The organism is Vibrio sp. YQ_11 (assembly GCF_043103065.1).
In the GTDB taxonomy this organism is placed as follows: Bacteria; Pseudomonadota; Gammaproteobacteria; order Enterobacterales; family Vibrionaceae; genus Vibrio; species Vibrio parahaemolyticus.
In genome coordinates this window covers 1-57671 of the sequence record NZ_JBICJM010000049.1, presented here as the reverse complement: position 1 = coordinate 57671, position 57671 = coordinate 1, and the positions used below count along the sequence as shown (strand labels likewise).

Annotated in this window: 51 protein-coding genes, 2 tRNA genes and 1 pseudogene; 32 read left to right on the top strand and 22 right to left on the bottom strand. The window is 45.4% G+C overall.

Annotation, left to right across the window (positions count from 1 at the left end; genetic code table 11):
- Window positions 1-55: 55 nt before the first annotated feature.
- From sbcB to ACF8EG_RS20530, 3 genes are all read right to left on the bottom strand, one after another.
- Window positions 56-1477, bottom strand: coding sequence for an exodeoxyribonuclease I (sbcB, locus tag ACF8EG_RS20540; protein ID WP_069505094.1), 1422 nt, complete (start codon window positions 1475-1477; stop codon window positions 56-58).
- Window positions 1478-1632: 155 nt separating this feature from the next.
- On the bottom strand, window positions 1633-3006 hold the full coding sequence (locus ACF8EG_RS20535; protein ID WP_005486634.1) for an L-cystine transporter: 1374 nt from the start codon (window positions 3004-3006) through the stop codon (window positions 1633-1635).
- A 191-nt stretch (window positions 3007-3197) separates the two neighbouring features.
- A complete protein-coding gene (locus ACF8EG_RS20530; protein ID WP_017448627.1) occupies window positions 3198-3893 on the bottom strand; it encodes an NAD(P)H-binding protein in 696 nt (231 codons plus the stop codon).
- A gap of 683 nt (window positions 3894-4576) precedes the next feature.
- Here ACF8EG_RS20530 and cobT point away from each other — a divergent pair.
- The 8 genes from cobT (at window position 4577) to btuD (ending at window position 12809) form a co-directional block, all read left to right on the top strand.
- Entirely contained in the window at window positions 4577-5620 is a 1044-nt protein-coding gene (gene cobT / locus ACF8EG_RS20525) for a nicotinate-nucleotide--dimethylbenzimidazole phosphoribosyltransferase (protein WP_025553309.1), read from the top strand.
- Window positions 5621-5664: 44 nt separating this feature from the next.
- Entirely contained in the window at window positions 5665-6417 is a 753-nt protein-coding gene (locus ACF8EG_RS20520; protein ID WP_069490548.1) for an adenosylcobinamide-GDP ribazoletransferase, read from the top strand.
- Window positions 6414-6947 carry a bifunctional adenosylcobinamide kinase/adenosylcobinamide-phosphate guanylyltransferase gene (cobU, locus tag ACF8EG_RS20515; RefSeq protein ID WP_025501126.1) on the top strand — a complete coding sequence of 178 codons (534 nt, stop codon included), beginning with the start codon at window positions 6414-6416 and terminating at the stop codon, window positions 6945-6947. The genes ACF8EG_RS20520 and cobU overlap by 4 nt, the downstream gene beginning before the upstream one ends.
- A 12-nt stretch (window positions 6948-6959) precedes the next feature.
- Window positions 6960-7574 (top strand): alpha-ribazole phosphatase, encoded by a 615-nt coding sequence (gene cobC, locus ACF8EG_RS20510; RefSeq protein ID WP_069490530.1) that lies wholly within the window; start codon window positions 6960-6962, stop codon window positions 7572-7574.
- A gap of 144 nt (window positions 7575-7718) precedes the next feature.
- Window positions 7719-9518, top strand: coding sequence for a M3 family oligoendopeptidase (locus ACF8EG_RS20505; protein WP_029798021.1), 1800 nt, complete (start codon window positions 7719-7721; stop codon window positions 9516-9518).
- 430 nt (window positions 9519-9948) lie between these two features.
- The gene (locus tag ACF8EG_RS20500; RefSeq protein ID WP_005454962.1) at window positions 9949-10977 is read left to right on the top strand and encodes a succinylglutamate desuccinylase; all 1029 of its coding nucleotides are present in this window, start codon (window positions 9949-9951) and stop codon (window positions 10975-10977) included.
- Between the two features lie 82 nt (window positions 10978-11059).
- Window positions 11060-12055, top strand: coding sequence for a vitamin B12 ABC transporter permease BtuC (gene btuC, locus ACF8EG_RS20495; protein ID WP_025818219.1), 996 nt, complete (start codon window positions 11060-11062; stop codon window positions 12053-12055).
- The gene (btuD, locus tag ACF8EG_RS20490) at window positions 12042-12809 is read left to right on the top strand and encodes a vitamin B12 ABC transporter ATP-binding protein BtuD (RefSeq protein WP_029787539.1); all 768 of its coding nucleotides are present in this window, start codon (window positions 12042-12044) and stop codon (window positions 12807-12809) included. Before btuC ends, btuD begins: the two co-directional genes overlap by 14 nt.
- Before the next feature lie 78 nt (window positions 12810-12887).
- Here the strand turns inward: btuD and ACF8EG_RS20485 are convergent, their stop codons facing one another.
- The 3 genes from ACF8EG_RS20485 to ACF8EG_RS20475 all read right to left on the bottom strand — a co-directional run bounded on the left by ACF8EG_RS20485 (window position 12888) and on the right by ACF8EG_RS20475 (window position 15432).
- Window positions 12888-13463, bottom strand: coding sequence for a nucleoside triphosphate pyrophosphohydrolase family protein (locus ACF8EG_RS20485; protein WP_005454856.1), 576 nt, complete (start codon window positions 13461-13463; stop codon window positions 12888-12890).
- Window positions 13464-13576: 113 nt separating this feature from the next.
- Window positions 13577-14158 (bottom strand): DUF1415 domain-containing protein, encoded by a 582-nt coding sequence (locus tag ACF8EG_RS20480; protein WP_025818220.1) that lies wholly within the window; start codon window positions 14156-14158, stop codon window positions 13577-13579.
- 50 nt (window positions 14159-14208) lie between these two features.
- Complete coding sequence (locus ACF8EG_RS20475; protein ID WP_020903888.1) at window positions 14209-15432, bottom strand: MFS transporter; 1224 nt, start codon at window positions 15430-15432, stop codon at window positions 14209-14211.
- A gap of 106 nt (window positions 15433-15538) precedes the next feature.
- Between ACF8EG_RS20475 and ACF8EG_RS20470 the strand changes: the two genes are divergently transcribed.
- Window positions 15539-16408 (top strand): LysR family transcriptional regulator, encoded by an 870-nt coding sequence (locus tag ACF8EG_RS20470; protein ID WP_005486629.1) that lies wholly within the window; start codon window positions 15539-15541, stop codon window positions 16406-16408.
- A 54-nt stretch (window positions 16409-16462) separates the two neighbouring features.
- On the opposite strand, the gene ACF8EG_RS20465 is transcribed toward ACF8EG_RS20470, so the two are convergent.
- Window positions 16463-16693, bottom strand: coding sequence for a glutaredoxin family protein (locus tag ACF8EG_RS20465; protein WP_005454961.1), 231 nt, complete (start codon window positions 16691-16693; stop codon window positions 16463-16465).
- Between the two features lie 305 nt (window positions 16694-16998).
- Here ACF8EG_RS20465 and ACF8EG_RS20460 point away from each other — a divergent pair, with 305 nt between their 5' ends.
- The 7 genes from ACF8EG_RS20460 (at window position 16999) to rlmF (ending at window position 23993) form a co-directional block, all read left to right on the top strand.
- Entirely contained in the window at window positions 16999-18489 is a 1491-nt protein-coding gene (locus ACF8EG_RS20460; protein WP_025818221.1) for a flippase, read from the top strand.
- Between the two features lie 4 nt (window positions 18490-18493).
- On the top strand, window positions 18494-19633 hold the full coding sequence (locus ACF8EG_RS20455) for a polysaccharide pyruvyl transferase family protein (RefSeq protein ID WP_069505096.1): 1140 nt from the start codon (window positions 18494-18496) through the stop codon (window positions 19631-19633).
- A gap of 9 nt (window positions 19634-19642) precedes the next feature.
- The gene (locus ACF8EG_RS20450; RefSeq protein ID WP_005454982.1) at window positions 19643-20359 is read left to right on the top strand and encodes an IspD/TarI family cytidylyltransferase; all 717 of its coding nucleotides are present in this window, start codon (window positions 19643-19645) and stop codon (window positions 20357-20359) included.
- A gap of 4 nt (window positions 20360-20363) precedes the next feature.
- Entirely contained in the window at window positions 20364-21398 is a 1035-nt protein-coding gene (locus ACF8EG_RS20445; RefSeq protein ID WP_020840497.1) for an NAD(P)-dependent oxidoreductase, read from the top strand.
- A 6-nt stretch (window positions 21399-21404) separates the two neighbouring features.
- Window positions 21405-22214: a phosphorylcholine transferase LicD gene (locus ACF8EG_RS20440; RefSeq protein ID WP_069505098.1), complete on the top strand. Its 810-nt coding sequence runs from the start codon at window positions 21405-21407 to the stop codon at window positions 22212-22214.
- 149 nt (window positions 22215-22363) lie between these two features.
- A complete protein-coding gene (locus ACF8EG_RS20435; protein WP_005454903.1) occupies window positions 22364-22879 on the top strand; it encodes a M48 family metallopeptidase in 516 nt (171 codons plus the stop codon).
- Window positions 22866-23993 carry a 23S rRNA (adenine(1618)-N(6))-methyltransferase RlmF gene (rlmF, locus tag ACF8EG_RS20430; RefSeq protein ID WP_069505101.1) on the top strand — a complete coding sequence of 376 codons (1128 nt, stop codon included), beginning with the start codon at window positions 22866-22868 and terminating at the stop codon, window positions 23991-23993. The genes ACF8EG_RS20435 and rlmF overlap by 14 nt, the downstream gene beginning before the upstream one ends.
- A 67-nt stretch (window positions 23994-24060) precedes the next feature.
- On the opposite strand, the gene ACF8EG_RS20425 is transcribed toward rlmF, so the two are convergent.
- From ACF8EG_RS20425 to ACF8EG_RS20400, 6 genes are all read right to left on the bottom strand, one after another.
- Window positions 24061-24381: a hypothetical protein gene (locus tag ACF8EG_RS20425; protein ID WP_175422369.1), complete on the bottom strand. Its 321-nt coding sequence runs from the start codon at window positions 24379-24381 to the stop codon at window positions 24061-24063.
- A 73-nt stretch (window positions 24382-24454) separates the two neighbouring features.
- Entirely contained in the window at window positions 24455-26041 is a 1587-nt protein-coding gene (locus tag ACF8EG_RS20420; RefSeq protein ID WP_069505105.1) for a S41 family peptidase, read from the bottom strand.
- A 294-nt stretch (window positions 26042-26335) separates the two neighbouring features.
- Entirely contained in the window at window positions 26336-27100 is a 765-nt protein-coding gene (locus ACF8EG_RS20415) for a transcriptional regulator (RefSeq protein WP_069505107.1), read from the bottom strand.
- A 24-nt stretch (window positions 27101-27124) separates the two neighbouring features.
- Window positions 27125-27799, bottom strand: a complete 675-nt coding sequence (locus tag ACF8EG_RS20410; RefSeq protein WP_069505109.1) for a GntR family transcriptional regulator — start codon at window positions 27797-27799, stop codon at window positions 27125-27127.
- Between the two features lie 167 nt (window positions 27800-27966).
- A complete protein-coding gene (locus ACF8EG_RS20405) occupies window positions 27967-29493 on the bottom strand; it encodes an aldehyde dehydrogenase (NADP(+)) (protein ID WP_069505111.1) in 1527 nt (508 codons plus the stop codon).
- Between the two features lie 18 nt (window positions 29494-29511).
- A complete protein-coding gene (locus ACF8EG_RS20400) occupies window positions 29512-30513 on the bottom strand; it encodes a 4-hydroxyproline epimerase (protein ID WP_069505113.1) in 1002 nt (333 codons plus the stop codon).
- Between the two features lie 110 nt (window positions 30514-30623).
- Between ACF8EG_RS20400 and ACF8EG_RS20395 the strand changes: the two genes are divergently transcribed.
- The 7 genes from ACF8EG_RS20395 to ACF8EG_RS20365 all read left to right on the top strand — a co-directional run bounded on the left by ACF8EG_RS20395 (window position 30624) and on the right by ACF8EG_RS20365 (window position 38424).
- Window positions 30624-31880: an FAD-binding oxidoreductase gene (locus ACF8EG_RS20395; protein WP_069505115.1), complete on the top strand. Its 1257-nt coding sequence runs from the start codon at window positions 30624-30626 to the stop codon at window positions 31878-31880.
- 122 nt (window positions 31881-32002) lie between these two features.
- Window positions 32003-33076: a polyamine ABC transporter substrate-binding protein gene (locus ACF8EG_RS20390; protein ID WP_392419705.1), complete on the top strand. Its 1074-nt coding sequence runs from the start codon at window positions 32003-32005 to the stop codon at window positions 33074-33076.
- Between the two features lie 80 nt (window positions 33077-33156).
- Window positions 33157-34131 (top strand): ornithine cyclodeaminase family protein, encoded by a 975-nt coding sequence (locus ACF8EG_RS20385; RefSeq protein ID WP_069505117.1) that lies wholly within the window; start codon window positions 33157-33159, stop codon window positions 34129-34131.
- A gap of 56 nt (window positions 34132-34187) precedes the next feature.
- Complete coding sequence (locus tag ACF8EG_RS20380) at window positions 34188-35102, top strand: dihydrodipicolinate synthase family protein (protein WP_005454899.1); 915 nt, start codon at window positions 34188-34190, stop codon at window positions 35100-35102.
- A gap of 72 nt (window positions 35103-35174) precedes the next feature.
- Window positions 35175-36296, top strand: coding sequence for an ABC transporter ATP-binding protein (locus tag ACF8EG_RS20375; RefSeq protein WP_020840506.1), 1122 nt, complete (start codon window positions 35175-35177; stop codon window positions 36294-36296).
- A complete protein-coding gene (locus ACF8EG_RS20370) occupies window positions 36293-37573 on the top strand; it encodes an ABC transporter permease (RefSeq protein ID WP_069505119.1) in 1281 nt (426 codons plus the stop codon). The genes ACF8EG_RS20375 and ACF8EG_RS20370 overlap by 4 nt, the downstream gene beginning before the upstream one ends.
- 2 nt (window positions 37574-37575) lie before the next feature.
- Window positions 37576-38424: an ABC transporter permease gene (locus tag ACF8EG_RS20365; RefSeq protein WP_069505121.1), complete on the top strand. Its 849-nt coding sequence runs from the start codon at window positions 37576-37578 to the stop codon at window positions 38422-38424.
- Between the two features lie 109 nt (window positions 38425-38533).
- Here ACF8EG_RS20365 and ACF8EG_RS20360 read toward each other — a convergent pair whose 3' ends face one another.
- Window positions 38534-38974 carry a hypothetical protein gene (locus ACF8EG_RS20360; RefSeq protein WP_005480781.1) on the bottom strand — a complete coding sequence of 147 codons (441 nt, stop codon included), beginning with the start codon at window positions 38972-38974 and terminating at the stop codon, window positions 38534-38536.
- Between the two features lie 307 nt (window positions 38975-39281).
- On the opposite strand from ACF8EG_RS20360, the gene ACF8EG_RS20355 reads away from it, so the two are divergent.
- Window positions 39282-41726 carry a collagenase gene (locus tag ACF8EG_RS20355; protein WP_069505123.1) on the top strand — a complete coding sequence of 815 codons (2445 nt, stop codon included), beginning with the start codon at window positions 39282-39284 and terminating at the stop codon, window positions 41724-41726.
- 247 nt (window positions 41727-41973) lie between these two features.
- Here ACF8EG_RS20355 and ACF8EG_RS20350 read toward each other — a convergent pair whose 3' ends face one another.
- From ACF8EG_RS20350 to ACF8EG_RS20320, 7 genes are all read right to left on the bottom strand, one after another.
- Window positions 41974-43770 carry an aminopeptidase P family protein gene (locus ACF8EG_RS20350; RefSeq protein ID WP_069505125.1) on the bottom strand — a complete coding sequence of 599 codons (1797 nt, stop codon included), beginning with the start codon at window positions 43768-43770 and terminating at the stop codon, window positions 41974-41976.
- Between the two features lie 9 nt (window positions 43771-43779).
- Window positions 43780-44760: an ABC transporter ATP-binding protein gene (locus ACF8EG_RS20345; protein WP_069505127.1), complete on the bottom strand. Its 981-nt coding sequence runs from the start codon at window positions 44758-44760 to the stop codon at window positions 43780-43782.
- A gap of 9 nt (window positions 44761-44769) precedes the next feature.
- The gene (locus ACF8EG_RS20340; protein WP_069505129.1) at window positions 44770-45753 is read right to left on the bottom strand and encodes an ABC transporter ATP-binding protein; all 984 of its coding nucleotides are present in this window, start codon (window positions 45751-45753) and stop codon (window positions 44770-44772) included.
- A gap of 10 nt (window positions 45754-45763) precedes the next feature.
- The gene (locus ACF8EG_RS20335) at window positions 45764-46696 is read right to left on the bottom strand and encodes an ABC transporter permease subunit (protein ID WP_029837403.1); all 933 of its coding nucleotides are present in this window, start codon (window positions 46694-46696) and stop codon (window positions 45764-45766) included.
- A 9-nt stretch (window positions 46697-46705) separates the two neighbouring features.
- The gene (gene oppB, locus ACF8EG_RS20330; protein WP_029837402.1) at window positions 46706-47626 is read right to left on the bottom strand and encodes an oligopeptide ABC transporter permease OppB; all 921 of its coding nucleotides are present in this window, start codon (window positions 47624-47626) and stop codon (window positions 46706-46708) included.
- A gap of 166 nt (window positions 47627-47792) precedes the next feature.
- The gene (locus tag ACF8EG_RS20325) at window positions 47793-49403 is read right to left on the bottom strand and encodes a peptide ABC transporter substrate-binding protein (protein ID WP_029837401.1); all 1611 of its coding nucleotides are present in this window, start codon (window positions 49401-49403) and stop codon (window positions 47793-47795) included.
- Between the two features lie 267 nt (window positions 49404-49670).
- Window positions 49671-50777, bottom strand: a complete 1107-nt coding sequence (locus tag ACF8EG_RS20320) for a M20/M25/M40 family metallo-hydrolase (RefSeq protein ID WP_392419703.1) — start codon at window positions 50775-50777, stop codon at window positions 49671-49673.
- An 815-nt stretch (window positions 50778-51592) separates the two neighbouring features.
- Between ACF8EG_RS20320 and hppD the strand changes: the two genes are divergently transcribed.
- The 8 genes from hppD to ACF8EG_RS20280 all read left to right on the top strand — a co-directional run bounded on the left by hppD (window position 51593) and on the right by ACF8EG_RS20280 (window position 57194).
- The gene (gene hppD / locus ACF8EG_RS20315) at window positions 51593-52666 is read left to right on the top strand and encodes a 4-hydroxyphenylpyruvate dioxygenase (RefSeq protein ID WP_025542615.1); all 1074 of its coding nucleotides are present in this window, start codon (window positions 51593-51595) and stop codon (window positions 52664-52666) included.
- The gene (locus ACF8EG_RS20310) at window positions 52659-53789 is read left to right on the top strand and encodes a homogentisate 1,2-dioxygenase (protein WP_025789245.1); all 1131 of its coding nucleotides are present in this window, start codon (window positions 52659-52661) and stop codon (window positions 53787-53789) included. Before hppD ends, ACF8EG_RS20310 begins: the two co-directional genes overlap by 8 nt.
- Window positions 53790-53798: 9 nt before the next feature.
- The gene (locus ACF8EG_RS20305; RefSeq protein WP_025789246.1) at window positions 53799-54836 is read left to right on the top strand and encodes a fumarylacetoacetate hydrolase family protein; all 1038 of its coding nucleotides are present in this window, start codon (window positions 53799-53801) and stop codon (window positions 54834-54836) included.
- Between the two features lie 21 nt (window positions 54837-54857).
- On the top strand, window positions 54858-55526 hold the full coding sequence (maiA, locus tag ACF8EG_RS20300; protein ID WP_025789247.1) for a maleylacetoacetate isomerase: 669 nt from the start codon (window positions 54858-54860) through the stop codon (window positions 55524-55526).
- Between the two features lie 186 nt (window positions 55527-55712).
- Entirely contained in the window at window positions 55713-56372 is a 660-nt protein-coding gene (locus ACF8EG_RS20295) for a DUF2726 domain-containing protein (protein ID WP_005495434.1), read from the top strand.
- Between the two features lie 118 nt (window positions 56373-56490).
- Complete coding sequence (locus ACF8EG_RS20290; RefSeq protein ID WP_005495432.1) at window positions 56491-56829, top strand: hypothetical protein; 339 nt, start codon at window positions 56491-56493, stop codon at window positions 56827-56829.
- 179 nt (window positions 56830-57008) lie between these two features.
- Window positions 57009-57085: transfer RNA gene (locus ACF8EG_RS20285), tRNA-Val, on the top strand.
- 32 nt (window positions 57086-57117) lie between these two features.
- Window positions 57118-57194, top strand: a tRNA-Val gene (locus tag ACF8EG_RS20280).
- A gap of 187 nt (window positions 57195-57381) precedes the next feature.
- Here ACF8EG_RS20280 and ACF8EG_RS20275 read toward each other — a convergent pair.
- Window positions 57382-57671, bottom strand: a pseudogene (locus ACF8EG_RS20275) (integrase); the annotation flags it as partial.

The window sequence follows — 57671 nt, the reverse complement described above, 5'->3', positions numbered from 1 at the left end:
TTTGACAGCATATAAACGACAAGCACACCCTAAGGTGCGCTTGGATAAGTAGAAATTAGGAGGCTAGGCTCTCTACATAACGGTAAACGGATTTTAATATTGCAATCTTCTTTTCGTCACTTTCATGTTCGTGAACTAAGTTTTCTAAATTCAGCATATACTCTTCGATTTGGCTTTCAAATACCTCTCGGCAATGAAGTGCCCAGCGTCGTTGCTCTTGCTCATCGAGAGTGCCAGGGAAGTTACGAGCACGGTATCTGAATAGCAGCGGTTTGATGCGTTTATCGTCAAACTCGATATCCAAGGCAGCAAGATTGTTTGGATCGGTTTCGCGGATAATATCCATCGCTGCACGGTCAGCTGGAGAGAAGAAACCATCGTAAAGTTGAGTGTCCACATCATCGCTTTTTTCAAATTGACGTTCGATAGAGAACAAGCCGATTAGTTTTTCTCGAATCTCAGGGTGCTGGCGAAGTAGTGCCAAATTATCGAGACACTTCTGACGATCAATGCCGATGTTTTCTGCGTTTTCCGCCGTCAACGTTTTCGCTGGTGCTAAAATAGGGCACTTATTGAGGTGAACCAGTTTCACCGGTACGGGTAGTAGGTCGCCGAGGTCTTCACGCTTGGTGTAGAGACGTTCGTGCAACTCTTCGGTTGAAAGTGCAAGAATTGGCTGCGGATCTTTGGCTAAATCAATCGTAATAACCGCGTTGTTATTCGTTGGATGCCACGCGACAGGCACAATCCAGCTGGTGTATTGGCATTCGCGACCTAACATGCCTGAGACATGCATCAGCGGTGTCATGTTTACAATATCAACCAGTTCATTCAGCTTACGTTTATGGCGCATAGAAAAGAAGTAATCGAACAGCTTTGGCTGTGCGGCTTTGACTTTCTTTGCCATCTCAATCGTTGCGATAACGTCAGCCATCGCGTCGTGCGCATTACTGTGCTCAATGTCATTTTTAACCGATAAATGTTCTAACTTGAAACTGGTGAAGCCGTCTTCATTCTCGGGCCATTCTACGCCTTCAGGACGCAACGCATGGCATGCACGCAATACATCGAGCAAGTCCCAACGCGAGTTGCCGTTTTGCCAGCTCCACGCGTATGGGTCGATAAAGTTGCGGTAACAGGTGTAACGCGTCACTTCGTCATCAAAACGAATGCTGTTGTAGCCTAGGCTGGTGGTTTTTGGCTTCGATAACTCGGCGTGAATCTTAGCAATAAACTCAGGCTCGGATAGACCCTCTTGCATCGCCTTTTGCGGCGTAATGCCGGTAATTAATGCAGCTTCCGGAGAAGGTAGATAATCAGCAGGAAGCTGGCAGTACATCACCAGAGGTTCGCCGATGATATTGAAGTTTTCATCTGTGCGAACACCAGCAAATTGGCTTGGACGATCTTTCGCGGGATTTGTACCCCAAGTCTCGTAGTCAAAGAAGAAAAAAGTGGGCTGATTATCTTGGTGCATTCTGCTTACCGTTTACGGAACCGATAAGAGTATTAGACCATTCAACGCCTTGACTAGCAACGAAAGATGCAAGGTGAAGTTGTGAAAATGAAAAAGCCGATGGCGAACCATCGGCTTGAAGTTTTGCATTTGTCTGCTTAGGCAGCAAATAAGGATTAGGCTTTCGTTTCTTCAAGAGCCGTTTCAGCTTCTGAGGACTTCAACACTCGGCTTGCAATGGTGCCTGCCGTCATTGAGCCAGAAACGTTCAGCGCAGTACGAGCCATATCAATCAGAGGTTCAATTGAGATCAAAAGTGCAGCGATCGTTACAGGCAAGCCCATTGCTGGAAGAACAATCAATGCCGCAAATGTTGCACCGCCACCAACGCCCGCAATACCAAACGAGCTGATAGTAATGATCGCAATCAGAGAAAGAATGAAGTTTACGTCTAGTGGGTTAATACCCATTGTTGGGGCAACCATCACAGCTAGCATCGCAGGGTAGATACCCGCACAACCATTCTGACCAATTGTTGCACCGAAAGAAGCAGATAGGTTCGCGATCGCTGGTGGCACATTGAGCTTGGTCACTTGCGCTTCAATATTCAATGGGATGGTTGCCGCCGAACTGCGAGAAGTGAACGCAAACGTCAATACAGGCCAAATTTTCTTGAAGTATTCAACAGGGCTAACGCCAACGAATGAAACCAAAATGCCGTGCACAACAAACATCAAACCAATAGCGACGTATGACGCGACGATAAAACCAAGTAGGTTTAGGATGTCGGATGCATTTGAGGTTGCAACCACTTTCGCCATCAATGCAGCAATACCGTAAGGTGTAAGCGCCATGATCATTTTTACTAAGCGCATAACGATAGATTGAGCCGCTTCAACAAACGTGCGAATTGGTGATTCCAATTCCTCTTTTTCCATCATTACTTTGCGAGCTGCAATACCAGTTAGTACACCAAAAATGACAACAGCAATGATTGAGGTTGAGCGTGCTCCCGTTAAGTCTGCAAATGGGTTTGTCGGAATAAAGCTTACTAGCATTTGTGGAATGGTTAGATCGCTTACTGTACCCGCTCGGCTTTCAAGAACCGCAATTCGAGCCGTTTCACGAGCGCCTTCAGTTAGCCCTTCCGCTGACAGACCAAACGCAGAAGTAACAAGAATACCGATCAAAGCCGAAATTGCTGTGGTGACTAGCAACACAGAAATCGTCAGACCAGAGATTTTGCCAAGTGAGCCACCTTTCTCTAGTTTTACTACCGCAGAAATCATCGAAACCAACACAAGTGGCATGATCACCATTTTTAGCAAGCCGACATAGCCGCTACCAACAATACCAACCCATTCTAGTGTTTTCGAAATGACGTCGCTGCCTTCACCGTGAATAAGCTGAAGAGCCAAGCCAAAAAGAGAGCCAGTAACAAGACCAATTAAAACGAGACGAGAAAGGGTGTTCTGTTTTTGTTGCTGGGTAAAAAGAAAGAATAATATGCCTATAAACACGGCAAGAGAGGCTATCACTGCAAAATCCATAATCTGACCTTATCAATCTGGCGTGAAACGCCGACTGTTTTTTATACGGGGTTATATACTGATGCCGTAAGATAACGCTCAGGATATAACTTTAAAAATGACAAACAGGTATTAGATAGATCTAAAATGAATATAAAATGAGAGATAAATCTCGTGAACTTACTGTTTAGCGTGATTTTTAAGCAAAATGACTAGTCATAATGATGCAGTAGGTCGAGCATTTCTTTTCTTTGTAGATAAACAACCGAATTTTCCTGATAACTGTAAACTTGATAAATCATCGCTTTGGCCACTTCTTCGGCTTTAATCGGCAGAAAGTTAGACAATTTCCCTATCATAAGTGGGCGAATGACTTTGAATAAAGCTTGAACAAGCTTTTCATCACTTCGCGGGTGATCGCGTTCACCAACTAAAGGGCCTGGACGCACAAACACCACTTCATCAAATCCCATTTTTTCAATGTTCTGCTCCATTTGTCCTTTGCAAGCAAGATAGTGAGAAGGAGAGGAACGGTTGGCACCTAAACTAGACACCACCGCAAGGCGTTTTACGCCGACCATTTTCATTTGCTGTGCGACCGAAGTGACCAGTTCGACATCGACTTTACGTAGGTTTTCTTTACTGCCTGCTTGCTTGAGAGTCGTGCCCAAACAAATGAAACCTATATCGGGCGTTGTTTGATTTTCATTCCATTGATGAATAGTGAGCTCTGCATCAATGATTGGAATGATCTTGTTTGTTGGGTCATAAATGTCTTTAAGTGGGCGTCTGGAGAGGGAGTACAAATGAGAAATACCTGACTGAGCAATGAGGTTTTCGACCACTTTGCTGCCGACTAACCCAGTTGCGCCAGCGATGATTACGCAAGTGTTAACATCGTTTGTCATTGTATGCTTCCTCTTTAGAGAACAAGTGCTTAGGCATTAGTAGCTTATGCCAACACGCTGAAAGAGCAAGAATAAGCCGCAACTCACCATCAAATTTGTGCAGTGGCGAGCTCGATATCGCATGTTAAAAAAAGACCCGTTATTTACGGGTCTTAGGCTTAGGAGAGTGATAAGGGAATTGAGCGCCGGGTTTTGCGCTGCGGTTTGGGCTTGCTTCTCTTAGCAGGGCGACGACTTTGATTGGCAAACATAATTCTCTCTCCATTTTATTGGGACGAATTAATTCAAGCATTTGTTGTGCCAATCGTTGAGTTTATTAGGTGTTAGACATGTTATAAATGCTTGGTTTTAGTCACTTTGGTTTGTTTTTTGGTTATAGATTTCAATGATTTGCTTGGTTGTATAGGCTTGGTTTTTTGTGCTGGATACCCAGGTGATATGTATTCGTATCACTTTTCTATTTATGTAAAAACAGCCACCTAGAATCATATTATTGTCAATATGACAGTCAGAATGCTAAAAACATCAGCAAAAAGAGAAAATCAGATGAAATAGAATGAAAGAGGCGTACACTTATTCTCTCATTCGTCGTCAGCCTTTTATCTTGTCTCGTCGTAATGCATACGCAACTGTAGACAACGTTTCTATCGAACGAACACCAATTACTTGAAGGAATACCAAACATGGATTGCTCTTTTTCCGCAGATATTCAAACGCGCATTGATAACAAAACCAAACCCTTAGGTGCTCTAGGGTTGCTAGAAAAAGTCGCATTGCAGTTAGCGTTGATTCAAAGCCAAGATCAAGCACAAGCCGTAGAAGAGATTGTTATTCGCAAGCCAACGATGTTGGTGTTTTCTGGCGACCATGGTGTTGCGAAAGAAGGCATTAGCATCGCACCGAGTGAAGTTACCCAGCAAATGGTTGCAAACTTCCTTGCTGGAGGTGCGGCAATTAACTGCTTTTGCGATGTAAACCAAATCGAATTCAAAGTGATTGACTGCGGTATGCTTGCGCCAATCGAAGTCATGGTTCCTGAGTTTAAATCTCATCCGAATTTAATTGAGCAGCGCTTAGGAAATGGCACTGCCAATTTTTCAAAGCAAGCGGCGATGTCTTCTGAACAAGTGGCGCTTGGTTTGGAATATGGTGCAAGAGTGGCGCAAAGCACCATCTATTCAGGATCTAACTTACTGATGTTTGGTGAGATGGGGATTGGAAACACCAGCTCGGCTTCCGCATTATTGGCGGCACTCAGCCCGCTTGAGGTAAACCACTGTGTTGGTCTTGGTACGGGCATCAACTCAGAGCAGTTGAGCCGAAAGTTAAAGTTGGTTGCTCAAGGGGTAAGTCGTTGTCGAGGTCTAGACGCCAAAGCCGTATTATCGCAAGTTGGTGGATTTGAAATCGTACAGATGGTCGGGGCGTTCCTTGAGGCGAAGCGTTTAAAAACGCCAGTGCTTGTCGATGGTTTTATTGTCTCTGTCGCGGCGTATGTTGCCACGTTACTAGACGAAGAAACACGTGACTACATGCTGTTTGCACATCGTTCAGAAGAAAACGGACACAAGTTTGTGTTGGAGTCATTAAAAGCCGAACCTTTGCTGGATTTAGGGCTCCGCCTCGGTGAAGGAACAGGTGCTGCGTTGGCATTGCCGCTATTGAAGGCCGCTGCGCAGTTCTATAATAAAATGGCCAGTTTTGAGAGTGCAGGAGTAACGGTTTAGTGTCTGAGTCAAAAAGTTCAAGACAAGCAACGCTACGCTATCAAATGGAGCTATTCCTCTTGGCTGTGAGCTTTTTTAGCCGCTTGCCTGTACCGAGTGACTTACCTTACAGCGAAGAGCGTATGAACCAAGCCGGGCGATATTTTGCCTTGGTTGGTGTGATTCTTGGTGTGCTTTGCGCGCTTGTGTTCTACTTCACTCAACTTATTTTCCCTGATTCCGTTGCTCTTGTATTAACCATGGCGTTCAGCCTGTTGCTCACCGGTGCTTTTCACGAAGATGGTTTGACTGATATGGCGGATGGCATTGGCGGCGGTATGACGGTTGAACGTCGTCTTTCTATCATGAAGGACAGCCGCATCGGGACTTATGGCGCCGCAACATTAGTGATGGCGTTGTTGGCGAAGTTTGTCCTTTGGAGCGAGTTGGTGCATTTGCCTGATTTTTGGCTCGTTATTGTTGTGGCCTACACCACGAGTCGTGCCCTCGCTGCAACGCTAATTTACGACATGCCTTATGTGAGTGACAGTGACACCTCGAAAAGCAAGCCGCTTGCGAACAAGCAGTCCTCGTCTGAAGTTGCCATTTTGCTGTTTACTGCGGGCGTGGTTTCGCTCTTTCTCGGGGTAATGCAGACATCATTTATCGTCATCGTTTTGTTTGCATTTCGATTGGCATTCAAACGTTGGCTGACTAAGCGCATTGGCGGTTTTACTGGCGATTGCTTAGGTGCAGCGCAGCAGCTTTCTGAACTCTTGGTTTACCTTACTCTAATCGCGTTTTATCAAAATATATGAAGCAGTTAATTCTCGGTGGTGCTCGTTCAGGAAAATCGAAACTTGCTGAACAAACCGCAAGACAGTTGTCCGAAAAGGAGAACAAGTCATTACATTATGTCGCTACTGCGTTGCCATTTGATGATGAGATGCGAGAGCGGATTAAGCATCATCAAGCTCAACGTGGGGAAGGGTGGCATGAACACGAATGCCACCTTCGACTTCCTGATTTACTTGCTCATTTTGATGCTAATGACGTTGTGTTGGTTGATTGCTTAACGCTGTGGCTGAACAACTGGATTTTTGAGCTAGGTGAAGCCTGTCGTAACGAGTCATTAGAACAAGAGATAGAAAAGCTCACTCAAGCGGTTGAAAATTCTCGCGCGACACTGATTTTTGTCTCTAACGAGGTGGGAATGGGCATCGTGCCGCTGGGTGCTGTGAGCCGCTATTTTGTTGATAATGCAGGGCGCATGAATCAACAACTTGCTCAAGTATGCTCTCGAGTAACGTTTGTTGCGGCAGGGTTGCCATTGGTTCTTAAAGAATAGGATACGAAGGTAATGAAAACGCTCAATATCTATCTTATGCGTCATGGAAAAGTAGACGCAGCGCCTGGCTTACATGGTCAGACTGATCTCAAAGTGAAAGAGGCCGAGCAGCAGCAAATCGCCATGGCTTGGAAAACCAAAGGATACGACGTAGCGGGGATAATATCGTCGCCGCTTTCTCGTTGTCACGATTTGGCGCAAATATTAGCTGAGCAACAATTGTTGCCAATGACCACCGAAGACGATCTGCAAGAAATGGACTTTGGTGACTTCGATGGCATGCCATTTGATTTGCTTACTGAACATTGGAAAAAACTCGATGCCTTTTGGCAATCACCCGCTCACCATTCGTTGCCTAATGCCGAGAGCTTAAGCACATTTTCTCAGCGCGTTAGTCGCGCTTGGTCTCAAATCATTAACGATATCAATGACAACTTGTTAATTGTCACGCATGGTGGCGTAATTCGAATAATTCTCGCTCATGTTTTGGGCGTGGATTGGCGCAATCCTCAATGGTATTCGACATTGGCGATAGGAAATGCCTCAGTCACTCATATAACAATTACTATTGATGACCAAGTTTACGCCTCAGTTCGTTCAATAGGCGTGCCTCTTGTAGAAGATTAAAATCAGGCGCTGTTGGCCTTCAACGCGAAACAAATCAAGGAAGAAAAGCAGCCCTAGTCATGGAAGAAATCGGCTTTCTAAATCCTATTTTGTTAGGAGGAAGAGGAAAGACCGATTCGATTACATCAAAAGGAACTCTAAAAAATGACCACTCCTAGTTGGGACTTATCCATCGTTTACAACGACCTTGCCGACCCTCGAATTCAAGACGATATCGCACTTGTTGAGCAATGTATTGACCTGCTGAATAAGCAATCGCAAGATTGTGAAAATGTTGAAGTGATGCAAAATGCCATTCTGACTAACGAAGCAGCAAGTCGCTTGGCGGGCACGGTCTACAACTTCGCCAATTGCTACTCATCAGTGAACGCTACTAACGCCGAAGCGAAAGCGCTTTCTGGTCGTATGATGCGTATTTTCTCTGAATTGTCTCAAGCGTTTAGTGCTTTCGAACTTACCTTAACGCATGCAGATGATGAGTTCATTGCTCGCGTTCTCGATCACGAAAATCCAGACATCAGCGGTCAAGCTTTCTCTATTATGGAGTCGAGAAAACTGGCAGATACACGCTTGAGTATGGAAGAAGAGAAGCTTTTAGCTGCGATGAGTGTCGATGGCAAATCTGCGTGGGGCAATTTGTACGACAACTTGACGGGTTCGTTAAAGGTTACGTTAGACCATGCTGATGGCACTACTGAAGAGCTCGGTTTCTCCCAAGCTGCAAGTATCCTTTACGGTTCAGAGTTTGACCGCCAAGAAGCGGCATGGCGTGGCGTCCAAAAAGCAATGGAAACGCACCAAGAGTCTTTCGCCGCGATTTTAAATGCACTTGCAGGCTGGCGTTTAACTGAAAACAAAAAGCGCTCGACTAAGCGAGAGGTACACTTTTTAGAACCAAGTTTGTACGGTAGCCGCATTCAATCTGAAACCTTGGCTGCCATGATGAAAGTGGCGAAGGACAGTCGTGATATTGGCCAAAAAGCCGGTAAACTGATGGCGCAAGTGCACGGTTTGGATGAGATGAAGCCGTGGAACCACCTTGCCGCAATGCCTGCATTAAGCGGTGATGCTAAAGTCTACGATTTCAATGAAGCAATCGATGTGATTTGCGAAGCGTTTGAAACCGTCAACCCAGAGATGTCTGAGTTTGTGCGTTTAATGGTTCAAAACGGTTGGATTGATGCCGCGCCCAATGCCAATAAACGTTTGGGGGCGTACTGCACTAAGCTACCAGCCACGCGCACACCGTTGGTATTCATGACGTGGAGTGGTAGCCGTTCTGATTTGATGACATTGGCTCACGAACTTGGTCATGCCTTCCATAACTGGGTTATTCGAGATCTGCCGCTTTGCCAAACTTACTACCCAATGACACTGGCAGAAACCGCTTCTATTTTTGCAGAGAATATCGTACGCGATCATTTGATCTCGAAAGCAGAAAGTGTGGACGACAAACTCGAAATGCTGTGGGAAGAGTTGTCTTCTGCGCTGGCGTTAATGATCAATATTCCTGTTCGATACGAGTTTGAAAAAGCATTCTACGAACGTCGTCAGGAGGGAGAATTAACCGCTCAGGATTTCTGTAATCTGATGTCAGAAACGTGGGAAGATTGGTACGGAGACGTGATGAGTGAAGCTGACCCCTATTTTTGGGCAAGCAAGCTGCACTTCTCGATTGCCGATGTGAGTTTCTATAACTATCCGTATCTATTCGGCTTCTTGTTCAGTAAAGGCATTTATGCGCAACGTGAAGCTAAAGGTGAAAACTTCTACATTGATTACGTTAATTTACTGCGTGATACTGGCAACATGATGGCAGAAGAGGTGGTTGAAAAACATCTATCGATGGACTTAACCAAACCAGACTTCTGGCAACAAAGCGTGGAGCTCGTACGCGACAAAGTCGATGAGTTTGAACGCCTACTTGCGCAGCGTAGCCAATAAGAGGTTGAGTTCTGTTGACTCTAGTCGATAAATCTTGCTCGGATAGGGCTTCAGTTCGAACTATTTGGTGGTACTGGCGGTATCTTTGGTTCGCATAGCCGTTTGCTCATAGAAGCAGTGACAAAGCAAATGACCATGTGTTGTATAAAGAATCCGCACACCGCCGAAAAAATCGGCTCAAAAGGTTAACAGACACTCAAACTTGATCAAATCATAATGATCTTACAGAAGGCTGTGGTAAAGTTCACAGCCCTAACACTTTGTAATTGTTTAAAAAATAAACGCCTCAATGCTTGATTTGAGTGCATGGCGCAAATGGGTATCGGATTTTTGATAAATTTAGCGGTTTCTACTCATAAGTGAGATCGCAGCAACAAAAATCCTTTGTACAATTTATTAACATACCCGCCGTGCTATTAAGGAGTAACGCATGACGAAGTCTCTCTTTCGCCAATCGTTTTTAACTGACACGTTAGATGTTCATATTGATGTAGCGCCAGCGGAGCAGGTGCTATCAAACGGCGTACAACTCAAACTCTATCAGCGTGGTGTGCTAGAAGTCATTCCTGAAAACCCGACTCAGGAAACGAAGAACATCATCATCTCTTGTGGTATTCACGGGGATGAAACCGCACCGATGGAGCTGGTGGATTCGATCATCAAAGACATCGAATCTGGATTCCAGAAAGTCGATGCACGTTGCTTATTCATTATTGCTCACCCTGAGTCAACTCTGGCGCATACACGATTCCTAGAAGAAAACCTCAATCGTCTATTCGATGAAAAAGAGCACGAACCAACGAAAGAACTGGCGATTGCTGATACGCTGAAATTGTTGGTGCGAGATTTCTATCAAGATACAGAACCAAAAACGCGTTGGCACCTAGATTTGCATTGTGCTATTCGTGGTTCGAAACATTACACGTTTGCGGTAAGCCCAAAAACGCGCCACCCAGTTCGCAGCAAAGCGTTGGTAGATTTTCTCGATAGTGCGCATATTGAAGCTGTGTTGTTATCCAATTCACCATCAAGTACGTTCAGTTGGTACAGTGCAGAGAATTACGGTGCACAAGCGCTAACGATGGAGCTTGGCCGCGTCGCCAGAATTGGTGAAAACGCTCTGGACAGATTAACGGCATTTGACTTGGCTCTGCGTAATTTGATTGCAGAAGCTCAGCCAGAGCACTTATCGAAACCGTGTATTAAATATCGCGTAAGTCGCACTATCGTCCGCTTGCATGATGATTTCGATTTCATGTTTGACGACAACGTGGAGAATTTTACTTCGTTTGTTCATGGTGAAGTCTTTGGTCATGATGGCGACAAGCCTCTGATGGCTAAAAATGACAACGAAGCGATTGTCTTCCCAAATCGTCATGTTGCTATTGGTCAACGTGCCGCACTGATGGTTTGTGAAGTGAAAACGCGTTTTGAAGAGGGTGAGTTGGTTTACGATTAATCCAACATTACTCTCAGAAGTTAATTGCAATCTACCGAGGCTTAACTGTAAGGTTAAGCCTCGTTTGTTTTTATCGGCCACTATGGATTTTCAACAACTTATCTTGAACAAGGAGCGACGCTGGCAGCGTAATCTCGTGATTATGTCAGTCGTACTCGTTTTACTCTCTACTATTCATTTGATGGTCGGGGAGGTTTTCCTTTCTCCTTTTCAATCCCTCTCTATATTTGAGCAAAAGCTATTACTGGATTTGCGTCTGCCAAGATTGGTCGCAGCAGCAATGATAGGAGCTGCATTGGCCGTATCTGGTGCCACACTACAAGTTTTGTTGGGGAATGTGCTGGCAGAGCCGGGCGTGCTTGGCATTTCTGGGGGCGCAAGTTTGGCGATGGTTTTGGTGATGTTTGCATTGCCTGTGCTGCCAACGCCTATGATCTTTATGCTGGCGGCGATAGCTGGCTCGATGTTGTTCACGCTGATATTGGTTGGTATTGCTCGGGCGATGCATCTCACGACAGCGCGTTTACTGTTAGTCGGTGTCGCGTTGGGTATTTTATCCAGTGCCATCGTGACATGGGCTTTTTACTTCAGTGATGATTTAAGCCTACGCCAGCTAATGTACTGGCTTATGGGGAGCATTGGTGGCGCGAGTTGGTATCAGCACTCGGTAACATTAGTCATGTTCCCTGTTCTAGTTTGGCTATGTTGCCAAGGTAAACCGCTCGATAAGTTAATGCTTGGAGAGATTCATGCCACTCAACTCGGTGTCGATGTCCATCAGATGCGCTGGAAGTTGATTTTAGCTATCTCAGTGTTGGTTGGTTGCTCCGTCGCATTAGGTGGCATCATTAGCTTTGTTGGTTTGGTGGTTCCGCATTTGCTGCGATTAGCATTTGGCACAGAAAACCGTTACTTGTTGCCACTGTCGGCGATATTTGGCGCAGCTTTGCTTGTTTTTGCAGATATTGGTGCGCGACTATTGCTGGATTCCGCAGAACTGCCTTTAGGTGTGATGACGACTTCTATCGGTGCGCCTATTTTCATTTGGATGTTGGTGAAGAGTCATGATGCGCGTTAAGCATATAGCGGTTGGAAGTCGTTTACTGCCACTTTCATTTGAATGCAAAGCTGGCGAAGTCGTCCACGTTGTCGGACCAAACGGCTCTGGTAAGAGTACGTTACTCGCAGCGATTTCTGGCACATTAACTGGCAGGGACGGAGCGAGCGGTGAAGTTCATGTGGATGACAAAAACTTGCTCACGTTATCTTTGTCGGAACAAGCTTATGTTCGCGGTTACTTATGTCAGCAATCTAGACCTGCATTTAACGTCGATGTTTTTCAATATCTTGCGTTGTCCTTGCCAAGTGGCACTGCGATCACTGATGGTAAAGTTCGTGATGCCGTTAATATGGTGGTCGAGCTCGTCCAACTGCAAGATAAGCTGCACCGCAGCATTCAAACGCTATCAGGAGGCGAGTGGCAACGCGTACGCTTAGCGGGTGTATGCTTACAAGTGTGGAGAACGATAAATCCATACTCGCAGTTGTTGATTTTAGATGAGCCAGCCGCTCCGCTCGACATTGCTCAAGAAGGTTTGTTGTATCAGTTAATCAATGCTATCGCGGCGCAAGGTATTGGCGTGCTCGTGGCGAATCATGATTTGAATCGCACCCTTAAACATGCCGATAAAGTGTTATTGCTCAGTAATGGTGTGTTGCATTCGTCGGGCAGGGCGGATGACGTGCTCTCCGAGGCTGGTCTCGCTGAAGTGTTCAAAACTCAGGTCAGAAAAGTGATGATAGACGAGAGACCGTATTTGATCTTCGATTAGAGCCTAGGTTTGTGCTGATAAAATAAAAACGACCCGTATAAGGTCGTTTTTTTGTTTCTTGAATACTTAACCAAGTATTTATTGAGTTAGCGGTTTTAAGTCCGCTGGACGGTAGTAAACCGACTTGAGCACTTTGCCTTTACGTACGGTTTTTCCTTCAGACACGAAGTCTTGTGCACATTTTGCGATGATGTATTCGCCTTTTTGTACAGCCATCAACTTGATACCTTGCTCTGCGTAGAAGGCTTCGGTCTCAGTATACTCTTGCTCATTGCGGCATACTTTGCTCATGTTGCTTGAATGAACTTCGTCCCAACAAGGAATAAAGTCGATTCCGCGGTTTACTGCAACGTTCAGTAAAAGATCAATGAGGTAGCTGATCGCTAGGTTATCTTCTACTTTGCTGTGACCAAGGTGAACTAGACGACCCATTAGAACGTAAACGCTGTCTACAATCGCATCGGCTTGTTCAGTTTTACAATCTGCTTCTGCTAGCTCTGTTAGCTCTTCGATCGCCAAAGAGGTGTGTAGTGTGTCTGCTTGTGCATCTAGGCTTGCAGCGTCTGCGACTGGTAGGTCGAACGTACTACGGAACTCGGTGATGTCACGGTATAAGTGATCAAAAATCTCTTGGGTTAGCTTTGACAGTTGCATTCTAATGTCCATTGAATCGATTGAAGGGGCAATGATACCAAACCGCACTTTAATCCCCAAGAGATCAGAATCTAACTGATTAGAAATCGTCTCTTGAGGTTCTAAACTGTGGCTTAACGAAATAGATAAGGGAAGAGCTTTTTACGTTCTTCTTCTGAAAGAGCAGAAACTCGCGCGATGTTTGTGTCAGGAATCGATTCAGGGTCAGGGTAGTGCTTCAACACCTTTTCCATACTCTCTTCTCGAATAAGATGGAAGATTGGGTATGGTGATCGATTGGTTAAGTTCTCGTCATCTTCTGGTGCTGCACCACCGAAGCAATAGTCGGGATGGAAAGTCGCCACTTGGAATATTCCTTCCCAATCCTGTTGTTTTATAAGTCCTTCAACCCAATCGATGCAGAAGTTGTAGTCCCAGAAATCTTGCAGCATGTTAGGTACGACGACCAATGTTGTTTCCAACTTTTCTGGTTCGGTGGTGCTGAGTTCAATAAGTTGCAGCAGAATATCCTCAAGCAGCGCTTCTTCTTGTGTTGCTTCGCTGACAAAAATCTTAATTTGTTTGTTACGCTGCGGCTTTGCAGCGAAAGGACACAAATTCAGACCAATCACGACATCATTAAGCCATTGTTCGACTTGTTGCGTGATCGCCTTAATATCTGTATTCGGTGTTTCTTGTGTTGAGCTCGTTGGCATACGACTTTCTTGCTTTTATGAATTTGGCGCAAGCATAGCAGAGAAGTCGATTAACTTCTTCCCAAGCTTGCTACATCAGTGTTGCTGTCGGTATCTACGCTTTCACAAATGTGTTTTAAATAGGCAATGGCAGCAAACATCACGGCATACAAAACGCTTCCGCCAAGCAGTACGGTTGACCAACCGCCATGTTGCCAACAGTAGAGCAATAAAAAACCACCTAAACTTCCGCCAACATAGTAGTGCACCAAGTACAAAGCTGTTGCGGTTGCTTTTGCTTGTGTTGCGTTTTGGCCTACCCAGCCGTAAGCCAAAGTATGGGTAAAAAACGCGCCAAAACTAATCAGCAGAAGACCGATAAGCATAGCGGCGAGGCTCTCAAAAGCCGCAATCCACATGCCTGCCATGCTAACCACAGCGCCTATGAACATACCTAGAATAGAAGAGTAACGTTTGCTCCAATGCCCTGCGCATCGAGAAGAAAAAGTTCCTCCCAGATAACAGATGAATATCAACGATGCTAGACCGACCGGAACGTTGTGCGGCGCGCTAACCAAACGAAAGCCCATCACTGAGTAAAGATTGACGAACAACGCAAAGTTAAGCCCGCCGATGAGCATTGCAAACCAAACCCGCTGATTTCGGAAGTGGCCAATAATGGCACGATTTTGGTGTCTTAAGCTGCTGGATGACGGTGTGAAGTTGCGTTGTTTTGGCAGTAAGTAGTGAACGCAGATTACGCCAATCAATGTTACAACCATCATGACTTCGATGGCGACATCGACACTAAAGTTATCCGCCAACAAACCGCCGCTAATACGTCCTGCGATGCCACCTAATGAGTTTGCTGCAATGTAAGTACCAATGGCCATTGAAAATGCGTGCTTATCAAGTTCTTCTGCCATGTATGCGACGGCAACAGCGGCAAATGCGGCTAAAGCGATTCCGATTAATGCTCGGCATGCCACCAAAAATATAAATGAGTCTCCAAGTAGCATCAGCGCAGAAATGGCAGGAATAGAGAACAAGCCAACCATCATCACTGGCTTACGACCAATGGATTCGGACAAGACCGCCATTGGCACCAAACTGAATGAAAGCGCTAACGTTGAGGCAGCAAACAACCAGTTAACCTGCGTTTCTGAAATGGAAAACAGCGTTGCGAAGGTCGGCAGCATAGGTTGTAAAAGGTATAGGTTAGAAAAAACCAAAAAAGAGCCAAGCGCCAGAGATAGCGTAATGCGTTTGTATTCCGGAGTACCAAAGCTGACCATGTTTCCTGCCTGATAGGAGCAATAAGGGAGATTGTGATCAATCTATCAGTTGGATATGGATTAAAAAAATATATTAAAAATATGGATACGATATATTTTTGATCTTATGGAATCAAAACAACTGAAACATTTTCTGGCTGTTGCTGAGCATGGCAATGTCACTCACGCAGCTAAGGCACTTCATATCGCGCAACCAGCGTTAAGCATTTCGATAAAAAAATTCGAACAGTCACTCGGCGTGACGTTGTTTCGTCGTGAAGATAAGAAAATCAGCCTAACGAAAGAGGGGGAAACCTTACTCATTCACGCGCAGCGAGTGATTCAACAACTGCACGATGCGCAATTAGCGATTGATGAACTAAAAGGTTTAGCGAAAGGAGAAGTTCGCCTCGGCACGCCTTCTATGATGGGGAGTTACTTCTTCCCGCGCATCGTGATGGCGTTTAAGAGTCAGTTTCCCGATCTAAAACTGACGCTTGTTGAGGCTGGCACGCAATCTATTCGTCGAATGTTGCTCAATGGACAACTCGATATCGGCGTGATCAGCTGTGACGATGTACCTGAAGATCTAGAAACGGACCATTTGTTCAGCAGCCAAATGGTGGCCGTTGTTGCTCCCGAGCATGAGCTAGCGCAGCGTGAAGCCATAACGTTTGATGAATTTTTCGAGCATGAATTGGTGATGTTTCAGCACGGATATTTTCATCGAGAATTCTTAGACCATGTCAGTGAAGAGCACGGTTTCAGCATGAAGTCTTCCTTTGAAACCAACTTGCTGCCGCTGATATTGAGCATCGTCAGGCAGGAGTTTGCCATTACGGCCCTGCTTGAGCTTGTTACTCAAAACGAGAAGGGGGTTGTTGGCATTCCGTTTCATCCGCCAGTAACGCTCGATTTGGCACTAGCTTGGCGGAAAGAAGGGTATTTATCTATCGCAGATCGGACGTTTATTGATTTTGTGAAACGTTACGTCTGATACAAAAAGAGCTTCTTATTTCAGAAGCTCTTGTCACTATCCATTTATAGGCGATTAACTGCCACTGTACATCTTTTCGAAGTTCTTCGGATTCCAACCGATCATTACTCGGTCACCAATCTTCAATACAGGTACAGAGCGAGCACCAAGTGCATCAAGCTCTTTACGACCACGTTGCATTTTCGCGTTACAAAGGCGGTAATTAATGTTTTTCGAATCAAGATAACGTTGAGCATCTTTGCAGTGAGGGCATTTGTCTTTGACGTAAAGAACGACACGTTTCATTGAATTTCTCTCCATTATCATTGGGAGGCGAAGTCTACTATATGCTTCTTCAACTCTCCAGAACTTGATTTGTTGAGTAAAAGAATGAGGTTTGGAAAGTGAAAGTCATAAAAATGTAATGCCAATAAAGAACGTAAGGTTGGGAAAAAGTACCAAACGCTTTGATTGGTACCTGTAGCAATAGAACTTAAATATCCTTTTATCTACTATCTGAATGCTAATTGTTGCATTGATATGACGTTTTTATGAATTGTTGTAACTAATTCACTTAAACGTCGAGTTTTACTTTAAATTCGGAAGAGAAAATGTCAGGGAAGCGGGTCGCGAAAAATACTCTTTTTCAGATCGTCAAAATGCTAATTACGACCGTAGTTAACCTGTATATGGTACGTGTTTTACTCCATCAACTTGGTGTTGAAGGCTATGGTATTTTCAACCTTATTGCCGGCGTTTTGGCGTTAATGCTGTTTTTAAATGGAGCAATGACAACATCAAGTCAGCGTTATTTGTCTTTTTACAGTACCCAACAGTTAGAAAAAAGAACTAGCGTCTTTGCTACCACAAAATCGCTACATATTGTTGTTGCTATGATTATTTTTTTACTGTTATTTTCACTGCAAACTTTTATTTTTGAAGATTTAATTAACATACCAGTATCAGTTGTTTCTTCCGCTCAATCTTTATACCAGATTATGGCTGTCGGCGTATTAGCATCTGTAGTAACCGTGCCATTTAATGCGCAAATTAATGCCAATGAAGATTTAGGTATTGATGCTGTGTTTAGTGTTTTTGAATCACTGCTTAAGTTGATTTCGGCATTTTTGATTATCCTCTTTGAAAATCAACTAGTCGCTCTGGGAACGTTGTTTGTCTCAGTTTCTTGGACAATGCTTATTGTGAAGGTGGTTTACTGTCGGATTAAATATGAAGAATGTAACCTTCTAAACTTCAAATTAGATATTGCCTTATTTAAAGAAATGATTGGCTTCACTAGTTGGAACTCGTTTGGCGCCATTTGTGGCGTTGCTAGAGTTCAAGGCTTAGCTGTTGTGCTTAATCATTTCTTTGGCGTTTATATCAATGCTGTTTATGCCATTGCTGTTCAAGTAAATGGAAAGCTAAAGGAATTTAGCATTAACATCATGAAAGCATTCAATCCACGAATCGTAAAGGCAGAAAGCAAGGGTAATAGGGAGGAAATGCTCCACTTATCCATGTTAGCAAGCCGTTTTAGCTTGTTGCTTTACTCAGTCATCGCGCTGCCGATCTTTTTTGAAACAAATTTTATGTTGTCGATATGGTTGGGAGATTATCCTGATGGTGTACTGACTTTTATCAAGCTATTTTTAGTACTTGCGTTTGTAAACCTTACGACGGTTGGTCTTCAAACGGCTATACAAGCAACCGGAGACGTAAAGGTTTACCAGTCAACAATTGGGTCAGTGCTGCTGCTAACTGTGCCATTGGCCTATATTTTCCTATCGTTAGGTTATCCCCCTTACACCGTTATCGTTGTTTCCATTTTTATGGAGGTAGTTTCTTGTGGAATGAGGCTCGCTTTTCTCAAGCTCAAAGCCGGGTTATCCATTATGAAATATATATTGTTTGTAATCAACAAAGCGCTTCAAGTACTAATACCAACGATAGCCGTATTGTTTTCATTAACGATAAGTTTCGAGCAAAGTATTTTAAGGTTTATTTCTACCACTTTGGTTTCATTCGGGATGATTAGCTTTTTAACGTATTGGCTGGTGTTAGGTGTAGAAGAAAAGAAAATGATAAGACTAAAGGTATAAGAGCATGACAGCGAAAAAGTTGGTGATGGTTGGCTATACACATGACACAAACCTTGGTGATCAAGTGATAGCAGATAGTGCAGAATATCTTATAAAGAAGAATATTATAGATAATGAATTCTCTGTTGAAAGGTTTAACCTAAATTATTCAAACGAATTTAATAGTTTTAAAAAATCAAAAAGAAAAGTAATAAATAAAATTTTAAGCAGACTATCTTCTAGCTCATCGTTTGATTATAAAGTTGGCTGTTATAAACGAGATTACAAAAATAAATTTAATGATGCGTCTGCAATTGTATTTGCCGGCGGAGGAATGATTAAGTTTAAGTACCAAGATTGTTGGGCGCATATTTCTGCTTTAGTTGACACGGTTGCGAATAAGCCATGCCCGATTTTTTTCAACGCTGTGGGCGTCGAAGGTTATGACCAAAGCAACTACAAATGTCGATTGTTAAAAGAAAGTCTGAATCATAGTGTTATAAAAATGGTTACGACACGTGATGATTTGAGCTTGCTCAATGATGGCTACATAGAAAACGGGTACATCAAAACCGCTCAAGTAGCAGATTCAGCAGTTTTCAGCTCAGAAGTTTATGGGATACAGAAAAAATCGCGAGATGTTGTCGGGCTTGGATTGGTGCGTGCAAGGATCTTCAAAGATAACGGTATTGATCTGGATAGAACGCAAGTTATCGAGCTATATGCCTCGCTTATTTCAGAACTGGAAGCTCGCGAGCAATCTTATCAGCTATTTACTAATGGCTTGAAAAGCGACGTAGATATTCTCGAAGATCTGGAGACCTATCTAGGGAAGCAACTAAACGTTATTGAGCCACAAACGCCAAGAGAGCTGGTTGAGCTTATTTCAACATTTAAATGCACAATCGCCGCTCGACTTCATGCCTGCATTATTTCTTATTCTTTGACTGTTCCTGTTGTAGGGCTTGTTTGGAACAACAAAGTCAAAATGTTCGGTGAGTGTATAGGTTATCCAGAACGTTTCTTTTCCCATCAAGATTTTGATGCAAATGAGATCATTGATCGTTTAACCCTGTCTGTCGCAGAAGGTTACGAACCTAATCACTATGAGCGATATCGAGAGACGGTGAACACGAGCATTAACAAAATGATATCTATGATTTAGGAGTGAATTATGAATGTTGCCTTGATTTTTGCTGGTGGTGTCGGAACCCGCATGCAAAACAGCACTAAACCGAAGCAGTTTTTAGAGCTATATAACAAGCCAGTAATTATATACACACTTGAGAAGTTTGAAGAGAACAAAAACATTGATGCCATTGTTGTGGTTTGCGTTGAACCGTGGATCGATTATTTACGCAAACTGTTGTTCAAATTTGATATTCAGAAAGTGAAGTTTGTTATTCCCGGTGGTGAAACTGGCCAGGAGTCTATATTTAACGGCTTATGTAAGATAGAAGAAGAGTTTGATCATAACTCTGTTGTATTGATTCATGATGGCGTTCGACCTTTAATCAATGACGAAATTATCAACCGAAATATCGAAGCGGTCAAAAGTCACGGTAGTGCGATCACTACTTGTCCTCCAGTAGAGACCTTTGTCCTTGTCGACAATGAAGACGTCGTGAAAGACGTTCACGATCGTTCGCTATCTCGATTAGCGAAAGCGCCACAAAGCTTTTATTTGCGCGATATTCTTAAAGTACATCGTCAAGCGCGTGAGGACTGTTACACCGAAGCGATCGATTCATGTTCGTTGATGACAAAGTACGGATACGATGTTCGCCTAGTCTCTGGCATTTCTGAAAACATTAAAATCACGTCACCCATCGATTTCTTTATTTTTAAGGCAATAATCGATACGCAGGAAAATCTACAGGTTTTTGGTTAATTATATGAAAAATAATCGGATTAATATCATCAGTGATGATAACGAGCAATTGTACTTGAGCCAAAAGTCATGGGGTTCGTTGCGAAATAAAACTGTACTTGTTACGGGTGCGACAGGAATGCTTGCAGCTTGTATGGTTCGCTTTTTTGTTTATCTCAATAGAAAAGATCAACTGAACATCAGAGTTTTGCTGTTAGCCCGTAGTGAACAGAAAGTTCAAAACTTATTTGGTGAGCTAACCGGTGAATTTGAATGTTTTTACCAAGATGTTTGCCAGCCGATTGAGTTTGATGACGAAGTCGATTTCGTTATTCATGCGGCGAGTAATGCAAGCCCACATCACATCAAACATGATCCTGTTGGGATTATTCAGGCCAACGTTGTTGGAACCATGAATTTGCTTGAGCTCGTTAAAAACAAACGAGTAAAAAACTTTTTGTTCATGTCCACTCGTGAAGTGTATGGAAACTTAGAGAGTCAAGAGCTGATCCGCGAAAGGGACTTTGGCAGCTTTGACCCATTGGACTCAAGATCTTGCTACCCAGAGAGTAAAAGAATGGCTGAGACATTGTTACAAAGCTACGCCATTCAGCATGACGTTCCTTTCACTGCAGTGAGAATCGCTCATTCTTACGGGCCAGGTATGTTCCTAAATGATGGACGCGTGATGTCAGATTTAGTTGGTTGCGTGATAGATAATCAACCAATAGTGCTGAAAAGCGATGGAAGTGCGCTGCGCTCATTTTGCTATGTCACAGATGCTGTATCAGCAATGCTTTTGGTGTTGTTAAAAGGTGAGGTAAATACTGCGTACAACATTGCCAATGAAACGGAAGAAGTTTCGATATTGCAACTGGCAAACCTTCTTTCGGACCTAGGTGGTGGTATTTCTTCTGTTAAGCATGAAATATCTAACGACAATGCGTATTGTCAATATAAAAGAACCAAGTTGTGTACGGAGAAAATTGAAGCTCTGAGCTGGAAGCCAAGGGTTGATCTGAAATCTGGTCTAGAGAAAACCATCGAGTTTATTAGGTAAGTTAAATTGAAAAAACTAACATTTGAGCAGCTCAGAAGCGTACAGATGTCTATTTTAGATAGAGTGCATCTGTTTTGTGAGCGTCACGATTTGGAATACTCGCTGGCGGGTGGAACGCTGTTAGGGGCGATACGCCACAAAGGTTACATTCCTTGGGATGATGACATCGATATTATGATGCCAAGGGAAGATTACGAATACCTGTTGCAAAATTTTGCCAAAGAGTATCCTGATTTCACGTTTTTCAACTTGGACACCAAGCACAATCCTTATCCGTTTTTGTTCAGCAAGCTATCTCTGAATGATTCTGTTATTTCGAACGGGCGAATTAAAGGCGTCGGGATCAATATTGATATATTTCCTATTGATAGCCTTGGTAAAGAGAAGGGGGCAGCAAAGTTACGCTTTTCATTAATGAAAGCGATCAACTTTTTCGCTCGTATTCAACGTTCGAGACATGATAGGGCAAACCCAATAGTAAATATCGCATTCCGGTTGTTTCAAAAGTGTTTAAAGCTTTTGCCTAAAAAATGGTTTCTATCAGCAATCAAAGGGTTGTGTTCAACATGCTCAGTTAATGATGATGGCTATGCCGTGAGCATTGGCAGCAGTTACCTTGCTAAAGAGTTTACGGAGTCATCGCTTTATCATGATTATACTTCGTGCCCATTTGAAGATCGTCAATATAAATGCATCGCTAGATACGATGATTACCTATCCATGATTTATGGTGACTACATGCAGTTTCCAAAAGAACAGGATAGAGAAAACCACGATAACGTAGGTTTTATCAAAGAGCACTTGCTTCCTATGTAGTCTCGTTATGCCTAGCTTCTCTACAAGGTTAGGCAATAACACAACAATTTATCCTTGTTAAAGTTGCGTACAGTTGACTGTTATTGGTATTACCGATTGATAAAAGCTAGAATTAGCGCCTTTATTTTGTCATAGCAGACTTAACACTCATGCATCCGTCACTTCGATACATTCAAGGCTATCCTCAGAACATCGTTGAGCAGGTGAGCTCATTGGTCGACAATGGAAAACTGATCCCTTGGTTCGAAAAGCGCTATCCAGATAGACACCAAATCAAAAGCGAGAAGGCTCTCTACGAGTATGCAATAGCGATTAAAAACCGTTATATGAAGAAAGCCTCACCAATCAGTAAAGTAGTCTACGATAAGAAAATTCATGCGGTGAACAACGCGCTTGGGCTTCATAGTGTGATCAGCCGAAATCATGGCGGGAAGCTAAAGTCAAAAAACGAAATTCGCATTGCGAACGTTTTTAAAGATGCGCCAGAGGCACTGTTGCGAATGTTAGTGGTGCACGAGCTGGCTCATACTCGCGAGAAGAATCACGATAAAGCGTTTTACCAACTGTGTTGTTACATGGAACCTGAGTATCACCAACTCGAATTTGATGCTCGTCTGTTTATGATTTACCTCGATTTAAAAGCGAACTCGAATGAAGAACAATAGCCACAACGCGAAACAGGCTCCGTCTAAAGCAGCTAAGCCAAAGCATGATAACGACGTTAACAAGGCCAAGCCGAAGCGTGTAAAAAAGAAAGCAGCAGTGAAAGCGAAACTATCGGCAGAAAAGAGCGATGTGGATTTTATCAAGATTGCTAAAAGTGGCTTGCATGAAAGTAATGCGCATCGTGGTCGTTATGATTTCAAAAAGCTAATCGCCAGTGAGCCATCGCTGGCATCGTTTGTTATCAAGAATCCTAAAGGCGAGGATTCAATCAACTTCTCTGACCCGAATGCAGTGAAAATGCTTAACAAAGCACTTCTCACGGCGTATTACGACATTGATTTTTGGGATATTCCTGAGCACTATTTATGTCCACCAATTCCTGGTCGAGCGGACTACATTCACCGCGTTGCCGAACTGCTTGATGGTGAAGTCAAAGGAAAATACCGTCATCAGAACGTACGCGCGCTGGATGTGGGTGTTGGCGCAAACTGTATTTATCCGATCGTCGGTGTTACTCAATATGGCTGGCACTATACGGGCAGCGATGTTGATCCGAAATCCATAGACTCCGCAGCCAATATCGTTGAACGCAACGTCGCGTTAAACGGAAAAATTGAACTCGTACAACAAATGAGTGAGTCACACATCTATCGCGGTGTAATTCAGCCAAATGATCGCTTTGATGTGACGACCTGTAACCCGCCGTTTCATCGTTCAGCAGAAGATGCTGCGATGGGCAGTCAGCGTAAACTAGACAACCTAAAAGCAAACCAGCGCAAAAAAGGGGTCAAGCCGCAAAATAGCCCAGTGAAGCAGCGCAAGCCAACGTTGAACTTTGGTGGTCAAAACGCTGAGCTTTGGTGTGAAGGTGGAGAAGCGGCGTTTATTCGTCGAATGGCCGATGAAAGCCAAGCATTCAGCTCTCAAGTGCTGTGGTTTACGACGTTGATTTCGAAAAAAGACAACGTGCGTCCGATGCGCAAGCAGCTAGAAAAGCTGGGTGTTAAAGCGATTCGTGTGGTGGAAATGAGCCAAGGCCAAAAGATCAGCCGTTTTATGGCTTGGTCATTCATGGACAAGCAGCAAAGAAAGACTTGGATTGAGCTGAAATAATTTTATCAGTTATATTTGTTCAGCAGAATAGATAAGAAAAGCCCGCAGTTTTCTGCGGGCTTTTTGATCAACGTTTGGTGACTGGTTCACAATTCAGTGCTGTTAGTGGCACAAACTGGTCTGTTTTCGCGTAGAACAGTCCGCAGGTTGTACCGCGAATCTGCAATGTGTACTGGTCAGGAAAATCGGTATAGCTACCGTCTAGTAGCACGTTATCCTTGCCTTTTACTTTGCCTTTCTCAATCAACAAGTGCGGAGACGATTCAAATACGTTGCTTGCGATTCTTGGTGCTGGCGTACCTTGAATTTGTGCAATCGTAGCTTGTACTTCCTTTACGGCCTCCGGCGTGGTTTTAGTGCTTAAGGCTTCAACAGGTTCTCGTGACATTGCTTCACATCCCAAAATCGGTAGTGTTAGTCCAAGACAAGCACAAAGTCTTATAGCTGTTGCGCGCCTTGATCTAGTTGATCTCAACATGTATAGCCTCTGTTCTTAGTGGTGAACGGTGATCCTTAAGTGCTGGAGAGTCGCTGTTAAGTGGCATTGTGTTGAAACTCGCAGGCGACACTTGTGGACAAGTTCCTGTATCCATGTAGTTGAGTGCGGCAGATAGCATGCGCTCGGATGTATCGCCTAGCGGCTTCGTTAAGTCGTCGTCTACCCAACAACCTTCAACTCGACTATCTAAACCAAGGTTGCTGCTAATTTGGCTCTTAGGTGTTGGAACAAAACCGTCGGCAAAGTCGCCAAATTGTTTTTCGTTCGCAGATTTAAACTGAATGGTGTAGTACATGGTGCCACAGTTCTGCTCGGGTGCGAATCCATAAGGTTTACCCATTGTGGTTGAGCCAATTTGGATAACATTAACATCAATACCGCGCAGTGCATTCATCAGTAATTCACTTGAAGAGGCCGTACCGCCAGAGGTCAGCACATAAACTTGCTGCTTGCCTAGAGTAGGCAACATTTGGTCTGAGAACTTGCCTGCTGCCCAGTCGATGGCTACGTTAGTAAATGGGTATACATTGTCGCCATTAGGTATGGTTTTCATGATCTTATCGTTGTGAATAAGCTCACTAAAGACACGATTTTTATCCGCGCCGCTGAGCATGTATCCCACTTGAGAAGATTGCAGCACTAAACCGCCGCCGTTGTATCGTAAATCGATAACAATTTCATCAACCTGAGCTTCTGCCAATTTATTAAAGGTGTTAATGAGTGGTGTTTGTGCGCTTGGCTCGAACGAGTTGTATTGCAGGTAACCGACTTTTTTACCGTTGTGCTCGATGACTTTCGCATTACGAACCGGAGAAGTCGCAACATCTGCGGCTTTCAGTATTACAGACTTTCTGTATCCATCTACGGTTTCAAATGTAAACGAATACTCTTTATTTATTTCTGGACTAAATAGCGTGGTATTAATCGTGTTAATTTCTGCGTTGTTTGAAGTATTCACCACATCGATTGAGCCAATCTTTATTAACTTATCTCCACGAACAATACCGTTTAATGCGGCTGGAGAGTTGTCTTCCGTATAAGAAATACGAACGTCTCGAGGCTCTGTCGATTGAATGAACGACCAATTAAATCCAAACCCAGCAACCAATCCCGATTGTGAGGATTTCATTTCATCTTCATAAGGAATAGCGAAGTGAAAGCGATCTTTCGTTTTTCCAGTTGCAGTTGTTTCAGAAGTCACGAGTGAGTGGAAATAAGCAATGGCACTGCTGTAAAAGCTTGGGTTTCTATCCGGTACTTCATCGTACCAAAGGTAGGTTTCATTGGTAAAAGCACGTAAAAAGAGTTTTTCTTGCAACGCTGAACCTGCTTTGTCTGGGTATGGCTGGTAACCCGCGTACGGATCTAAGCCCGTTCTTGGCGTTTCACATAGGTTGGCAAATTCGTTAGAGGTTTTGCTGTAATCGCCTTGCGTCCATGCCGAATTGGTTGACGTATTGATGGATGGAGAAGCGCCGTCGCCACCACCGCCACAGCCTTGTAATAACGCTAGAGTAACTGCCGTTGCAATAGAATACTGAAATTTCATATTTGTATGTCCCTACAAGTGATGATTTTATAATTATTTAATCTGCTTATTTTTATTTCCTTAGCATTGATGAATGTATAAATTTCAACTGTTTATGCGCAAATTTATATTTAAATATTGTGATAGGTTTAACGGAAGGTAGGTTAGTGTTTTAGCAATATATTTATATGTGGATATTTAAATGACGTGTTTTAACAGAATTTAATGTCAATTAAATGGGTTGGTTTGAACAAGTATACTGACTTGTTCAATTTATTTTAAATCTGGAATTAATACTGGTATGTGCGATTTAATTTAAACACGTTGATTGAGCTGAGAAACATACTTTAATAAATCCCCATCAATATTAGGTAATCCGTCAGAGAAAAATATTTGTGTCCCTGGAGTGCAACGCATTAAAACGTTAGTTAACTCGCCATCTTGGTTGGAGGTATTGAGCGCATTGAATTTGATCAGCTTATTGTAAACATCATCTTCTAACTGCAATCGCTGCGCTTCGGTCAGACGAATACGACCAATACAAATACCGGGGCTGACTTCATGCGAAAGCGATTCTTTCTGAAAACGTTCACGAAATAGAGAGTCGAGATCTGAGCCTTCTTCCATCAAAAATCGGCGGCCGGAGCGATAAAACAAACCATCACCGAAATCTTCCACATAACCGAGAATCTCAGCAATGCGGAGATAAAAACGCAGGCTTGTCTCTGTTAGGTTGTACATTTCCGCAATCTTTTTCGGCTCAAGATTTCGAGATGTCACCATATAGATGAAGTCGAGGAGGTAAGGGTGTTCGAGAAAGAGTGCACTTTGTTCATCCGTCAGCATTTGTTCGTTTTCATGCTGGAATTGGTTGGCTAAATTGGCTAGCTCGATGAGGTCAGTATTTAGGTAGTTTAGGTAGAGGAGAATTTTATCCAATCCGAGAGAGGGATTGTGAAGGTGGCGTTTAATACTCGAGAGAGGAATGCCACTTTTCTCTGATAAAGAGCTGTAACACAGCCCTTCGTCTTTTATTTTTTGTCGCAGTGCCGCCAACAGAAATTTAGGTCCAACATTCATCCGTGATTCCCCTAAGTTATCTGTTTAGTTATTTGGGCTCTGTCTTTCTAACAGCAAGTTACGAATAGCTGTACCTGCTTCTAGAATGTGTTTTTTCAGCAGATATTTTGCGCCATCAATATCTCTGTTCTGGCACATTTCAAACAAGGTCAAATGTTCTTGTTCTGCTTTTTTAATGCCAGTGGTGAATAACAACTGCATACGAATGTAGCGATCGCATTTGGTATTTAAGTTGTAAATCACATCCATGGTCTCTGGCATATTGGCTGGTGCGTATAACGCTTTGTGGAATTCGTAGTTATAGTTACTCCATTCTTCCACTTCGTCGCCACTATTTACCACCGCTTCGAAACGTTCACGAACTTCACGGGCGCGTTCTAGATCTTCATCCGTCATGTTTTTAATCGCACGTTCCAGAATGTGGCATTCCACAACCGCACGCAGTTCAAATAGCTCATCGATTTTATCTGGAGACAGTTCAGTCACTGTCGCGCCTTTATGTGGCTCGAAACTGACTAAACCCTGCGCTTCCAATTGTACTAGTGCTTCACGCACAGGAATTCGGCTGACATTGAACTCTTTTGCTAACGCATCCTGACGTAAAGGCTGACCAGTTTTTAACTCGCCCTTCAGGATCTGAGTTCGAATTGCTTCTTCAACGAGCTGAGTACGCGTCTTAAAAACAGGTTTTTGTGACATTGAAGGCTCCCCTCAAAAATAAATATTGTATCCAATCCATTTAACTCTAGTAGTTTATTGTTTTTCCGGCTTAAGCCAACTACGAAATAAGGTTTTGAGAAGTAGAGTGAATTTAAAGGCACCAACTGGTGCCTTTTTGAACCATTTAGCTAAGTGTATGTTGCCTGCTATGATGTTTTACCGTCGATAGCGCGTTGGATGTTTAACGGGTTAGATGTTTTTAATGAATCGGGCAACAAGCTTTCTGGCAACGCTTGGTAAGCGACCGGGCGTAACCAACGGTGAATGGCCTCTGCTCCGACAGAGGTTGATGCCGCATGGGTCGACGCAGGATACGGCCCACCATGAACCATCGCATAACCAACCTCTACGCCAGTTGGCCAGCCATTGAACACCAGGCGTCCGGCAATTTCTTCCAGGCATGGAATCAACTGCTCAGCGAGTGATGAATCTGCTTCAGTCGCGTGGATGGTAGCGGTGAGCGTGCCGCTCAGTGTTTCACTTAGATCGAGTAAGTCCTCGAAGTCCTTACAGATAACAATCACTGATTGAGGGCCGAAAATCTCTTCTTCCCATTTTGGGTTTGTGCGCCAGTTTTGGCTGTCGGTGACAAACAGCGCAGAGGCGACATTTGGAGAGTCAGCCTGAGAGTAAGTCACGTTAATACCCTGATCAGCGGCTCGCTTTACGACTTCGTTCTCATAGGTTTCTCGGATACCTTGAGTGAGAAGCGTAGAAGGGGAATGTTGACGAATCAAAGCCTGAGCGGTTTCGATAAAGGCTTGTGTTTCTGGAGTATTCAACGTGAACACTACTCCCGGTTTTGTACAAAACTGGCCGCAACCCATGGTCATTGATGCGACAAACTGCTCTGCAAGTGAGGCGTTGTTTTTCATCGCTTCTGGGAGAATAAAGGTTGGGTTAATGGCGCCGAGTTCTCCATAAAAAGGGATCGGCTCCGGTCTCTGTTGAGCAAGGTTGAATAAGGCACGCCCTCCACTAACTGAGCCTGTGAACCCAACGGCTTTAATCTTTGGATGTGTCACTAACGCTTGGCCAAGTTCACGTTTGTTACCTTGAAGCAAAGTAAAAATAGCTGAAGGCAGGTCTTCTTTATTCAGTGCGTTTTCAATACATTCGGCGACGATTTGGCTCGTTCCCGGATGCGCGGTATGACCTTTAACAATAACCGGACAGCCAGCCGCTAGTGCAGATGCGGTATCGCCACCCGCGGCTGAGAATGCTAACGGAAAGTTCGAAGCACCAAAGACGGCGACAGGGCCAATGGCAATTTGTTGGCGACGAATGTCAGGCTTTGGTAGAGGTTGGCGTTCAGGATTTGGCGTATCGAAGATGGCTTGATGATAACTGCCAGATTTTACAACCTCTGCGAACAATCGTAGCTGGTTAGCCGTTCTGCCGACTTCTCCCTCTAAACGTGCCTGTGGAAGCGCTGTTTCTAAATGCGCACACGCGACAATATCTTCACGTCTTGCTTCTAACTCTGACGCAATAGAGCAGAGTAGGTTGGCGCGCTTTTCGTTGCTGAGTCGGCGAAAACTGCGTGCAACTTTGTCTGCTGCTTCTGCAGCTTGGTTAACTTCCATCTCTCCATGGACGGGAAACAGCGTCGTTAATCGTTCACCGGTAAAGGCGTTGGTGGCGTAAAACACCTGTGAGTTTTGCGAATTCATTGTTCTTCCTTACTGTCCTTATTTCACTTCAAATCCGTACGCGTACGGGTCTTCATCATCGACCCAAATGGTGTTGTGGCCATACACTTGTGCCCAACCTTCAATGCTCGGCAAAATCGCCGTTTGTCCGTTTACTTCGGTGATACCCTCAATACGGCCGTTAAATAGGCTGCCGATGATGCTTTCATGCACGAAATCTTCGCCTGATTTGAGTTTTCCTTTCGCGTACCATTGCGCCATGCGTGCGCTCGTGCCGGTTCCACATGGCGATCGGTCGAGTGCTTTATCGCCATAAAAAACGGCATTGCGAGCCGTTGCGCCGTCTTGCGTTGGTTTCCCTGTCCAAAGTACATGGGAAACGCCGCAAACCGTGGGATCATTTGGATGGATGCATTCCACTGCATTAGAAACGGCGGTGCGCACTTTGGGGGAGAGCATTAAAATCTCATCAGGGGAGTGTTGTTCGAGTCCCGCATAATTTTCTTGTGGATCAACAATGACGTAGTAGTTGCCGCCATAAGCGACATCTACCGTGATTTCTCCCAAACCTTCGATTTCAACCGTGACATCTTGATGCGCAAGATAAGCTGGAACATTAAAAATCTTTACTGACGTGACCTTGTCACCTTTGGTTTGGTAGTGGACTTCTATTTGGCCGGCTGGCACGTCGAGGATCAAACGGCCTTCTTCTTTCGGCGTAATCAAACGATTTTCGATGGCGGTGGTCACGGTGCCAATGGTGCCGTGTCCACACATAGGCAGGCAGCCGCTGGTTTCAATAAAAAGGATGGAAGCATCTGCATTGTCGCTGCAAGGCGGTAAAACAACGGAGCCCGACATCATTGAATGGCCACGCGGTTCAAACATCAGTGCTTGTCGAATCCAATCATAATGCTCTAAGAAATACTGACGCTTTTCACTCATCGTGTTGCCCTCAAGTGGTGGAACACCACCAGCCACCAATCTCACTGGGTTTCCACAGGTATGGGCATCGATACAGAAAAAGGTTCCTTGTCTCATTTTTCTCTCCTTGCTGAAGAAATGGGTTGAATCGAATGAGCTTGATGTTATCGTAATGTAAAATATATTGTATACAATCTACTTTTTCAAATGTGACTTGGAGCATATTCATGTTGGGTAAGGAAGAACTCAGAAATCAAAGCATCGCGGTTATAGGGGCGGGAATCATCGGTTTGTCGATTGGCTTAAAACTGCAACAGCAGGGGTATCGCGTCACCATTTTTGATCCGAATGGAGTGGGCAACGGTTGCTCGAAAGGAAATGCCGGCCACATCGCAACCGAGCAAGTTTTTCCTCTTGCCACGCCGGCCTTGATCCCTCAATTACCTAAGATGTTATTGAGTTCGACAAGTCCAGTTTCTATTCGTTGGCAAGACTTGCCCAATACCGTCGGTTGGATGATACGTTTTTTATTGAAAGCGAAACCTTCAGCGGCAGAAGCTTCCACGCAGGCGATAACAAGCCTTAACACGCGAGCCGTTCAGAGTTGGAATCTGCTATTAGATTCGATCGGAAAAAGTGGGCTGATTAAGATGGATGGTTCACTGTTGACGTTTGAAAGTGAAAGCTTGTTTGAAGGTTATCAAAGTACGCTTGATGCGTTAGCGGAACAAGGTGTTCGGTACGATCTTTGGACGCAAAACGAAATCCGACGTCGGCTTCCTGAACTCAGCAAAAAGGTTCGGTTTGGCGTCTTTTTTCCAGAAACAGGACATACAATAAACCCTTATGCACTCTGCGTTGAGCTAAGTAATGCATTTGAAAAATTCGGGGGGGAACTTGTCCATGAAGAAGTAGACGCAGTAAGTAAAAACGGCGATGTCTTGGTCAATACTCAGCGAATGTCTTTTGACAAAATTGTGGTCGCAGCGGGTGTTCATTCTAAAGCTTTGGTTCGCCAGTTAACCGGTGTGAATGTCCCGATACAAGCTGAGCGAGGCTACCATCTCATGATGAATGACAAGCGTGAGTCATTGCCGTTTCCTATCAGTTCTTCCGACAGAAAGTTCATTATGACGCCCATGTCTGAAGGCTTACGTTTGGCGGGAACGGTCGAGTATGCCGATGTGAAATCGCCACCAAACATGAAGCGCGCAGAGATGTTGTATCAGCAGGGGAACGCTATGTTTGAGTCCGGTTTAAATCCGTTAAAACAGCAGGAAAAGTGGATGGGAAATCGACCTTCAACAATCGACTCGTTGCCAGTAATCGACCAGTGTTTTAATGGCAAGATATTTCTGGCATTTGGTCATCAGCACTTGGGATTGACTCAAGCGGCGATCACTGCAGACCTAATCTCTGAGCTCGTTGCAGACAAGCCAACATCGGTGAACATTGCGCCGTTCACACTACAGCGATTTGCCTAAAAAATTTTAAAATTAAATATTGTATAAAATATATTTAATGCTAATGTTAACGAAAATTTAACAAATGTGGTATCCAACAGCCGTAACGGATACCTCCAGAAAAACAACCAAAGGAGTAAACCATGTCACGAATGACGAAAACACCACTGGTGATGTTGATTTCAGGAATGCTGTTGGGTACCTCGGCATACGCTGAAGATAAACTAACGGTCGTCTCATGGGGTGGCGCGTTCACCAAAAGCCAAGTAGAGGCTTACCACAAACCATTCATCCAAAAGACTGGTGTTGAGATCGTGTCGGAGGATTTCAGTGGCGGTTTGGCGGAGATTAAAGCGCAAGTAGAAGCAAACAACGTGCGTTGGGATTTGGTCTCGCTGGATAAACCAGACATTGTTCGAGGCTGCGCGGAAGGGCTTTTGGAACCCGTCAACCCCAGTATTCTGCTTCCCGGCGCTGACGGGACACCAGCAAAAGAAGATTTTATCGATGGGGCGATCCACGAGTGTGCGATTAACACCATCGTCGTATCGACCGTCTTAGCGGTGAACGAGGATGCTTTCAAAGGCAAAACGGCTCCAACCAAGTTGACAGACCTTTTTGATTTAACAAACTTTCCCGGTCGACGAGCACTACAAAAGCAACCTCAAGGTAACCTTGAATGGGCATTATTGGCCGATGGAGTTAAACCTGACGAAGTTTACCGCCTACTAGAAACTGAAGAGGGGCGAGCACGCGCCTTTGCCAAACTCGACACCATCAAACCGCAAGTGCTTTGGTGGACGACAGGTGCGCAGCCACCACAAATGTTGGCAGATAAAGAAGTGGTAATCGCATCTGCTTTCAATGGCCGGATACACAACGCGCGTAAAGATGAAGGCCAACCATTTCGCATCATTTGGGATCACCAAATGGGTTACATGAACGGCTGGGCCATTCCTAAAGGAAGCGCGAATACCAAACTTGCCCTCGATTTCATTGCTTTTTCTTCGGGTACTAAGCCTTTGGCAGATCAAGCTAAATACGTCGCGTATGGCCCAACTCGTAAGTCTTCTTCCGCAGAAGTAAGCCCAGAGATTCTGGCGAACCTGCCGACTGCGCCTCAGAACTTTAAAACGGCGTTTTTGATTAACGACGAATGGTGGTCTGATTATGCCGATGAGTTGAATGAAGAGTTCAATACTTGGCTGCTTAATTAGGCGTTAACTGTAGGGGTTTATTTATCGATTGATGAGTTAAACCCCAAATTGGAACTCAACGTACCTATTTTGGAGAAGTGATGAAAGTCATCGATGCACAACAAGTCGCGCAAAGTTTGAGTATGCACTCTTTGATTGAAACCATGCGAGACATCTATGCACAGCCTGCCACGATTCCGCAGCGCAGAATGATGTCATTAGAAGAGGGAAAGTATGAAGCTTTTGCTTTACTGCCTGCATGGAACCAAGAACTGATTGCCGTTAAGGCATTTACTTACTTTCCTGAGAATCCCCTGCAAGGTAAAGATACTTTGGCATCTAAGTTGTTGGTCTTCAAACGCGGAGATGGTGAACCTATCGCGCTGGTGGACGGTAAAGTCTTAACTTTTTGGCGTACAGCTGCCGCATCTGCTTTAGCCGCCGATTACTTAGCGCGCAAAAACGCCTCCCGCTTGTTGATTTGTGGTACTGGCAACTTAGCCCCTTATTTTGCGTGGGCTTACGCAGCGATTCGGCCACTCAAACAGGTTTATGTTTGGGGACGAAACCCAGAAAAGGCTGCCGCAACGGTGGATCAGATTCTGTCTTCCTCTGAATATCAATCACCGCCAGAAGCGCGCCAGTTCTCTGTGTCTGTGGTCGAAAACGTTGAGCAAGTGATTGATCAAGTCGACATCATCAGTTGCATTACTGCGTCTGCTCAGCCTTTATTTAATGGCTTTGATGTGCAGCCGGGAACACACATTGATCTGGTCGGTAATCACGACTTAGATAAGCGTGAATGTGATTCAGTCTCAGTACAACGAGCTAATGTGTATGTTGACAGTCGCATCAATGTGTTGGCGGAAGCGGGAGATCTGCTGATCCCAATTCAAGAGGGGGTATTCACACCTGAAGACATTTATGGGGAGTTGCCTGAGCTTTGCGCTCAGCAAGTGCAAGGGCGTCAAAGTGACGAGGTGATTACCTTATATAAATCGGTTGGCAGTGCCTTGGCTGATTTAGCCGCAGTAAAAGCGGTGTTGTTAAAACATGGCGTTGAAAGCCAAATTTGAGCATTTTCGCTCGTCTTTATAAATTGCATACAATATACATAAAGGAAGGGAAGTTCATGAAAGTAGATTGGAAAGGTGTTTATCCGGCGGTCAGTACGCAGTTTCGTCAAGATCAGTCCATTGACCTAGACGCAACACAAACCGTTATCGATAACCAAATTAAAGATGGTGTGAACGGCATTATTTGCCTTGGTACGGTAGGTGAGAACTGCGCGCTATATCCGGAAGAAAAGCGTCAGGTGCTACAAGCTGCCAAAGAAGTGGTTAATGGTCGTGTTCCTCTTATTGCTGGTACGGCAGAGTCAATTACCACAGCGGCTATCGATTACATGCAAGACGCGCACAAAATTGGTATCGACGGGTGTATGGTGATGCCTGCGATGGTCTACCGCACGTCTGAAAGCGAAACATATGATTACTACCGCACGCTGGCAGAAGCGACACCAGAGATGCCTATCATGATTTACAACAACCCTGTTGCGTACGGCGTCGATGTAAATCTCGATATCATGGCGAAGCTGGCTGAGTTTGACAGCATTGTTGCAATCAAAGAGTCGACTACCGACACGCGTCGTATCACTGAGCTTTACAACAAGTTCGATGATCGTTTTACCGTGTTCAGCGGTGTTGATGATATTGCGCTTGAGTCGCTGATGTTAGGAGCGACAGGCTGGATTTCTGGCTTAACCAATGCGTTCCCAGAAGAATCAGTTGCAATTTACAAGCTGGCGAGCCAAGGCCGTTATGCAGAAGCGTTAGAAATTTACCGTTGGTTCTTACCGCTGCTGCGTCTCGACACCATTCCTACGCTGGTTCAGTGCATTAAGCTTGCTGAACAAGTGTGTGGCCGTGGTTCAGAGCAAGTTCGTGCACCGCGCCAACTGCTTAAAGGTGAGGAGCGTCAACAAGTGATCCAGATGGTGGAGCACGCGCTTGCTACCCGCTTAGACCTATCAAAATACAATCTGTAATTGAGCTAGTGAGTAGGGCGCTTTGTGGCGCTCTACTTATTTTCGCTATACAAAAATGAACGGAGGGATGCCATGAGCACAGCAAACAAGGATTATGTGAGCTTTCAACATGTTAAGAAAACCTACGACGGTGCAAACTTGGTGGTTAAAGACTTCAACTTAGACATCGCACCCGGAGAGTTTGTCACCATGTTGGGGCCTTCTGGATCAGGCAAAACAACGTGTCTGATGATGCTGGCGGGTTTTGAAACGGCAACAGGCGGAGAGATTTACATTGATGGCGTTCCGGTAAACAATCTCGCGCCACATAAACGCGACATCGGAATGGTATTTCAAAACTACGCGCTGTTTCCTCACATGACGATTGCGGAGAACCTCGCTTTTCCTCTAAAAGTGCGCAAGCTCGATAATCAAACCATTCAAAATAAAGTACAGAGCGCACTGGACATGGTCGAGTTGGGACACGTTGCCAGTCGTTACCCAAAGCAGTTATCTGGCGGGCAGCAACAACGTGTCGCGTTGGCAAGGGCACTTGTGTTTGAACCTAAACTCGTTCTGATGGATGAGCCTTTGGGCGCGTTGGACAAACAACTTCGTGAGCAAATGCAGATGGAGATTAAACACCTGCATGAAAAGCTCGGCATTACGATTTTGTATGTCACGCATGACCAAGATGAAGCGCTCACTATGTCTGACCGAATCGCAGTTTTTAATCAAGGCGAAGTGCAGCAACTTGCCCCGCCAACGGAACTGTATGAATCTCCGAGTAACGCGTTCGTCGCTCAGTTTATTGGTGAAAATAATCAGCTTTCGGGTGTGGTAAAAGAGTGGCAATCAGAGCGATGCCAAGTCCAGGTCGGCCCCGCTCACTTCGTTGCCAAACCGGTTCGAGTGACCCAAAACGGCGAGCGCACCACCTTGTCTATTCGACCAGAGAAAATTTCCATCCAACCTGATGACGAATCGTGTGATAACCAAATTGAAGGCGTGCTGCGTGAGCTAATTTATCACGGAGATCATTATCGTCTAGTGGTCGACGTTGAACTGGTTGGTCAGTTTGTTGTGAAAGTGCCCAACGACAACCGAACGCATCTGAACCTTATTCCGGGAACGGTTTGTCGAATTGGGTGGCAAAGTACAGATTGCCATGCGCTAGATGCGATTCAACCAGAAAGCGAAGAGGTGGCGGCATGAGTCGAGAGCTAACTTCGTTAGATTCGGTACTGGAAATCGAACGACATGTGAATCACCAAAAGAGCGATCTCAGAGCCCAACTGCAAAAAGCGGAGCGCAATAAAAACCTACGCTCAATCATGCTGACGTTGCCGTTGGTATGCTTTATTTTGCTCACATTTGCGTTTCCTATTTTAGAAATGCTTTATCGCAGTATCGACAACCGAGATATTCCGCAGGCCTTGCCGAAAACAATCCAAGCGTTAGCGCATTGGGATTATCAAGGATTGCCAGATTCCGAAGTGGTAGAGGCATTTTCGGTTGAGCTGCTGGCACTGTATGAGACCAAAGCCCTGCCTAAAATCGCCAATCGCATGAACATAGAAGTCTCTGGCATGCGCAGTTTGATGATGAAAACGGGACGAAAATTGTCTCGTTTAGAAGTGCTTCCTACGTCAATAAAAGAACTGAGTAGGCTCGATAAACGCTGGGCGGATGCAAAACATTGGGTTGCTTTTAAGAACCTGAGCGGTGCGATAACCGTCAACCATTACCTTGCGGCATTGGATATGCAGGTGAACGAAATGGGCGAGATTGAAGCGCAACCAGAAAAACGGCAGATCTACGTTGACCTTTTCTTTAAAACCTTTTGGATGTCGATCTTAATTACCGTGATTTGTTTGTTGATGGCTTATCCCGTGGCGTATCTGTTAGCAAACTTGCCAGACAAACGCGCCAACTTGCTGTTGATTGTGGTGCTACTGCCTTTTTGGACGTCACTATTGGTCCGTACGACCTCTTGGATTGTGTTGTTGCAAAATCAGGGGGTGATTAATGATTTGCTGATTTGGTCTGGTTTAACGTCTGAGCGAATTCAGATGATACACAATACCTTTGGTACGGTTGTTTCTATGGTACACATCTTATTGCCTTTTATGCTTCTGCCGCTCTACAGTGTAATGAAAGGCATCAGTCCAACGTATTTCCGCGCCGCTCGTTCCTTAGGGGCGTCCCCTCTTGTTGCATTCGTCAAAGTCTACATGCCGTTTACTTTACCGGGTATTGGCGCTGGAGCGTTGCTCACGTTCATTCTTTCGATTGGTTTTTACATTACGCCGGCACTCGTGGGCGGAAGGAGTGGGCAAATGATCTCCAATATGATTGCGTACCACATGCAAACCTCGCTCAACTGGGGAATGGCGGGCGCGTTAGGTGGGCTGCTTTTGTTTGTCGTGCTCGCGCTGTTTTATGTGTTTAACCGTGTGGTTGGCATAAATAACATTAAGGTAGGAGGATAACCATGGCACTACCAAACTACGCTTCAAAAAGTGAGAGAATGGTTTACGCAGGCTACTTGGTATTTTGTGGACTGGTGCTGTTCTTTCTCATTGCGCCTATTCTGACAATCATCCCCTTGTCGTTTAATGCCACCCCTTATTTTACGTTTACAGAAGGTATGCTGAACTTGGACGCAGACGCCTATTCTGTACGCTGGTATCAAAAAATGTTCACCAATGAGCAGTGGTTATTGGCACTCAAAAACAGCACGTTTATTGCGCTCATGGCTACCTTGATCGCGACGGGTTTGGGTACGTTAGCCGCATTGGGACTAGCCAACAGCAATTTGCCGTTTAGAAATGCCATTATGGCGTTGCTGATCTCTCCAATGATTGTGCCTGTGATTATTTCTGCCGCTGCGATGTATTTTTTCTACACTCGGTTGGGTTTATCTCAGACTTATTTTGGCATTATCTTAGCGCATGCCGCGCTAGGTACGCCTTTTGTCGTGATCACAGTGAGCGCGACGCTGAGTGGTTTTGATCAAAGCCTCGTCAAAGCGGCGGCCAGTTTGGGCGCAAATCCGGTTTATACCTTTAGGCACGTGACTTTTCCGTTGATCCGTCCCGGCATGATTTCCGGTGGATTGTTTGCGTTTGGCACGTCGTTTGATGAAGTGGTCGTGGCGTTGTTTTTAACAGGCGCAGAACAAAAAACCGTCCCAAGGCAGATGTGGTCAGGGATCCGAGAACAAATCAGCCCGACAATTTTGGCTGTTGCAACCTTGCTGATTTTTATGTCCGTGTGTTTGCTCGTGACGTTGGAGATCTTACGCAGACGCAATGTCCGTATTCGTGGGATTCTAGAATAAATAAGCCTTTTTCGGTTGCTCAGAGCTTTCTCGTCCAGGAGTTACTCACCCTTTGACCGAACGCGCCTCCTCGTGGGCGCTTTTTTACGTCTGCGGCTCGATAGGGGGGCTATTTGATTTGTTGAATTTCTATTCCCGCTTGCTCAAAGCGGGCGAATACAGGCCTGTGATGCTGCTGATACCAGCTCGCTGGCATGTTAGGTTTAAGCTGTAGCTTCTCCTGTTTGCTAATCACCACATAGTGCAAAAACGCGTTAAGCGTAGCCGTCATCACATCACACGTCATCTCTCCATCTTTACTGATGGCTTTGAGCAAACCAACCACGGTTTCTTCAGGAACTAAAGGCTCAATAACCGCCTGTTTACGAGTTTTAAGGCTGATAGAGGCTGGCAACACATCACGGGCGGTTTCCCAACAAACCTTGTTGTTTTTATTTACTAAATTGTTTTTATAGCAGTAGTAACTGAATAAAAAACGGGACACGTTTTGCCAGCGTTGCGTTTGGATTTCTAACCACAGGTGCTGAAGTTCGATATCGGCATCGGTCATAGATTTCATTCTAAATATGTTGGGAGAGCGATAGTGTAGCTTGGTTTTTTCATAACGCCAAAATCCTTCGTTGTGGCGTCTTTAAGTGCTAGTTCATCAAAGTCTATTGAGCAAATCGATTTTAATAAAGTTCGTAGTGTGGCGAATTGGGTACTAAAAAGTGATACCGCTAAATTTGTTTGTTAATGAATTGTTTATTTTAAAGCTCAATCAGATTTATATGAGGATGCTCTTTGTTGTGAAAAGAGCACGAAGTGATGTCACGTGGTATCGGCATTTAAGGAACACATTATATAGAAGAACAAAGATGGAACTGAAAACCCTCAGCGTCGCGATTGCGGCAACCTTGAGCAGCACTGCTGCGTTCGCAATGAGCGAGCCAGTAGCGCAAGTCACAGAGAAAGTTGAACATCATCAGCACGAACACGGTGTAGAAACGGCGCAGCCTGAGTATGCACCGACAGAATTGTTACCACAGCTACCGAAACAGACGTTACGCACGCGGGCTACCCAATCGGGTGAAGCGGCAAGCGTGGTTTGTGACGTAGAATCGTTCACAACCACCAACAGCAACGACTTGATCAGCGCGATAAAAACTCAAGGTGCAAGTTGCATCAACGAGCTGTTCTCTGCTCAAAGCCGAGAGCAAGAAGCGGCGTTTGATTCTGACCACATGTACAACGTGGCAAAGCATACGGTGACTTTGGCGAAAGCCTATACTGGTGGCGGTAGTGATGAGCTTGAAGCCTTGTACTTGTATTTGCGCGCTGGCTATTACGCCGAGTTTTACAACAACAATATCTCGTTTGTTTCTTGGGTCACGCCCGCAGTGCAAGAGGCGGTAGACGCGTTTGTAAACAACGCTTATTTTTACGAAAACAGCGACCCGCACGGCAAGGTATTAAGTGAAGTGATCATCACGATGGACAGTGCGGAGCTGCAACACGCTTATTTACCGCAAGTGACGGAGTGGCTGACGCGCTGGAATGACCAATACGCTCAAAACTGGTACATGCGCAACGCGGTGAATGGGGTGTTTACCATCTTATTTGGTGGTCAGTGGAACGACCAATATTTGCAAACCATCGGTAACCAAACCGAACTTGCAAAAGCATTGGGTGACTTTGCGTTGAGAGAGTCCTCGATAGGAGCGAGCGACGAGTTTATGGTGGCAAATGCGGGTCGCGAATTGGGGCGTCTGACCAAATATTCGGGCAGCGCTGCCACAACGGTGAGTCGCAAGTTAAAAGATATTTTTGCTCGCTACGAGATGTATGGAAAAGGGGATGCCGTTTGGCTTGCTGCTGCGGATACGGTCTCGTACTACGCCGAATGCAGCGAGTACGGAATTTGTGATTTCGAAACCAAGCTCAAAGGTTTGGTGTTATCGCAAACCTACACTTGTAGCCCAACCATCCGTATTTTGTCGCAAAACATGACGCAAGGCCAGCATGTGGCCGCTTGTAGCAAAATGGGTTACGAAGAAGGGTATTTTCATCAATCTTTGGAAACAGGCGAGCAGCCAGTCGCTGATGATCATAATACACAGCTTCAAGTGAATATTTTTGATTCCGGTGACGACTACGGCAAATACGCGGGGCCAATCTTTGATATCAGTACCAACAACGGCGGCATGTACCTTGAAGGTGACCCGTCCAAGCCGGGCAATATTCCTAACTTTGTCGCTTATGAAGCGTCTTATGCCAACCCTGACCATTTTGTTTGGAACTTAGAACATGAATACGTGCATTACCTAGATGGCCGATTCGACCTTTATGGCGGTTTTGGTCATCCAACTGAAAAGGTAGTGTGGTGGAGTGAAGGCATTGCAGAATACATCGCAAACGAAAAAGACAATCAAGCGGCGTTAGATACGATTCGAGACGGCTCAACTTACACCTTGAGCGAGGTTTTTGAAACCACATACGATGGCTTTGATGTTGACCGAATTTATCGCTGGGGCTATCTGGCCGTTCGGTTTATGTTTGAGCGACATAAAGATGATGTAAACCAAATGCTGGTGGAAACACGCCAAGGTAATTGGAGCACTTACAAGGCGACCATCAATCAATGGGCAAACCTATACCAGAGCGAGTTTGAACAGTGGCAACAGTCATTGGTTTCAGGTGGCGCTCCTAATGCAGTAATAACCGCAAACAATGAGGGAAAAGTCGGTGAAAGCATTACATTCAGCAGTGAAAACAGTACGGATACAGACGGGCAAATCGTCAGTGTGTTGTGGGATTTCGGTGATGGCACGACCAGTACACAAACCCAGCCGACGCACCAATATGGGAGTGAAGGTCAGTACACGGTCAGTTTAACAGTGACAGATAATGACGGTTTGACAGCTACCGCGACCCACATTGTGACGATTTCGGCGACTGGCGGCAGTAGTACGCTTCCGCAAGATTGCGCGGTACAAAGACAAGTGAGTGGTGGTCGTTTAAATGCTGGCGAGCCTGTCTGTTTGTCAAATCAGCAAACCATTTGGCTGAGTGTGCCGGCAGTTAATGAATATGCGAACATTGCTATTTCAACTGGCAATGGCACGGGTGACCTCAAAATTGAATACAGCAACCTAGGCTGGCCAGATGGTTCAAACCTACATGGTTGGTCAGACAATGCTGGTAACAAAGAGTGCATAACCATTTCAAACCAAGCCAATTATTGGGGCTATATCAAAGTCTCTGGCAGTTTTGAAAATGCCGCGATTGTTGTAGATTTTGACGCGGAAGCTTGCCGAGAGTAACGCGCATTTTGACACAAATAAACGCCCTGTCATATTGGCAGGGCGTTTTTGTATCTGGTCATCGGCGGAGCGTATTTAGTGCTTTCTGTGACGACTAATGAGTGTTAATCATATTTATTTGTGCAAAGAAAAGCTTTCAGCAACAAAAAGAGGTGCGCACATAGGCGGATAAAAAAGCCAGCCCGAAGGCTGGCAATCAAACAGGGAGTTTGAAATGAAAATGAAATCGGGAGATAGGGCAGTTTGTCTAAAGCTCTACAAACTGAGTTGCGCGCTGAAGCCAAGCTTTGTCGTGCTCATCAAGAGATGGGCTGAGTGCTTGGTAGACGCGAGAATGGTATTGATTTAGCCAGTTAATTTCATCATGGCTTAGCAAAGAGACATCAAGCATGTTCGTGGCGATTGGTGCCAGCGTAATGGTCTCGAAGCCATAAAAAATACCGAACTCATTTTGCTCGACTTCAACCACTTTCATGATGTTTTCGATCCGAACACCGTATTCACCTTCACGGTAAACGCCGGGCTCATTGGTGATCACCATGCCAGGTTTTAGCTCAACTTCGAGGTGGCTTTGCGAGAAGTTTTGTGGCCCTTCATGGACATTCAAACAAATACCCACACCATGTCCTGTACCGCATTTGAAATCAATACCATGTTGCCACAGCACACCTCGCGCCATGATGTCGAGATTGGCACCCGTAGAGCCTTTCATAAATCGAGTCTGAGTCAGTCGGATGACCGCTTTCAGCACTAACGTGTAGTCTTTGCGCTGTTTAATGGTCGGTGACCCGAAGTGGAAAGTACGGGTGATGTCTGTTGTGCCGCCAAGGTATTGACCGCCAGAATCTACAAGGAAGAAATTGCTTTCATTGACAACGGCATTGCTTTCTTCATCGGCGGCGTAGTGCATTTTCGCGCCATGTGCGGCGAAGCCTGCAATTGTGCGGAAACTGTCGCTCACATAATGGCGAGTTTGACGGCGATAGCTTTTCAATTGAGCCTCGGCTGACAGCTCAGTAACAAGCCCACTTGGGACTTGGTCTTCTAACCAGCTCATGAACTTCACGACGGCCACACCATCGTCCGTCAATGACTGTTCGAGATTGGCTAACTCGGTCTGATTTTTGATGGCTTTCATGTCGGTGACCGGGCAAGCCATTGGCTTTAATGAAAGGTTCTGCTCAATGGAGTTAACCAACAAGCTGTCGGTATAAACCGGGCTAAAAGCAAGCGACAAGCCTTCACATTGCTGATTCAAATACTGGCTGACGTACTCGTAGTGACGAACGCTCACACCTTGCGCAGTCAGCTTCTTCTCTATCTCGGCTGGTAACTTTTGTTTATCGATGAACACCGTCGCGCGGTCTCGCTCGATGATAAGGTAGGATTCTGAAACCGGGCAGTAAAGCGTGTCACCGCCACGAATATTCAGTGTCCACATCACATCGTCAAGGGTTGAAACCAATAAACAGTCCGCATGGTTTTCATTGAGCCATTTACGAATATCTGCGAGTTTTTGTTTGGTTTCTACACCAGAAAACGCAACCGGATGGTCAAAAATTTCTGCGCTCGGTCTGCTCGGGCGGTCAGTCCAGATTGGCGTTATCAGATCGAGGTCGAGAACAATCTCGATGTTCTTTGGCTCAAGCGCTTGTTTAAGTTCTTGGTAAAATGCGTAGCTGATCGAGTGTCCATCCACGGCAATCGCGCTGTTTTCGTCGAGGGTATTCGCAAGCCATTTAGGAATGGTGGGGGTTTCCGGCTGACGCGCTTTGAAAAGGTCTAACCCTGTTCCATGTAATTGTTCTTCTGCTTGAATGTAGTAGCGACCATCTGTCCACAATCCACCGCCTTGTTGAGTTATGACGACATTACCAGCCGAGCCAGTAAAGCCAGAAATCCACGTGCGTCCAGCCCAATGGTCAGCGGAATACTCACTATTGTGGGGATCATTGTTTGTGACGATGTAGGCCGAAACCTTGTAGTTTGCCATTGCGTCGCGTAGCGATGAAAGGCGTTGGTTAACCGAGTTTGTTGTATTCATGAAAACGTCCTAAATCATGTTTGAACAGTAAATATGATGTTGCTCAGTGCCTGTTTTGACTGGGCTTTGCTGCCCACATAGTTCCGTAGCTTCTGGGCATCGGGTTCTAAAAACACAACCGCTTGGTGGGTTGAGCGGAGAGGGGAGGTCTCCGGGCAACAATTGGATGTCGCGGTTGCGTGCAAGTTGCGGATTGGCAATCGGTACCGCAGAAAGCAATGCTTTTGTGTAGGGATGCTGAGCATCGTCGAACACTTGGTCGTAGCATCCCACTTCCATCGGTTTGCCAAGGTACATCACCATCACTCGGTCGCTGATATGGCGCACAACGCTTAGGTCATGAGCGATCATCACCAGTGTCAGTCCCATTTCTTGTTTAAGGTCGTCGAGCAAATTAATGACCTGCGCTTGAATCGAAACATCCAATGCGCTGACGGGTTCATCACACACCACCAAGTCCGGATTGAGGATTAAGGCGCGCGCGATGCCAACACGTTGGCACTGACCGCCAGAAAACTCATGCGGATATCGGTTACGTTGGCTTGCCAACAGACCCACTTTGTCCATCATCGCAATGACGCGTTTTTCGACTTCGGCGCGTTTGAGTTGAGGTTGGTGTGTGAGTAACGGCTCTGCGATACATTCTGAAATCGTCAATCTCGGATTGAGGCTCGCCGATGGGTCTTGGAATATCATCTGAAATTCTTGGCGACGACGCGCTAACTTGTTTTTGCTGAAGCCACGCATGTCTTCACCTTTCCAAGTGAGCTTACCGTGCGTGGGTTCAACTAAGCGCAGCAGAGCACGCGCTAAGGTGGATTTTCCGCAGCCTGATTCGCCAACAATGCCGAGCGTTTCGCCTCGATAAACATCCAAATCGATGCCGTTGACGGCTTGTACGATCTTTCTTCGGCTCGGAATGAGGTGTCGCGAAACAGGAAAATGCACTTGCAGGTCGCGAGCGGACAATAACACTTCTTTCTGATTCATAACGTTTCCTTAAGCCGACTGGTGGATGAGTGAAATGCTGCTTTGGGCTTTGACATGGCAGGCGATGGATTGACGACCATTGAGCGGCATAAACTTCGGCGTTTCGGCTTGGCAGCGAGCGAGTCGGTAATCACAGCGATCTCTAAACGGGCAGCCTTGGTGGTTAATCAAGGCGCTCGGTGGATTGCCAAGGATAGTTGGCAAACGAGGCATGTCTTCGGTGATCGACGGAATTGCTCTCAGTAAGCCTTGGGTATAAGGGTGTGCGGGCTGAGCAAAGAGGGTGTCCGTACCCGCTTGTTCCATTTTTTGTCCGCCGTACATCACCAACACGCGGTCACACATTTCGGCGACAACGCCCATGTCGTGCGTGATCAGCAATATCGCGGTATTGAACTCTTGTTGTAACTCACGTAATAGCGTCAGGATTTGCGCTTGTACTGTCACATCGAGTGCGGTTGTGGGCTCATCGGCAATAAGCAGTTCCGGTTTACACAGGAGCGCCATGGCGATCATAACGCGCTGGCGCATGCCACCAGACAGCTCGTGCGGGTATTGATTCAGGCGAGTGTCCGGCGATGGGATTCGCACCGCATCTAACATGTGTATTGATTCCGCGATGGCTTGCTTGCGACTCATGCCTTTGTGCACCATCAACACTTCGCTTAGCTGTTTACCTATCTTCATAAATGGATTCAGAGAGGTCATGGGATCTTGGAAGATCATGCCGATTTTCTCTGCGCGAATACGGTTGAGCTGTTTCTTGGACATTGAGAGTAAGTTCTCGCCATGAAATAAGGCTTCACCGGAGACATTACCGTTGTCGGCGGTGAGCCCCATCAGCGCAAATACCGATTGGCTTTTACCAGAGCCTGATTCACCCACAATGCCGAGCGTTTCTCCTGCTTTAATCGAGTAGGAAAGGTTGCTGACCGCTTGCACTTGTCCGTCTGGCGTATCGAAGCGCACGTTCATGTTTTCAATAGATAGCATGGAGTTGTCCTTATCGATCTTTTGGGTCAAGAGCATCGCGTAAGCCATCGCCGATGAAGTTGAAACAGAATAGGGTTGTGACCAAGAATAGGGATGGAAAAAGCAGCATCCACAAGGCAACGTCAATGGTTTTTGCGCCTTCGGAAATCAGTATTCCCCAGCTGGTGTCTGGCGGTTGGACGCCTAAGCCTAAAAAGCTCAAGAAGGATTCAAACATAATGAAACCGGGCACCATGAGCGATGAATAGACCATTACAATTCCCAATACGTTAGGCAGCACGTGACGACGAACAATGGTGAACTTTGACACGCCAATGGAATGTGCCGCTTCGATGAACTCGCGCTTTTTAATTCCGAAGGTCACGCCGCGTACCACGCGAGCGATTCCCAGCCATGACACCATGCCAATTACGATAAAAATCAGATAGATGTTGTTGCCAAAGAGGGTGACGAAAAGGATGACCATGAACATAAATGGTACTGAATCCAACACTTCGATGATGCGCATCATCACGCTATCTACGATGCCGCCTAGGTAGCCTGAAATGCTGCCCCAAATCGTTCCGATAACGACGGCGACTAACGCGCCCACGAAGCCAACTAAAATTGAAAGGCGACCGCCTTGCATGGTGCGGGCAAACAGGTCTTGGCCGAGATCGTCGGTACCAAAGTAATGGCCGCTGCTAAGTGATGGCTTTCCTAGTTCGTATGGGTCGGCGAGTACGTCCCAATCAATCTCATCGTGTCCAAAGGCCGCAATAGAGGGGCCAAACGTGATGCACAAAGTGATGAATGCGAGCACATAAACCGATGTCATCGCGGCGCGGTTTTTTCGAAAACGAGCCCAGGCGTCTTGCCACAAACTACGACCTTCCACCGCTTCGATATTGTCTACGACTTGGTCTTGTAAAGATTGAGTATCCAGTTTCTTAATCGATAACATGTTTGACTCCTAAACGCGGATACGTGGGTCGATCACCGTGTACAACAAATCGACCACAAGATTAAAGAAGATGGTGAGTGAGGCGACAATTAAGGTGATGCCCATGACTAAGCCGTAGTCGCGATTCAGTGCACCAGAGACAAAGTGCTGGCCCATACCACCAGTGCCGAAAAAGATGTCGATGATGACAGAGCCCGTCACGACAGAGACAAAAGCTGGCCCGAGCATGGCGACGACGGGGATCAATGACGGACGCAGTGCATGGTGGAACAAGATGTAGGCGGTCGATAATCCCTTCGCTTTTGCGGTGCGAATGTAAGGCTGATTGAGGGTTTCAATCATCGCGCCGCGCATGACACGCGCGATGCTAGCGACTGATCCAATGGCAAGACTTAATACTGGCAAAACAAGAAAAGCTAATTGCCCACCTTCCCAGCCACCAGCGGGGAGCCAACCAAGCTGAATCGCAAAAATGCTGACAAGCACGGGAGCCAAAACAAAAGCAGGAACAACCACGCCCGTCATCGAGAGTGTCATTAATCCGTAGTCCAAACGGCTATTGCGCTTTAATGCGGCAATAGTGCCGAGCAGCATCCCAAGTGGGACTGAGATGCTAAAAGAAAGCACCCCAAGCATTGCCGATACGGGCCAAGATTGGGCGACCAGTTGAGTGACAGAGAAGTCTTGGTAAACAAAGCTTGGGCCTAAATCACCCTGCACAAAGTTTGTAATGTAAATCCAAAACTGAACCAGAAACGGTTCATCAAGGTGGAATTTTGCTTCGATGTTGGCGCGCACGATTTCCGGCATTGGGCGTTCCATATCAAACGGGCCACCCGGTGCGATGTGCATCAACCAGAAAGAAACCAGTGCAATAAACAGTAAGGTTGGAACGGCGATGGCTAGCCGTCTCAGAATGTACCAAATCATGATCCATCATCCTTTGGTAAAACGACGCCACATCCTGCCGCGTCGAATAAAAGGTGAAAAAAATTGGCCTGTGCTCATTACCGAGGAAAGAGAGGTTCGAGAAGGTATGCCATGTATTGGCAATGTCAGTGCTAGTTACCTTATCGACACAGGCCGAAACATGCCTTTAGTGGACTTTCACATAGACATTCTTGCGGTAGTACGAGGACTCGGGGTTAGTGCGCTCGTAGCCACCGACATAAGGCTTGATCAGGTATTGATCGTTGCCGGGACGGTAAACTGGAATGATCGCCATATCATCAATCAACATGCTTTCTGCTTGCAGATACAGCTCAGATGGGTCGCTCATGGTCTTAGATTGTGACATCAACTCATCGTATTTCGGGTTGTGGTAACGTGAATCGTTGTACTCGCCATTTGATACGAAGATATCTAACCAAGTCGATGCCTCGTTGTAGTCGGCTGTCCAACCGCCGCGCGTAATTTCTGTGGGTTCTTTCAAGGCATAGAAGACTTTAGGTTCCAACTGCTTAATGGTGACTTGTGCGCCTAAACGGCTCTTCCACATGCCCGCCATTGCGGTCGCCATTTTTACATCCATCGAGAAAGTTGGGACGGTAAACGTCAACTTAAGTGGGTTACTTTGGTTGTAGCCTGCCTCTGCTAACAAACGCTTTGCTTCGTCAATTCGTTGGATTTGGTCCCACTTTGAATATTCCGGTGTGTGCGATTGAAACCCATCGGTTTGCGGTGGTACTAGCGTGAACATCGGAATGCCACCATTTCTTAAAATCGAATCAGTCAGCAGATTGCGATCAATGGCGTAGGAGAGGGCTTGGCGAACTCGACGATCTTTGGTCGGTCCTTCTTGCGTATTTAGGTAGTAAAAAGTCGAACCTAGCGAAGCACTTGTATCAGCCACATCTTGAGGCAGTTTGCTTATTAGTTTCCTTTTTTGTGCGGCAGGAATCGACATGACCTGATCAATTTCTCCTGCTAGGTAGCGATTTAGCACGACATTCGCATCACCGATCGGCAGCCAAGTGATTTTATCTAAGACGACGTTGTTTGCATCCCAATAGTGCGGGTTTTTCTTCATCACCATCTTCTCGTTTACCTTCCACTCCGAAACGGTAAACGCGCCGTTGGTTACGATGTTCTCCGGTTGTGTCCAGTTACTGCCGTGTCTCTCTACCGTTGTTTGATGAACCGGAGCAAAAACGGGGTGGCTCAGGAGTTTTATGAAGAACGGAATTGGCTGATCCAAAGTGACTTGGAAGGTTTTGTCATCCAATGCTTTCACGCCCAATGAATCAGGTTTTGCTTCGCCTTTCATAATGGCTTGCGAGTTTAGGATATTCGGTATGGCGGCAAACCAAGCGTAAGGTGATGCCGTGTTAGGGTCGAGCAATCGTTGCCAACTGTAGACAAAATCTTGAGCGGTCACTGCGTCGCCGTTTGACCATTTCGCATCGCGCAAGTGGAAGGTGTAAACCGTATTGTTGTCATTCACCGTCCAAGATTTTGCAATCCCAGGAATCGTTTTGCCTTGTTTATCCTGAATGGTTAAGCCTTCAAACAAGTCTCGGCCAAGGTTGAACGCAGGTTCCGCGGCTTGTTTTGCAGGATCGATAGAGGTGACTTCCGCCCCGTTGTTAAGTGTAATTTCTTGCGTCTCTGCAAGCGTCACACCAGCCGGATACGGCACTGCGTAGCTCGGTGTAGCCAGTATCGGACTCATTATCGATGCTAGCAAAAGTAGTTTAGGTAATTTCATCCTTGTCTCACTCTATTCATCCTCAAAGGTGCTCAAAATGTATATTGTATAAATTATCTGCACAATCGGGTTTTAACATGGTTGTAACAAGGTGCTGAAAGTCGGGCTGTTCGGTCTCAAAAAGTGAGCTAGCAGAATTTTTATCGCGGCTGATTGCCAAGTTGGCATTAAGGAAAGAATATTTGTGGTGGGCAAAAATAAAAATCCCCTTCGCGCAGGGCGAGAAGGGGATGAAAGCCTGAAGTTAATCTAAATATTTGAGTGAGACTACTTCACCAAAAAATGCTTAACGAACTCAGATATTTTTACCATATCGTCAACGGCGATGAACTCTTCAGTGGTGTGCACTTTAGCCATACCCGTAGATAGATTCACGGTTGTCAGACCTTTCTTGTTGAAGTTGTTCGCATCGCTGCCGCCGCCAGTGCCTTTCGTGAACGCTTCGATACCCATATCTGCAAACGCCGCTTTGATTGCGGTTACGTGCGCGTTGTCTTCTTCGATAACAAAGGCGTCGTACGCGCGGCTAGATTCGATTTCGACTTCTGCGCCATGTTTTTCACATACCGACTCAAATGTTGAAATCATGTGGTTGACTTGGGCTTCTAGCTTCTCTCCATTTAGAGAGCGAGCTTCAGCCACGATTTTAAGCTCTGGCATCACAATGTTGGTTGCCTGACCACCGTTGACCATGCCGATGTTCGCTGTGGTTTCTTCGTCGATGCGAAGCAGTTTCATTTGGTTGATTGCGTCTGCCGCAACCATGATCGCGCTGATGCCTTCTTCCGGCGCAAGACCTGCATGTGCAGGGCGGCCTTTGATGGTTGCGACGATCTTTTGTTGGCCCGGAGCAGCCGTTACGATAGTTCCAATTGGGCCACCTGTGTCCAGTACGATCGCTTCTGTTGAGGTTACGTGAGACATATCGAAGTATTCAGAACCGAACAGGCCACCTTCTTCATGTACGGTGAACGCCAATTCGAGTGTTTTGTGTTCTAGGTTTTCAGCTTGGATGCAGCGCACTGCTTCCATGATGGCAGCGATGCCAGATTTGTCGTCACCGCCAAGAATGGTATTGCCTTTCGAGCGGATGATACCGTCTTCGATGAGCGGCTCGATACCAATACCCGGCGTTACCGTATCCATGTGACAGCTCATTAGGATTGAGCCTTCTTTTTTTCCTTCTAAACGTGCGTACACGTTGAAGCCATTAGAAATGTGTTCTGGTACAGGAAGTTTGTGAACCGTAAAGCCTAGTTCGCTCAGTTGTTCAGCCAGTGTTTCTGCAATTTGTTTTTCATTCATAGATTCGCTGTCGATGCGAACCAGTTGGCAGAAGTGTTCAACTAGACGTTCTTGATTAATTTGTGTCATTTGGGGGTCTCTTTCTTTTGGGGTCGAGGGCGATACCGAGAAACGATGTGAATTCGAAATCAATGGCACGGACTCGAAAGGGAACAGAACCTCACTTATTGCACAGCTTTATGTAGGTGAAGCTGCGTTGAATCAAAGAAAATCACTGCCTGACACGATTCTGACCGAGGATAATGCCAGAAGTGACGACGCAATCACGAAAGTGGTTTAGCAAGTGACAATTTGGTAATTGAGAGCGGAGACAGTAATGCACTATGGCTCGAAGCAAATATGTAACTGATGAAAGCAGTCAATAATTGCTGCAAGGTGCACTGTAAATAAGTAGGGTGTATTTGAAGCAAAATCACATTTGTGGATTAATGACGTCTCTGTTTACTCATATCCTCGCACTGCCAACTGGATAGGCCAAGTTCAATAAGAGCTTGGCCGCTTTTTACGTGCGCTTTGTTGTCTTGAAACTCCCGCTTGTTTCACTCTTTCCAACCTCTCTTTAAATGAATCCAAAGACTTATCTAAAGTCGCTAGGTGCCAATAAAAACCACCATGGTAACAAGTTGTTTACATTTGGTGGTGTGGCGTAAATCGAAAAATATCAACCTAATTGATTGAAATTCAATTTAATTTTGGTTTCTTTTTAACCGGGCACATTGATGGTTTTGTGGTGTAACATTAATTTTACATTTCTCCGTAAGACCCATCGAAATAGAGATTTCGGCTTATGTATTCCAATTTCTCTCTACCTGCGCCAAGTTAGAAAAATCAGTTCAAACAGCTCAGTGAGGCTGTAAACAAATTAGTGACGCAAGGAGAAAGTCATGGTGGACACATACAACCCATTAGGTACAGACGGATTTGAGTTTGTTGAATACACAGCTGCTGACAGCAAAGGCATTGAACAACTAAAAGCGTTATTTACATCGCTAGGTTTTGCTGAAATAGCCAAACATCGTTCGAAAGAAGCATGGTTGTATCGACAAGGTGACATCAGCTTTATCGTGAACGCCCAGCCTCATAGCCAGGCGGAGGAGTTTGCTAAAGTTCACGGCCCATCTGTATGTGGTATGGCGTTTCGTGTGAAAGACGCGACGGTTGCGCTTGAACATGCTATTCAAAACGGCGGCATAGAATACAAAACTGAAATTGGTCCGATGGAACTGAGTATCCCTGCCATTTACGGTATTGGTGAAAGCTTGCTTTATTTCGTTGATCGTTATGGCAAGCAGAGCATCTACGACGTCGATTTCCGTTTTTATGACGATGCAGACGATCGCTTAGCAAAATCAGACGTTGGCTTGTACGAGATAGACCATCTCACGCACAACGTTAAGCAAGGTAATATGGATGTATGGTCTGGTTTTTATGAGCGCATCGGGAACTTCCGAGAAATTCGATACTTCGATATCGAAGGTAAACTGACTGGCCTTGTCAGCCGCGCAATGACGGCGCCGTGTGGCAAAATCCGCATTCCAATCAATGAATCCTCGGATGACAAATCGCAGATTGAAGAGTTTATCCGCGAATACAACGGGGAAGGTATTCAGCATATCGCTCTGACAACGGATGACATCTATCAAACGGTGCAAACGTTGCGTGACCGCGGTATGGACTTTATGCCAACGCCAGACACCTACTACGAGAAAGTCGATGAGCGCGTTGAAGGCCATACTGAAGATGTCAGTAAACTTCGTGATTTGCAGATCTTGATTGATGGCGCGCCAATGAAAGACGGTATCTTGCTGCAAATCTTTACTCAGACTGTTATTGGCCCTGTGTTCTTTGAAATCATTCAGCGCAAAGGCAACGAAGGCTTTGGTGAAGGTAACTTCAAAGCGCTATTTGAATCGATTGAAGAAGATCAAATTCGCCGAGGAGTACTAAGCGATGCATAAATGGATCACATTTCCGCATCGGGAGGGAGTGTGCTCTAAACAAGCACATGCAGATTTCCCGGATGAGGCAATTTATGAACGTGAAGCTGGCCGAAGTGGGTTCTTCGGCCCTGCGGCACATTTTCATCATCAACATGCGCCAACTGGTTGGTGTGAGTGGGAAGGTGATTTACGCCCACGCGCTTTTGACTTCACCTTAGTGGATAAAGCCAGTCAAATCTCTCCTTGGTCAGTACCGCACCTATTGCACAACGCTAACTGTAAAATACGTGTATGGCGCATGGATGAAAAGATGGATTTCTTGGTAAGAAATGCAGATGGCGACGAGCTGCTGTTCATCCACCAAGGTATGGCAGATCTTTACTGTGACTATGGTCATCTGAAAGTGAGCGAAGGGGATTACGTCATGATCCCGCGCTCAACGAGTTGGCGTTTAGAGCCGAGTGAACCCATGTTCATTCTAATGATTGAAAACACCGATGCAGCGTACTCCTTACCTGAAAAGGGCATGGTAGGGAATCACGCGGTATTTGACCCTGCGGTGTTGGAAGTTCCATCTATCAATGATGAGTTTCGTGCGCAATATTCTGAAAACCGCACTGAGGTTCAGGTAAAACGCCACGATAAAGTTAGCGTGATTACCTATCCGTTCAATCCTTTAGACGCGATTGGTTGGCATGGCGACTTAGCAGTAGTGAAAGTGAATTGGCGTGATATACGTCCACTTATGTCACATCGCTACCACTTACCACCGTCGGCGCATACTACATTTGTAGGAGCGGGATTTGTAGTGTGTACGTTTGTTCCTCGTCCAATTGAGAGCGACCCGGGAGCACTTAAAGTACCGTTCTACCATAACAATGATGACTATGACGAAGTGTTGTTCTACCACGCAGGTGACTTCTTTAGTCGCGATAACATTGAAGCGGGTATGGTGACGTTTCATCCAGCAGGATTTACTCATGGTCCGCATCCAAAAGCCTTTAAAGCGGGTCGAGAATATAAGAAGAAGTTTACGGACGAGGTCGCAGTCATGGTCGATACCCGTCATGCACTCCAGTTCTCGGATGAACTGGATAAAGTAGAAAACAAAGAATACGTCTATAGCTGGCAAGAGAAGTAAGGGGCAAGGATGAAATTAGCAACCAAGAAAAATGGCACTCGTGACGGTCTGTTGGTGGTCGTGAGCAAAGACTTAACGCGCTGCGTGCCCGCAACAGAAGTTTTCCACCCGAGAAATCTAGCACCGACCATGCAAGTCGCGCTCGATAATTGGGAAGCTGTTGCACCACAGTTGGAAGAAATTTACATCGCGCTGAACAATGGCACGGTCACTGGGTTTGAAGAGTTTGAGGCGCATTACTGTGAGTCTCCGTTACCTCGCGCTTATCAGTGGGCGGATGGCAGTGCTTATGTCAACCATGTCGAGTTGGTTCGTAAAGCGCGCGGCGCAGAAATGCCAGAGAGTTTTTGGACTGATCCTTTGATGTATCAAGGTGGTTCAGATGCGTTTATTGGCCCTTGCGACAATATTGAGTTTGCCAGCGACGAATGGGGTATCGATTTTGAAGGCGAAGTTGCCGTTGTAACTGGCGATGTGCCGATGGGCGCAAGTATTGCTGAGGCGCAAGAGTCTATTCGTCTCATTATGTTGGTGAACGACGTCTCGCTGCGTGGTTTGATTCCTGCGGAGCTCGCAAAAGGGTTTGGTTTCTTCCAATCTAAACCGTCTTCGGCGTTTTCTCCTGTAGCGGTTACCCCTGATGAACTGGGCGATGCATGGTATGAAAACAAAGTTCATTTACCATTGGTTTCCACCTACAACCACAAGCCGTTTGGTCGCCCTAACGCTGGCGTTGATATGACTTTTGACTTTGCAGACTTAATCGTTCATGCCACAAAAACGCGCCCACTATCGGCTGGCGCAATCATCGGTTCTGGCACGGTGTCCAACAAGCAAGGCACTGACCATGGCACTTCGATTGAGGAAGGTGGCGTTGGTTATTCATGTATCGCTGAAGTCCGTATGATCGAAACCATTCGTGATGGCAAGCCAGCGACAAACTTTATGTCGTTTGGTGATTCGATCAAACTTGAGATGTTTGATGTTGAAGGTAATACTATTTTTGGTGCTATTGATCAGCAAGTTAGTCAATACTTGAAACATTAAACAGCAAAATAGGGACAAGCCATGGGCGATGACATCATTCTTTATGGATATTGGCGATCTTCGGCGGCATATCGAGTGCGTATATGCTTGAATTTAAAGCAGCTGGCGTATGATTCAGTGTCTGTTCACTTAGTTCGCAATGGCGGTGAACAACACAATGAGCAATACCACGATCTTAACGCCTCAGAGCTGGTACCTGTGCTGGTGGATGGTGACTTACGCTTAAACCAGTCACTCGCGATCATTCAATATCTTGAAGAAAACTACCCAGATGTGTCGGTCATTCCTGAACAAACGCCATTACGTTATCAAGCGTTGGCGATGGCGCAGGACATCGCCATGGAAATTCATCCTTTAAACAATCTGCGTGTCTTGCAGTATCTGGAAGGAACACTAGGTTGTGAACAAGCGCAGAAAGAGGAGTGGATTCATCACTGGATCAAACAAGGCTTTGCTGCGTTAGAAGAGAAACTGGCCAAATATCGAGAAGAGTATGGAAACTGTAAATACAGTGTGACTGACTCACCATGCATCGTTGATATTTGCCTTGTGCCTCAAGTCTACAACGCGCAACGTTTTGGCGTTGATATGTCGCCTTATCCGGTTATCAACGCAATTGTAGATGCTTGCAACCAACTGCCAACTTTCATTGATGCCATGCCAGACAATCAACCAGACGCTAACACTTAATGATTGTTAATCAGGCAGAACGTACAAGAGCCAATCCCTAGAAAGATTGGCTTGTTTTTGCTTATCCTCCGAGAACTTTTCTTCATTGCTTATGTCATCGCACCTCAAAATTGATAGGTTTTGTTGCTCTGTATAGCATTTCCATTTACGCTTTGAGCAACTAGTTGTTTTGGGCGCACTTTATCTATGACCAACATCTTTATCATTGTTGTTCTTCTGGTTGTATTCTTCATTATTATTCAAAAGTACGTGATTAAGCACGACGACACGCGTGACTATCCATATCGTGCGAAAGGCCCGTTACTAAGAGGGCAAGAAGGTGCTTTTTTCAATGCGCTAAGAGCTGCAGTCGGAGAGCATGCTGTCGTGTTTGCCAAGGTGAACATGTCTACTTTGGTTGCTCCGAAAGACATCAAGAATAAAAAGCAGTTTTTCGTGGCCAATAATCGCATCGCGCGCAGTTATTTTGACTACGTAATTTGTGACCCAAGAACGTTAGAACCGCGCGTAATTATCGAGTTTGATAACGGGCAGCAATTGAATAAAGGTAAGGTGGAGCGTCAGAAGTTGCTGATGCACGTATGTAAATCTGCCAACTTGCCTCTGATCGGGACTTCTGTAAAACACAGTTATCAAGTGGGGCGTTTACGTCGTTTGTTGGCGGCGCATATTGATTTGATCGAGCCTGAGAAAGAAGTGCGTTTTTGTAAGAAATGCGGCAGCCCTATGATCATCAAAACCGCCAGCCAAGGTGAATTTAAAGGACGACGATTTTTCACCTGCAGTCGTCAACCTAATTGTACTTATACTGAAAACTACAATGTGGTGTTTGAGTCTGACGACTAATACAACCAATCAAACGATAAACTTAAAGGCTTTGATTTGTGTAGATCGAAGCCTTTTTTGTATCGCCCAATACGCCAAGACCTATACTTTGAGAAAGAAAGCAGAATAGGGAAGTCGTATGCGATATGGATGGATATTTGCACTGTTGCTGCTAGCTCCACACGTGCAAGGAATGCAGAGCTTAAAGCCGCTGGAGTGCAAATTGACGGAGACGCCACAAGACCACTTTTTGTTTTATCGTGAACAGATGGTTTATCACAGCGAGCAGTTTGTGATTTTCCAAAACTTTAAAGGCAGAGTAAGTACTCAAGTCGATGTCAAAACGGGTAAACTGATCCGCACTACCTACATTGGTGAGCCATTTGAGCCTAAATATCAAATTCTGTTTGGTTTTTGCCCTGATATTTCCCAGACATTACAAATTTGGATGTTAAGTGAAGTGCCTTACGACAATTGAACAAAATCGTAAAAGTTATATAGATCACACTTTTATCCCCGATAGACGAAGGGCTTGCCGATAAAATCATCTGAAAACGGGTGTTGAGTTTACATTTTCACCAAACGATTCAAAGTTGATGAATTTATGCTTGCACCCCTGATCGGATATAGCTAATATCCTTCTCGTTCCAGAGATATGCGTCCGTAGCTCAGCTGGTTAGAGTATCGCCTTGACATGGCGGGGGTCGGTGGTTCGAGTCCACTCGGACGCACCATTCTGAATTGAATGGTCAGGAATGAAAAATTTGGGTCCGTAGCTCAGTTGGTTAGAGTACTACCTTGACATGGTAGGGGTCGGCGATTCGAGTTCGCCCGGACCCACCAAATTTTAGAAAAAGCCCACCTTTCTGGTGGGCTTTTTTGTGTCTGTAACTTATTGATATTCAAGTGAAACTCCTTATTTTGTCCTTTTTTCTCCCCTTGTTATTACTCTGCGTTAGTACTGAGTAAAGTTCGAGGGGGTGGTAAAAGGGTGGTAAAATACAGTAGTTTGTACAGCGCTTGAAATGGGCTATATTGCGACGCTTATGGCTGGTACTTCATGCCATTCTACGTCGTGACTATCAGTGTAAATCTGAGTGGTTCTATCACTGGCATGTGCCATGCGTTGGCGAGGATTTACACCCATTTCATCGATGAGTTTTGCCGATAGTCTCCGGATTTCATGGAAAGTAGGGCGCTTAGCTTTTTCTACGTTAGAGTACAAACCGAGTTCGTCGCGTACTTTGGAAAATGTTTCGCTGATCCGCACCACCAGTTTTGGACACCGAGTTAAGTGAGTACAATCACTAACGAGGTGAA

Excerpts from the sequence above, each read along its gene's own strand:
- sbcB (WP_069505094.1), bottom strand. The coding sequence starts at position 1,477 with ATGCACCAAGATAATCAGCCCACTTTTTTCTTCTTTGACTACGAGACT.
- ACF8EG_RS20535 (WP_005486634.1), bottom strand. The coding sequence starts at position 3,006 with ATGGATTTTGCAGTGATAGCCTCTCTTGCCGTGTTTATAGGCATATTA.
- ACF8EG_RS20530 (WP_017448627.1), bottom strand. The coding sequence starts at position 3,893 with ATGACAAACGATGTTAACACTTGCGTAATCATCGCTGGCGCAACTGGG.
- cobT (WP_025553309.1), top strand. The coding sequence starts at position 4,577 with ATGGATTGCTCTTTTTCCGCAGATATTCAAACGCGCATTGATAACAAA.
- ACF8EG_RS20520 (WP_069490548.1), top strand. The coding sequence starts at position 5,665 with ATGGAGCTATTCCTCTTGGCTGTGAGCTTTTTTAGCCGCTTGCCTGTA.
- cobU (WP_025501126.1), top strand. The coding sequence starts at position 6,414 with ATGAAGCAGTTAATTCTCGGTGGTGCTCGTTCAGGAAAATCGAAACTT.
- cobC (WP_069490530.1), top strand. The coding sequence starts at position 6,960 with ATGAAAACGCTCAATATCTATCTTATGCGTCATGGAAAAGTAGACGCA.
- ACF8EG_RS20505 (WP_029798021.1), top strand. The coding sequence starts at position 7,719 with ATGACCACTCCTAGTTGGGACTTATCCATCGTTTACAACGACCTTGCC.
- ACF8EG_RS20500 (WP_005454962.1), top strand. The coding sequence starts at position 9,949 with ATGACGAAGTCTCTCTTTCGCCAATCGTTTTTAACTGACACGTTAGAT.
- btuC (WP_025818219.1), top strand. The coding sequence starts at position 11,060 with ATGGATTTTCAACAACTTATCTTGAACAAGGAGCGACGCTGGCAGCGT.
- btuD (WP_029787539.1), top strand. The coding sequence starts at position 12,042 with ATGATGCGCGTTAAGCATATAGCGGTTGGAAGTCGTTTACTGCCACTT.
- ACF8EG_RS20485 (WP_005454856.1), bottom strand. The coding sequence starts at position 13,463 with ATGCAACTGTCAAAGCTAACCCAAGAGATTTTTGATCACTTATACCGT.
- ACF8EG_RS20480 (WP_025818220.1), bottom strand. The coding sequence starts at position 14,158 with ATGCCAACGAGCTCAACACAAGAAACACCGAATACAGATATTAAGGCG.
- ACF8EG_RS20475 (WP_020903888.1), bottom strand. The coding sequence starts at position 15,432 with ATGGTCAGCTTTGGTACTCCGGAATACAAACGCATTACGCTATCTCTG.
- ACF8EG_RS20470 (WP_005486629.1), top strand. The coding sequence starts at position 15,539 with ATGGAATCAAAACAACTGAAACATTTTCTGGCTGTTGCTGAGCATGGC.
- ACF8EG_RS20465 (WP_005454961.1), bottom strand. The coding sequence starts at position 16,693 with ATGAAACGTGTCGTTCTTTACGTCAAAGACAAATGCCCTCACTGCAAA.
- ACF8EG_RS20460 (WP_025818221.1), top strand. The coding sequence starts at position 16,999 with ATGTCAGGGAAGCGGGTCGCGAAAAATACTCTTTTTCAGATCGTCAAA.
- ACF8EG_RS20455 (WP_069505096.1), top strand. The coding sequence starts at position 18,494 with ATGACAGCGAAAAAGTTGGTGATGGTTGGCTATACACATGACACAAAC.
- ACF8EG_RS20450 (WP_005454982.1), top strand. The coding sequence starts at position 19,643 with ATGAATGTTGCCTTGATTTTTGCTGGTGGTGTCGGAACCCGCATGCAA.
- ACF8EG_RS20445 (WP_020840497.1), top strand. The coding sequence starts at position 20,364 with ATGAAAAATAATCGGATTAATATCATCAGTGATGATAACGAGCAATTG.
- ACF8EG_RS20435 (WP_005454903.1), top strand. The coding sequence starts at position 22,364 with ATGCATCCGTCACTTCGATACATTCAAGGCTATCCTCAGAACATCGTT.
- rlmF (WP_069505101.1), top strand. The coding sequence starts at position 22,866 with ATGAAGAACAATAGCCACAACGCGAAACAGGCTCCGTCTAAAGCAGCT.
- ACF8EG_RS20425 (WP_175422369.1), bottom strand. The coding sequence starts at position 24,381 with ATGTCACGAGAACCTGTTGAAGCCTTAAGCACTAAAACCACGCCGGAG.
- ACF8EG_RS20420 (WP_069505105.1), bottom strand. The coding sequence starts at position 26,041 with ATGAAATTTCAGTATTCTATTGCAACGGCAGTTACTCTAGCGTTATTA.
- ACF8EG_RS20415 (WP_069505107.1), bottom strand. The coding sequence starts at position 27,100 with ATGAATGTTGGACCTAAATTTCTGTTGGCGGCACTGCGACAAAAAATA.
- ACF8EG_RS20410 (WP_069505109.1), bottom strand. The coding sequence starts at position 27,799 with ATGTCACAAAAACCTGTTTTTAAGACGCGTACTCAGCTCGTTGAAGAA.
- ACF8EG_RS20405 (WP_069505111.1), bottom strand. The coding sequence starts at position 29,493 with ATGAATTCGCAAAACTCACAGGTGTTTTACGCCACCAACGCCTTTACC.
- ACF8EG_RS20400 (WP_069505113.1), bottom strand. The coding sequence starts at position 30,513 with ATGAGACAAGGAACCTTTTTCTGTATCGATGCCCATACCTGTGGAAAC.
- ACF8EG_RS20395 (WP_069505115.1), top strand. The coding sequence starts at position 30,624 with ATGTTGGGTAAGGAAGAACTCAGAAATCAAAGCATCGCGGTTATAGGG.
- ACF8EG_RS20390 (WP_392419705.1), top strand. The coding sequence starts at position 32,003 with ATGTCACGAATGACGAAAACACCACTGGTGATGTTGATTTCAGGAATG.
- ACF8EG_RS20385 (WP_069505117.1), top strand. The coding sequence starts at position 33,157 with ATGAAAGTCATCGATGCACAACAAGTCGCGCAAAGTTTGAGTATGCAC.
- ACF8EG_RS20380 (WP_005454899.1), top strand. The coding sequence starts at position 34,188 with ATGAAAGTAGATTGGAAAGGTGTTTATCCGGCGGTCAGTACGCAGTTT.
- ACF8EG_RS20375 (WP_020840506.1), top strand. The coding sequence starts at position 35,175 with ATGAGCACAGCAAACAAGGATTATGTGAGCTTTCAACATGTTAAGAAA.
- ACF8EG_RS20370 (WP_069505119.1), top strand. The coding sequence starts at position 36,293 with ATGAGTCGAGAGCTAACTTCGTTAGATTCGGTACTGGAAATCGAACGA.
- ACF8EG_RS20365 (WP_069505121.1), top strand. The coding sequence starts at position 37,576 with ATGGCACTACCAAACTACGCTTCAAAAAGTGAGAGAATGGTTTACGCA.
- ACF8EG_RS20360 (WP_005480781.1), bottom strand. The coding sequence starts at position 38,974 with ATGACCGATGCCGATATCGAACTTCAGCACCTGTGGTTAGAAATCCAA.
- ACF8EG_RS20355 (WP_069505123.1), top strand. The coding sequence starts at position 39,282 with ATGGAACTGAAAACCCTCAGCGTCGCGATTGCGGCAACCTTGAGCAGC.
- ACF8EG_RS20350 (WP_069505125.1), bottom strand. The coding sequence starts at position 43,770 with ATGAATACAACAAACTCGGTTAACCAACGCCTTTCATCGCTACGCGAC.
- ACF8EG_RS20345 (WP_069505127.1), bottom strand. The coding sequence starts at position 44,760 with ATGAATCAGAAAGAAGTGTTATTGTCCGCTCGCGACCTGCAAGTGCAT.
- ACF8EG_RS20340 (WP_069505129.1), bottom strand. The coding sequence starts at position 45,753 with ATGCTATCTATTGAAAACATGAACGTGCGCTTCGATACGCCAGACGGA.
- ACF8EG_RS20335 (WP_029837403.1), bottom strand. The coding sequence starts at position 46,696 with ATGTTATCGATTAAGAAACTGGATACTCAATCTTTACAAGACCAAGTC.
- oppB (WP_029837402.1), bottom strand. The coding sequence starts at position 47,626 with ATGATTTGGTACATTCTGAGACGGCTAGCCATCGCCGTTCCAACCTTA.
- ACF8EG_RS20325 (WP_029837401.1), bottom strand. The coding sequence starts at position 49,403 with ATGAAATTACCTAAACTACTTTTGCTAGCATCGATAATGAGTCCGATA.
- ACF8EG_RS20320 (WP_392419703.1), bottom strand. The coding sequence starts at position 50,777 with ATGACACAAATTAATCAAGAACGTCTAGTTGAACACTTCTGCCAACTG.
- hppD (WP_025542615.1), top strand. The coding sequence starts at position 51,593 with ATGGTGGACACATACAACCCATTAGGTACAGACGGATTTGAGTTTGTT.
- ACF8EG_RS20310 (WP_025789245.1), top strand. The coding sequence starts at position 52,659 with ATGCATAAATGGATCACATTTCCGCATCGGGAGGGAGTGTGCTCTAAA.
- ACF8EG_RS20305 (WP_025789246.1), top strand. The coding sequence starts at position 53,799 with ATGAAATTAGCAACCAAGAAAAATGGCACTCGTGACGGTCTGTTGGTG.
- maiA (WP_025789247.1), top strand. The coding sequence starts at position 54,858 with ATGGGCGATGACATCATTCTTTATGGATATTGGCGATCTTCGGCGGCA.
- ACF8EG_RS20295 (WP_005495434.1), top strand. The coding sequence starts at position 55,713 with ATGACCAACATCTTTATCATTGTTGTTCTTCTGGTTGTATTCTTCATT.
- ACF8EG_RS20290 (WP_005495432.1), top strand. The coding sequence starts at position 56,491 with ATGCGATATGGATGGATATTTGCACTGTTGCTGCTAGCTCCACACGTG.